Below are 57,671 nucleotides of genomic sequence, written 5' to 3'. Positions count from 1 at the left end.
CAATAACGTGCATCAAAGGACCGCCCTGAATACCAGGGAAAATTGCTGAATTGACCTTCTTCGCGATATCCGCATCATTGGTCAAAATCATGCCGCCACGTGGGCCACGCAATGTTTTGTGCGTAGTAGTTGTTGCCACGTGCGCATGTGGGAATGGGCTTGGGTATTTGCCGCCAGCCACAAGGCCCGCAACGTGTGCCATATCCACCATGAAGAACGCGCCAACTTCATCAGCGATTTCACGGAATGCAGCGAAATCAAGGTGACGAGAATATGCAGAGAAACCAGCAATGATCAGCTTTGGCTGATGCTCTTTTGCCATTTCGCGCACTTGATCCATATCGCAAAGGCCGTCTTGCTTGCGTACACCGTAGTGCACTGCATTGAACCACTTGCCTGATTGGTTAGGACGCGCACCGTGGGTCAAGTGACCACCGGCATCAAGGCTCATGCCAAGAATCGTGTCGCCCGGCTGAATAAGCGCTTGGAAAACACCTTGGTTTGCTTGTGAGCCAGAGTTTGGCTGAACGTTGGCAAACTCGCAGCCAAAAAGCTGCTTTGCGCGATCAATAGCCAAGTTTTCGACCACATCCACATGCTGACAACCGCCATAATAGCGTTTGCCTGGATAGCCTTCGGCATATTTATTCGTCAGCACAGAACCCTGCGCCTCAATTACTGCTTTAGAAACAATGTTCTCAGAAGCAATTAGTTCGATTTCAGTTTGCTGACGCTTGAGTTCAGCATCAATTGCCCGCGCAACATCGGCATCGACATTCGCCAGCGAATTGGAGAAGAAATTTGGAAAAATTTCGGTCATGGAAAATCCTCGCGATTAACGACCAATTTCGGTGCGCCCCGCTTATCATACGAAATTGGGTAATCCAAGCCGTCAAGGGCAAGGACCCGTCGATTTTGTACAATTCTGTTTGGTGGAGCAGTGAAAAATGCCAATAAATCGGACGAAGGACATGCCGCTGCATATGCAAGGCCGATTTGTGCAGCAGGTTTCGCTGCTCCATCGAACCCTTTGGGCGCGGTGAATTTGCAATCTGACTTTGTTGCAAAGAATTGAAAGCCACATGGCTTCCCAACTATTTGCGCCGCGTCAGCCCGCAAATTTCCACGCGCAGAATGGATAAAATCGACGGGTCCTTGCCCTGTCGTCTATTTGGTGCTTATTGCTTACTCAGTTGCTCGAGTTTGCGTTTGAGCTTGCCCAAAGCGAGCTGCTTCATGTGCTGCTGGGTTGCTTGAATAGGTGCAATGGCCATCGTTTCAATACCGGTTTCTTCATGAATCGCAGACACGCGAACATGCCCACCGATTTTGATGAACTCGAAATAGACTTTGCCAATATTTGTAGATTCGCGACCGCTCATAGCCGCAATAAATACCTAATCGGCGAGCAGCGCAACACGGCCCTGCTTGTCGAACTGGTAGATATCTTCACGGAATGACACCACGCCTTGGCGGTTTGCCCATGCGGTGATGTAAGTCGTAATGATTGGCACCGGCTGCTTTAAGCGCACATCTAGGCGCTCACCAGAAGCAAACGTTGCATCTACAGATAGCTTATCCCAGTCGCCATTGCCCGACAGCAACCATGTGACCAGTTCGTCAACTTCTTCTACACGCACGCAACCTGAAGAGTGGAACCTGCGGTTCTGGCCAAACAATGATTTTTGCGGCGTGTCGTGCAAATAAACGGCGTGAGGATTGTGAAAGTTGATTTTCACATGGCCCATTGAGTTTTCCGCACCTGGTTCCTGGCGGAACAAATATTGCACGGCTTCATCGGTATTCCAGTCAATGGAGGCCGGATCTAGTTCTTCGCCGTCATTGCCATAAATCTTGATACGGAAGTTTGCCAAATAATTTGGATCATCATTCATAAACTTGATGATGTCGCGGCGAATGATGCTTTTAGGCACGTGCCAATAGGGATTAAAATTAATCTCATGCACTTTTGACGTCAGAATTGGCGTTTGACGGTCAATACGACCAACAATTGCTGTGTGGCGACGTTGCACGGTGCCATTTTCCACCGCTTCAATTGAGGCTGCCGGGATATTCACAACGATGTAGCGATCAGAAAGTGCAGAAACGGCCTCTTCAACCCGCGCTTGATTCAAGCGCAACTGAGCCAATTTTTCTTCAGCCGTTACATTTAGTGTGATCAGCGTTTCTTGATCGATAATGCCTGTGGTGCGCAAACCGTGACGCGCTTGGAATAATTTTACTGCGGCTTCCACCTCATCGTCGAATTTATCAGAAATTCGAATGTTGGGATCAAGATCACCTGTTGCGGCCAATCGCCGACGCAAACTGCGCACATGGCCTTGCTCATCGCCATTTTTAATACCGTATGTACCACGTGAAAGCTTATCCCAGCCGCCTGCGGCAACGATTGCTTCGTATTTCTGGATCGCAAGCGTCAGGTTGTAAGCTGTGTCATATGACAGAATTGGCTCGATTGTGTCGATCGCTTCGCTTGGCGAAACGGCATCATCTTGTGCAACAGCGCTCGACGCGCCAATGCACAGCGCAACCAATGCGCTGGTGACCAATGTAAAGATGTGTGCACCAGAAATTTTCATGCTGTGTAAGCCCCAAACAACTTGCTAAATCGGGATAATTGCGCGCTGGTTTAGCATTGCAGCGCGTTTGTCTCAACCGGGAGCATCCCAAATTGTGCTGTAAATGGGCTTTACGGCATCAATGTGTCACTTGCAAAACACAGGGCAGCTTCGCACAAGCTGAAACTCGTCAAACGGCAAAGGGCTGTGTCGCGACAATATCTGCCAACAACACAACCCGCGCGCTCAACCAAACAGTCCTGATGAGGACCAAAAAGTATGCGTATTAGAGTTTGTACAAAATTTGATCGACCCAGAACCGTTCAAGACGGGCGAGTGCTGTATTTAGGCCTTCGAATTCTTCTTGAGAAAGGCCACCCACTTCTGCAATTGACTTGAGGTGACGATCATAGAGTTCGTCAATAACTTCAGCTACTTCTTCACCTTTAGGCGTCAGCCGAATGCGCACTGAGCGACGATCGGTTTTCGACTTTTCTTGGTGGATGTAGCCAGTATCGACAAGCTTTTTAAGGTTGTACGACACATTGGAGCCCAAATAGTAACCGCGAGAGCGCAATTCGCCGGCGGTCAGTTCTGAATCACCAATGTTAAACATCATAATCGCTTGAACCGGGCCAATATCGTCCCATCCCATGCGATCGAATTCATCTTTAATAAGGTCGAGTAGTCGGCGGTGCAAGCGTTCAACGCGTGACACTGCTTCTAGGTAGCTGGGCTTTAACTGGTGCCCTTCATCAGGCACGTGTGCCTGCACTTTCAAAGTATTGATTGTCATAATTGCCTCACTGTTTTGGTCGCACGATTTTTCGTGTCTATGCAGCCAAATTAGCGAGCGGGCGATAAAATCAGTTTAAGATTCAAACTTAAAAATATGTTACTGAAACATTTGACATTTTTAGCTTTCTCAATTCTTACCTGCATTCACAATTGCTAAACCATCACAGGCGCTTGCCTTGTGCGCGGATATTGAGAAAACGCCAAACCAGCAACCCAACGGATGAGGCCAGCAGTGCAACACTTAGGCCAAATCCCATTGGTGTAACGATCAATGCGCCAACGCCTGCGCCAACAACGACGATTTCAATCATGCTGGCAAACAACAGCAGAAACGCCCCCCATGTCGCATAAGCCCAAAGACCAACCGCTGCAAACAGGCGCAAACAGGCGATAATGGTGAGAACGGCAAACCCCATTTGGCCATATCCAGCCACTGGGTCAGACACCGAGCCGCTAACCCCAAGCGCATGCAAAGCGTTGGCCAGCCCAACGAACAAGCTGACACTTGCAACTATGCGTGCACCAACCCGAATCCGCCTTGCGGTAAATGCCATTTTTTGCGCTCCTTTTCATCGTCAATAGCGAAAGTTGGGTTCTCGTGGCAAGGTGCCGCAGCAATATTGCATAAATTTTGCTGGACGATTGTATCAAGTTAAGCTCCAAATGCGCCAAGCAATTTAAGATTTGGTACGAGGCATATGACCAACGAGATGACACGCACAAATATGGATTTCCTCAACGGTCGGCGCTTGCGCCGCTCTCGGCAATTTGGCTGGAGCCGCAACATGGTGCGCGAAACGACCCTGCAGCCCAGCGATTTGATTTGGCCGCTATTTATCATTGAAGGCACCAACACGCGTGAAGCCGTGAAGTCTATGCCCGGCGTTGATCGGTTGAGCATTGATTTGGCCGTAGCCGCAGCAAAAGAAGCGCATGCTTTGGGCATCCCTGCCCTTGCTCTTTTTCCCAACACGCCTGCCGACCGGCGTTCAAACAAAGGCGAAGAAAGCTTCAATCCCGATAATCTGATGTGTCGCGCGCTTTCTGCGATCAAACAAGCGGTGCCTGATATTGGCTTGATCGCTGATGTGGCGCTTGACCCTTACACCAGTCACGGCCATGACGGGCTAATGGATGGGGATCGCATCTTAAATGATGAAACTGTTGAAGTGCTCATCAAGCAGTCACTTAATCAGGTGCGCGCGGGCGCCGATATTATCGCACCGTCGGATATGATGGACGGCCGTATTGGTGCCATTCGCGAAGGGTTGGACGCTGAAGGATTTCAGGACACGATTTTGCTTTCCTACTCTGCCAAGTTTGCATCTGCCTTCTATGGCCCGTTTCGCGATGCGGTCGGAAGTGGCTCCCGTTTGAAGGGTGACAAAAAGACTTATCAACTTGAACCCTACAATCGCGAAGAAGCGATGCGCGAGGTCGAACAAGACATTTTGGAAGCCGCCGACTGGGTAATGGTTAAACCTGGCATGCCCTATTTGGACATCGTGCGTGAGATCAAATCACGGTTCGAAGTACCGGTTTTCGCCTATCAAGTATCTGGTGAATATGCCCAAATCGTATTTGCGGGCCAAGCAGGAGCGATCGATCAGCGTGCAGCGATGATTGAAAGCCTTATTGCATTCAAACGCGCTGGCTGCTCTGGCATTTTGACATATTTCGCGTTGGAAATGGCCAAGCTTCTTAATGAATAGCAAGAAACTTATCCCCGCCCTTTGACCTTGTGCGATGATGTTCTCACCTTTTCTTGAAACTGTTCAGGGCATTGACGAATGTCGGACGGTGAGGAAGTTTTTTTGAGGCGTTGGGTTCTTTCCTTCGTCATTCCCGCGAAGGCGGGAAACCAGGTCTGATTGTCGGAAGTACTGAAGCGCTTTGGTTCTTTTGACATTCCTGCCTGGATCCCCGGGTCTCATTTGCGCGCTTGCGCCGCGCAGGCTGGCCCGAGGATGACGGGAGAGTTTGTGGCTGATTTTTGCAGGCCGGTTTTAGGCCGTCGTCAAAATCACGATACGCACCGTGAGCTCTCTTAAAGAATAGGGGATGGTTGAAAGGCAAGACGTTTGCCTTTCGCTTGAAAGTTAAATGTCCAGTCTGACGCCGAAGGCAGATGTCAGTCATTAGTGGGTTGGTTCCCATTGGATCGTTTAGAAACGATCTGCAATCTGGAGCAGCAATGCTCATAACCACGGATTGTGATGCATTTAAAGAGGATAGACGGGTGAGCACCTCGGGGCATTTTCTCCTCAAGCAGCAAGCCATTTGCGCGAGGCGTTTTACGTCTCATTACTAACGACACAGATGACGAGACCTAAAACGCCTCGCGTCCTGAATTGGCATATTTGTGCCGCTGGCCAAACTCCAAACGAATATCCGTTGTGGAAGGGATTACGCATGGCTAAAAAAAGACGAAGGCTATTCAATTGTGCAAAAGCACCTTGCAGACTGCGCAATCATGCCCATCTATGGCATAACAATGGAGAACTGAAATGCCAAAAGATGCCTTTGGATGGACAATGCGCGACGACTTGCCGACACCGGATTCCTCACCAGAATTGTTTGAAGGCGTGCTAATGCGCCGGGTGATCGCGTTCATTATCGACAGCATCATCCTTACCATAGCGATTGTCGTCTCCGCCGTTGTGCTTGGTGTCTTGGGCATACTTACGCTTGGCATCGCGTGGCTTGGCTATTTCATCTTGGTTCCCGGAGTATTGTTTGCCTACTATGTGGCAACGCTAGGCTCCTCTGCGCGCGCCACCGTTGGCATGCAGGTGATGGACATTGTACTTACCCCAACGCGCTCTACCCCTCTTGATGGTGGCTTGGCCGTTATCCACCCAATTGCGGGCTGGATTGCGCAGGCGTTGACCCCGTTGGTGCTATTCATCCCGCTATTTACACAGCGTCGCCAAATGCTTCACGACCTGGTCGTTGGCACACTTATGGTGCGCCGCTCACCTATGGAACGCTTCTGGAAACACGAAGCTGAGCATTATGGTGAGGCGTGGGCGTCACCAAAAAATCCGCGCTGGCACGAATAGCTGAGAGCCAAAAAGCACAAAATCTGTTGATTTGGCGCTAGATTGACAAAAAACGCACTTGGAGCTGAAGCTCCCAATGGGCAATGTGTCGGTCATGATCGCTGAATTTTTGAGCTCTGATTCTTTAGCCATGTGGGCTAGCTTTGCGGTGATTGCCATCGCAATTGTGCTGTTTGCCACGGAAGTGGTGTCACTGGAAATAGTGGCGCTGGGCGCAATTGTGCTTCTCATGGCTGTGGGGCTGTTTGCGCCAGGGTCAGGATTGGAAATTGAAGCCCTGCTTGCCGGCTTCTCAAATCCGGCGCTACTTACCATTCTAGCTCTGTTGGTAATTGGACAGGCCTTATTCCAAACGGACGCTTTGGGCGGACTTACCAAGACATTCGAGCGATTGTGGCCACGACATCCGCGTCGGGTCATACCGATAATTCTGATTATTGCGGGTCTTGCGAGCGCGTTTATCAACAACACCCCAGTTGTTGTGATGTTCATTCCGTTGCTTACAGCGGTAGCTGCGCGACGCAAATTGCCAACACCTAAAATGATGATGCCGCTGAGTTTCATCTCAATTTTGGGCGGCATGACCACGCTGATTGGTTCATCAACCAACCTATTGGCTGCGGGCATTGCCATTGGCGCTGGCGTTCAAGGCTTGGACTTCTTTTCGTTCACCGTGCCGGGTTCGATTATGGCAGCAGTCGGTGCAGCTTATGTGCTGTTTGTAATGCCCAAACTATTGCCTAGCGCGGTCAATGCCGATGGGCAGGATGTGCAGCAACGCAATCTGCAGTTCATATCCGAAATTCGCCTTTATGAAGGGCATCCGCTAATCGGCGAAAAAACCGTTGCGGGCATGTTTCCCAAAATAACGACCATGACTGTGCGCGCGGTCATTCGCGGATATCAGCGATATTTGCCGCCATTTGACGATATTGAATTGCGCACTGGCGATGTGTTGATTTTGGCAGCAACCCGCGAAAAGCTGACAGAGGCGCTCAAACAATGGCGCGCGTTTGATAACCCCATTCGACCTGGATCAGATGAAGGTACCCCCGATCATGGCGTTGTGATGTGTGAAGCGCTGGTTCAACCCGGCTCTCGCCTCATCAACAATGGCGTCGATCAACGCGGGTTCTTGGCGCAGCATGGGTGTTTGATTCTGGGTGTCGAGCGGCGCAGTCGTATGCCACGGGAATCTCTGTCCGACATTCGGCTTGAAGCTGGAGACGTCTTGCTGATTGCAGGGCCGGCTGACCGGATCAACAAAATGCGTGGCCTGCAAGATATTGTGGTGATCGAGTGGAGCGCGTCTGAATTGCGCCCTCACCGCTTCGCGCTGCGTGCGCAGCTCGTGTTTATTGCTACAGTCGCCGCAATTGCCACTGGCATTGTGCCAACCGTATTTGCGGCAATAGCCGGCGCGTTCGGCATGCTCGCAACGGGTTGTCTGAATGTGCGGCAAGCAACCCGCGCGATTGACAGACGGATTATACTGCTGGTTGGCTCCGCCATTGCCATGTCTGGCGCACTAGAAGCCACAGGCGGCGCGCAATTACTTGCTGATTGGGCCATTGGCGGTTTGGGCAATGTGGCACCGGCGATGGTAATGGCGATTATTTTCATCGTGGTTGCCATTTTGACGAATGTTCTTAGCAATAATGCAACGGCCGTTTTGTTCACACCAATCGCGATTTCAACGGCACAAAGCTTGGGCGTAGACCCGCTTCCATTCGTTGTTGCGGTGATCCTAGGTGCGAACGCGTCCTTTGCCTCTCCGATTGGTTACCAAACCAACTTGTTGGTGATGGGACCGGGCCATTATCGCTTCAAGCATTATTTTATTGCTGGGGTACCGCTTATTCTACTTGTTTGGGTAACCTTTAGCATTGTTGCGCCATGGTACTATGGGGTCTAAACTCCATTGGATGAGTTGCCGTTAGGGATGATCGTTGAACGATCAACAGTAAGGTATGACCGAGCATAGTCCTTCAGACTTGCAGTTTTATTTGACCGCCGAAACGGCGTGCCCCTACTTGCCTGAAAAATATGAGCGCAAGTTATTCACGCATTTGTCGGGTCGTCGCGCGGCGGAACTGCACAATATGCTCAGTTTGCACGGCTTCCGCCGCAGCCAAAACATCGCATATCGCCCAGCTTGTGAAGGCTGCCAAGCCTGCCAATCCGCACGCGTGTTGGTTGATCGATTTGAGCGCAATGCGAGCCAACGTCGCATTTGGCGCAAAAACCGTGACATTGAAAGCACAGATGTGTTTCCGCACGCCACCCAAGAGCAATATTTATTGTTCAAGCGCTACCTGAAAGATCGACATCGCAACGGCGGCATGTCTGAAATGTCGCATCTCGACTATGAATTCATGGTCGAAGACACCCCTGTTCAGTCGGTGGTTGTTGAATATCGCGAACGCACCGATATTGGCGAGAAACGCGGTCGCCTACTCGCGGTTGCGCTCACTGACATTCTCCCCGATGGTATTTCGATGGTGTATAGTTTCTTTGATTCCGATTTCTCGCAACGCAGCTTAGGCAAGTTCATGGTTTTGGATCAGATTGAACGCGCGCGCGCCGCTGGCTTGCCCTATTTGTATTTGGGGTATTGGGTCAAGAATTCGCCCAAAATGGCATATAAGAGTGCGTTTAAACCGCTGGAAGTTCTCGGCAACGGGGATCAATGGCAATTGCTGGAAGATGATGCCCACATTGGGTGAGAATGAGATATTTGGCGCGTGATTAAACAAGGACTGTGGTCCCTGACTAAATTTGGGTTTGCTGGCGGCGCTTTCTTTGTTTCGCTCAGCGCGATTGCGGGCTTCTTGGCGTTTGCGCTTTGGCCCTTGGATATTTTCAATCATTTCCAGCCCATAATTTTTCCGCTCAGTGCGATTTTGTTTGTAATCAGCGCTGTGTTTGCGAAGCATCAGCCATTTAAGGGCATGGTTTTAAGCTTTTGCGCTGTCGGGTTTGTGGCGTCGAGCCTTGTCATTATTCCTGAACTTGTTGGCGCATATCGGCATAATTCTGCAGACAAACAAATCTATGCTGAGACCGATCGCCGCTTAATGACCTTCAATATTTACGCGAAGAACGAAAATCTTGATGGGTTGTTCGCCAGCATCCAAGAGCAAGATCCAGATATTTTGTTTATTCAGGAGTATTGGAGCTGGCACCGCCAAGGTTTGGAAAAACGCATAACAAATATCCTGCCATATGCTGTGCATTGCCAAGGCGGCAAACGCTCATTCTTGGGCGTTTATTCAAAATACCCGCTTAAGGAAATTGCAGGACACGATTGCATCGATTCACTTAGCGCTGAACAGCGCACCTCGATCATTGCACTTCAAGTTCAAGATGAGATTCCGTTTAATGTGGTAACTACCCATTTTGATTGGCCAATTCCGGCTGATCGACAACAAAGACAAATGGGTGTCGTTGCCAAAGTGCTCAACAAGATTGAAGGGCCGCTTTTGTTTGGCGGCGATTTCAATTCAACGCCATTCTCATATGCATTCAAAAATCTAGTGAGCAGCACGAATATGGAACGAGCCGTTTGGCTTTTGCCCACATGGCCAGCTCCACCAACTTATCCTGTTGATATGCCGCCGTGGCTGCAACTTGATCACATTCTTACGCGAGGTGGCGTGACCGTCGGTCTGCCGCATCGAGGTGAAAATGGTGGTTCAGACCATTTCCCCCTCATTGTCGATTTCAAAATTGATAGCGAAGCCGCCGACTAACCTTTGAACTTATTGTTGCGCGGGAAGCCAGTTGGTGGCTGGCGACCAGCTTGTGCGCGCTCGCCACGCCATTCCATCAGCTCATCAAAGAGCTTGGTGTAGGTTCGGCCGGAGCTATCAGTCCAAGTAAGTCCTTCTTCACTCTTGAAGAATTTTACATCGGATACACCGCCATCTTTGTAGCGTTGCAAGCGGACACCTTTGCCCCGAGCCATTTCCGGCAGCTGATCAGCTGGGAATACCAACAGTTTGCGGTTCTGACCGATCACAGCAACCATGTCGCCATCGGCGTGCACAAAGATCTTGGCCTCAACGTCACCAGACACATTGAGCACCTGTTTGCCTTTACGCGTATTGGCAATCATGGATGCTTCTTCTGCAATGAAGCCATTGCCCAAGTTTGAAGCAACCATCCGCTTAACGCCGGGTACGTGAACAAACATATCGAGGATATCCGCGCCCTCTTCAAGATCGATCAAAATACGCACCGGTTCACCGTGACCGCGTCCACCGGGTAGCTTATCGGCCAGCAAAGTGAACACCTTGCCGTTGGTGGCAACCAGCAAAATCTTGTCAGTTGTCTGGGCATGACACCAGGTCTTCAGCTTGTCGTCGGTTTTGAACGTCAAGCCATCAACATCAGATGCATGTCCTTTGAGCGCACGAATCCAACCCTTTTCAGACAATACGATCGTGACCGGTTCGCGCTCGATCATCGCTGTTTGGATGTCTTCAAGATTTGCCTCTGGTGCACTTTCAAACGACGTGCGCCGCTTGCCAATTTCGGTATTCTCCCCGTAGGCTTTCTTGAGGTCTTTGACCTCATATGAAATTACGTCCCACTGCTTTTGGTCAGATGACAAAAGCTCTTCGATTTCTGTTTTTTCGGCCGAAAGGTTGTCAAACTCGGTGCGAATTTCAATCTCTTCAAGCTTGCGCAATGCACGCAAACGCATGTTGAGGATGGCTTCGGCTTGAACGTCATTGAGGTTGAATGTGTCCATCAACGACTGTTTGGCATGGTCCTCTTCGCGGATGATGCGGATAACTTCATCCAGATTGAGATATGCAATCAAATAGCCGCCCAACACATTGAGGCGATGCTCAATATGGCGCAAACGGTGATTGGATCGACGAACCAACACTTCCTTGCGGTGATCCAGCCATTCGCGTAGCGCATCACCCAAGCCAAGCACTTTGGGTACCGCGCCTTTGGTCAACACGTTAAGGTTCAACGAAATTCGGCTTTCAAGATCAGTAAGCTTGAACAGCGATTCCATCAAAAGCACCGGATCAACAGCGCGCGACTTTGGCTCTAGAACCAGGCGAACATTCTCATCGGATTCATCGCGTACATCGCGCAGCAATGGCAGCTTCTTGCCAATGAGCAAGTCCGCGATCTTCTCAATCAGCCGCGCCTTTTGAACCTGATATGGGATTTCGGTGACCACAATTTGGTAACCGCCTCGTCCAGTATCCTCAGTTTCCCAACGCGCACGACAGCGGAACGCACCGCGCCCGGTCTCATAAGCGTTTATGATTGATGCCTGATCATCGACCAATATGCCACCGGTTGGGAAATCCGGTCCTTTAACATAATTGACCAGCGTTTCCGTGCGGGCATTTGGTGTTTTAATAAGGTGCAAAGCAGCGTCACACAGTTCAGCGACGTTGTGCGGCGGAATAGAAGTCGCCATGCCCACAGCAATGCCGTTTGAGCCATTTGCCAAAAGATTCGGGAAATTAGCCGGCAGAACAATTGGCTCTTCGTCTTCACCATCGTAGGTGTCGCGGAAATCAACGGCATCCTCTGTGATGCCTTCTAGAAGACGAGCTGCGACATCGGTTAGACGCGCTTCGGTGTACCGCATCGCAGCGGCGCTATCGCCATCAATGTTACCAAAGTTGCCCTGGCCGTCGGCCAGCGGGTAGCGCACCGCAAAGTCTTGCGCCAAGCGCACCAACGCATCGTAAACCGATTGGTCACCGTGCGGGTGGAACTTACCAATAACGTCACCAACAACACGCGATGATTTTTTGTATCCCTGCCCCGGTTCAAGCTTGAGCAAACGCATGGCATGCAAAATGCGGCGATGCACTGGTTTAAGGCCATCGCGCACGTCGGGCAAAGCCCGTTGAGTAATGGTGGACAATGCGTAATTCAAATAGCGCTCTTCCAATGCGGAGCGCAGATTGAGAATTGGCAATTCGCCGCTATCGTCTGGGGGCAGTTGTTCGCCCATTGCAGTGCCTCGTCGGTCTTAAAATTCTGGTCGAAATTAATCGAATCAACTTGTCGATTATAGCCCGTTACAGATGGTTTTGATCAGGCGTTCTCGTGCAGAAGGTGGGGATAATTGGCGTGGAAGCCAAATATGCATGTTCAAAAAGTGCTCGGTTAGCGCAAATGCCGCTTCCAGCTCATCTTTTTCGCTCAAATCCAACGCGCCACCAAAAATATGAGGCAAACGCATCAGCTTATCCAAGTATGGTTTTGCGGCTTCTGCGGTGACCGCACGACCCGTTTTTGGCGAGACGTAAGATAAGCCAGACTGTTCGCCTGTTAGCGCACAGCTGCCCGCATCAATACCAAAACCTAGCTCATCGAGCAGTCGCATTTCAAACTTTGCGATCGCACAACCCAACGAATATCCATCGGCCTGATTGTCATGCATGGCATTCGCTTCGGCCAAAAGCCGTGGGTGTGGATCGCGTTCTGGCAAAACCCGCAAGTGTTCACAGATGAGCTGACTTAGCGAAAGCCGATCACGGCTTTGCATTAGTTCAGCAGCGCGCAGGGATTTTGCTTCAACGGTATAGGCGCCCAGATGATCTTCAAGGCGTGCGCGCCAATTCAACTCGACTGTGTTCCCGGGCTGCAAAAGCGCAGCAAATCGGCGCGATCTGCCGCCTCTAACAAGACCAAGATGACGACCATGGCGGGTAGTCATGGCTTCGACAATCACAGCGTTTTCACCGTGCTTGCGTGTGCCTATAATCAGCCCCTCGTCCCGCCATTCCATGTTTTTAGCCTATTGCGGGAACTCTAATCCCATTTCGCGATAACGTGATGGATCGTCCGCCCACTTTTCTCGGACTTTGACGAACAGGAACAAATGCACTTTGGTCTCAAACATTTCAGAAAGCTCTTTACGTGCTTCTTCGCCAATCGATTTGATCGCGCGCCCATTTTTGCCCAACACAATCATTTTGTGTCCATCACGGGCCACATAAATGACTTGTTGGATGCGATAGGAGCCGTCTTTTTGGGTTTTAAAGCTCTCGGTTTCCACCGTCGCGCCATAAGGAATTTCTTCGTGAATGCGCAAAAATAGCTTCTCGCGTGTGACTTCAGCTGCTGTGAGAGCAAGCGTGAGATCGGTGAGATGATCCTCCGGGAAGTGCCAATGGTCGAGCGGCATTTGCTGGCCACAATATTGAACAAAGTCTTTTACGCCGTCGCCATTGAGCGCTGAAACCATAAAGGTTTGATCAAACTCGACCTTTTCATTCAGCGTCTGTGCCAACTCGAGCAATTTAGACCGTTCAATTTGGTCAATTTTGTTGAGCACAAGCACTTTGCGTTGCTTATATTGCTCTAGCCCTTCGATCAGTTTTTCGACTTCGTCAACAAGGCCGCGTTTTGCGTCAACGATCAGCGCAACAAGGTCAGCGTCGCCAACGCCGCTCCAAGCTGATTGCACCATCGCGCGGTCCAGCCGGCGCTTAGGTTTGAAAATACCGGGCGTATCAACAAAAACAATTTGCTCTTTTTCAAGCGTCACAACGCCACGAATTTGCGCACGGGTGGTCTGCGCTTTATGGGTCACAATTGATACTTTGGTGCCCACCAATGCGTTGAGCAATGTAGACTTGCCCGCATTTGGCGCCCCAACAAGCGCTACAAAGCCGCAGCGTGTATCAAGTTGTTCGGTTTGGTTTTCCTGACTATTCGTCATCTTCGCTCCAAATGCCCTCGCGCACCAAAAATTTGGTTGCGGCTTCGTGTTCTGCAAACTTTTTGGATTTGCCAGAAGACGTTGCGGGGTCGTGTTTTTCTATGCGCACTTCAATTGTGAATTCGGGTGCGTGGTCTGGCCCTTCGCGAGCCACTTCAACATAAGATGGCAAGCTCAGGCCGCGCGATTGGGCCCATTCCTGCAAACTGGTTTTTGCATCGCCGCGGCCTTCGGTGCCCGCCTTGATGAATTTGGAAAATCTGTTTTCAATAAATGCGCGGGCGGTTTCTAGCCCACCATCCACATATAGCGCACCAATTATGGCTTCGCACACATCGCCCAAAATGGCTTCTTTGCCTGCGCCACCAGTTTTGGCTTCACTTTGTCCAAGAATAAGCGCCGGGCCCACATCAAGTTTGCGGGCAACTTCGGCGCAACTTTCCTTGCGCACCACAGAGTTGAGCGCGCGCGACAAACCACCTTCGTTGGCAGTCATATTATCACGCAACAACCGGTCAGCAACCACGAGCCCCAAAACACGGTCACCTAAAAACTCCAACCTTTGGTAGGAGTTTTGTGTGCGTTTGGTTGGCGCAACGGCGCTAGAGTGCGATACCGCACGCTGCAATAAGCTTGGGTCTTTAAACTGATATCCGATGCGGGCTTCTAATTCGCCAATGGCGCGGTTTTGCTTGCTCATTGATAGACAGATTGGAACATGCGATCGAGGCGAACATTGCCTGGCCAGCGCCAGATTTGCCAAGGATTAATGTTGTCTTTGATAGAGAAGAACCGCACTTCGGCTTTGCCGATAAAGTTTTCAAGCGGAACATAACCAACTGAACGCAGCACACGACTATCTGATGAACGGTCGCGGTTGTCGCCCATCATGAAATAGTGGCCCGCCGGCACTTTGTAGACGGCCGTGTTGTCCATTGGCTGACTATCAGAAATCTCTTGCACGATGTAGCTGGTGCCGTTCGGCAATGTCTCACGATATTGAATTACGGGAATAGAAACGCCAAAGCTGTCGGTATCGATAATGGTGCCAACGCGCTCTTTTTTCACCGCCTCGCCGTTAATGTGCAACACGCCGCTTTTCATTTGAATGGTGTCACCTGGCAGTCCAATAACCCGTTTCACGTAATCCACTTGTTGTGGCACCGGACGGAACACTGCGATTTCACCCTGTGCAGGTGCGCGGCCAAAGATGCGCCCGTTAAATGGCGCGAAATCGAATGGGAACGAATATTTCGAATATCCGTAAGTGTATTTTGACGTCAGGATATAATCACCAATCATCAAATTTGATTGCAGAGATGCCGTTGGAATTGAAAACGGTTGAAACAGCAAGCTTCTGAACACAAGCGCAATCAACAGGGCCTGAACCAGTATAACAACGGTTTCCCAAACCTCACTCTTTGGCTTCGGCGTTCCGTTTGCTGCGGGCTTAGTTTGCGTTTTTTCGGCCATTAGGTCCTACAATCTATTCTTTGTTCTGGGCGTCTTATCGGCATTTATTGGCTAGCTTGCAATAGCTTCGATGATTACAAAAGCCTGCGCCATACCGTTATCATCAGTAATTGTGATGTGGATATGGGCATCATGCCCCTTTGGTACAAGGCGATCCAGTGCTTTGCGGGCGCCGTTCTCTAGCTTTATGGTTGGCTTGCCAGATGGCAAATTCACTACGCCAATGTCTTTCCAAAAGACACCTCGCGACATGCCAGTGCCCAATGCTTTTGCGCACGCCTCTTTGGCGGCGAAACGTTTCGCATAGCTTGCAGCGCGTTGCTTGCGCCGGTCCGACTTTGTTCGCTCAACTTCAGTGAAGCAACGAAGAGTGAACCGCTCGCCATGACGCGCAAGGGTTTTCTCAACCCTTGCGATCTCACAAATATCGTTGCCCATTCCAATAATCATATTGTGACTTTTCTACTGCAGCCCACGACTGCCTGGCTTTATTGCAGGCATTGCAGCCAATTCTGGCGGCAAATCGTCTGGCGCATATGCTGGCACATTAAAGCCGGTTAGCGCAACCAATGGCACCCCAACGTCAGCTTCGCCGTCGGAGCGATCGACAAGACATGCAGCGGCCACAACGTCAGCGCCAAGTTCTTTCAAGCAGTCAACACATTCACGAATTGAAAGACCGGTTGAAACAATATCTTCAACCACAATCACTTTTTCACCAGGCTTAACTTCAAATCCGCGACGCAATTCAAACTTGCCATTAACCCGCTCGGTGAAGATTGCTGGCTTTTTCAGGTGACGCGATGTTTCGTAGCCCGGGATAATCCCGCCAATAGCAGGCGAAACGATTTGCGACACGTCGCCAAAGCCCTCGGCGACAATCTTTTCGGCAAGCGCTTTGCACAAAACTTCTGCCTTGTCGGCATGCATAAACACGCGCTGTTTTTGCAAAAATGTAGGGGAACGCAAACCTGAAGACAGAATGAAGTGTCCTTCCAATATTGCACCGCAAGACCGAAAAACGTCTAGCACTTCTTCCTTGTTCATGGCCTATTCTCCTGAATCCAGCTGTTGATATTGTTCGCTCATATTTTGAATGATGTCGGCTTCCGCAGATGATGCACGCACAACCTTTGCCACCCCAACGATCCGCATTAATGTTGCGGTTACATCGTTGAGTTGGGTGATATCAGTTAGTTCCAACTCGAAAAGCATTTCGTTGAAGTCAACGGCGGCTGAGCGCGATACGAGGTTGGAAATATTTGCGCCGGCGGCGGCAATTGCGGACGTGACTTGTGCTAATATGCCTGGTTTGTTGACGGATTGCACCGCAATAACCGCGCGGTAAAGCGACGTATCATCTTCAGCCAAGTCCCAAAGCACATCGACCCACAAAACCTCTTGTTCGTGGTAGTCCAGTAGTGCCTCTGAAACGATTGGATAGACCGTTAAGATGTCATCGGGTGTTAGTATGCCAACCAAACGATCTCCGGGCAAAACCCCTTCAGCGGCGATTTGGACAGGCGTAGAAAAGTCCAAGCTGGAGAAAGTCAGCGATACGCTTTCAGGTAGATTTTGTCCGCCGGGCACGCGGAATTTGAAGCCGTTGCCCTGGGCAAGAGAAAACCACCCGTCCGCAGAAGCCCCTACCCGCAAATCAAATGGTTTGCGTTTTTTGTCTTTTTCCGAGCCGCGCAACACATCGATTTGCTTGATCAGTTCGTCGCCAGAAACCGTCGCATCACCAAGTGCGATATGGAGACCACGCATATTGTTGACGTGCAATGCGGCCAACAACTTGTCGGTCTCTTTTTTGTCGAGCGTAATTGCTTCACGCTCCATGATCGCTTCAAAGATCTGCTGACCAAGCGCATTGGCGCGTTCTTGAGCAGCATGACGTAGCGACTTGCGGATCGCTGCACGCGCCTTACCTGTAATCGCAATATTTTCCCAGTTCGGCGGCGGCGTGTGTGCCGGGTCGCGAACGACTTCGACTTCATCGCCATTGCGCAATTGGGTGTTGAGCGGCATCACCGTGCCGTTGATTTTGCACCCTACGCATGTTTCGCCAATGTCGGTGTGTACGGCGTAGGCAAAGTCAATTGAAGTCGCACCACGCGGCAAAGCGATCAAACGGCCCCTTGGGGTAAAGCAGAATACCTGATCTTGGAACAGTTCAAGTTTTGTGTGTTCCAGAAATTCTTCTGGATTGTCGCCTTCAGTAAGGTGCGCAATGGTAGAGCGTAGCCAGCCATAAGCGCGGCTTTCTTTCTCCAACCGGCTCATGTCGCCGGAAATTCCCTCTTTGTAGAGCGCATGCGCCGCGATACCCAGTTCGGCAATACGGTGCATTTCCTTGGTGCGAATTTGCAGCTCAACACGTTGACGGCGCGGCCCAACAATTGTGGTGTGAATTGAGCGATAGTCGTTTTGTTTCGGCGTCGAAATGTAATCTTTGAATCGCCCAGGCACCACAGACCAAGTCGTGTGCACTACCCCGAGCGTTTGATAGCATTTGGCAACATTATCAACCACAACGCGGAAGCCGATAATATCGGAAAGCTGCTCAAGGCCAATAGACTTACGTTCCATTTTTCGAAAAATCGAAAATGGCGCTTTTAGCCGCGTAGAGACATCAGCGATGATGCCCTCTTCCACAAAACGAGCGGCCAGCTCCATGCGAATTTCATCAACGACTTGCCGGTTTTCTTCTTCATATGCTGCAAGACGATCAGAAATGGCTGCGTAATGCTCTGGGTGCAGCGTTTTGAAGGACAAGTCCTCCAGCTCAGACCGCATGTCTTGCATGCCCATGCGCCCCGCTAGTGGCGCGTAAATTTCCATCGTTTCTTGCGCGATGCGCTTGCGTTTATGCTCGGGGACAAAATCGAGCGTTCGCATATTGTGCAATCGGTCGGCCAGCTTAACCAACAAAACGCGCACATCTTCTGAGATGGCAAGCAGCAATTTGCGGAGGTTTTCCGCCTGCGCTTCTTCTCGTGAAGTCAGATTTAGTCGATCAATTTTTGTAAGGCCGTCAACAATGGCACCAATTTCATGACCGAAAAGCTGGTCGATTTCGGCACGCGTTGCGTCTGTGTCTTCAATCGTATCGTGAAGCAATGCCACAGCAATCGTCGCATCATCGAGGTGAAGTTCTGTCAGAATAGCCGCAACTTCAAGCGGATGTGCAAAGTAAGGGTCACCGGAGGCACGGAATTGCGAACCGTGTTTGCGCATGCCGTAAACATAAGCCTTGTTCAACAGGGCTTCATTGGCATTAGGATTATAAGCTTGTACGAGCTCTACCAGCTCATATTGACGCATCATAAGAGTTTGCGCAGCTCCGGTTTAGAGAAAAAGGAGTTCATTCGCGAAAAAGGCGCCGAAACCGACGCCTTAAAACTAACTGGTTGCAGCACGAATGCGCAAGATTAATCGTCGCGACGCTCAGGTGGCGCAAGGCCTTCAATGCCGCGCAACAATTCTTCTTCGCTCATTGTGTCGAACACCATGCCATCATCGTCATCGCTGCGGCTTTCAATAAGCGGCGCTGTTTCTGGTTCTGGCTCGTCCACTTCCACATATTTTTGCAATGAGTGGATGAGATCTTCTTTGAGGTCACCCGGTGAGATCGTGCCGTCGCCAATTTCGCGCAAAGCGACAACTGGGTTCTTATCATTGTCCCGATCAATTGTGATTGGTGAGCCAGATGAAATAAGCCGCGCGCGGTGCGAGGCCAGCAAAACCAATTCAAAGCGGTTTGGGATTTTTTCGATACAATCTTCAACTGTGACGCGTGCCAAAGTGAATTCTCCAAGACTAAAGGTGCAGGCTGCCGTGCTTACAACAATCACTTGTGTAATACAAGACCCAAAATTGTGCCGCATTGTTCAACATTTGGTCATCGACACATTCACACTGTTTGATCTATTAAAGCCAAAGAACCAAAGTAGTGTGATTTGCGTACCAAAGGTGCTACACTTTGCGGGGTGAGCGAACTTTTACCGAATCATATGGTAATATTATGTCAAATTTAACAAGCTAATATTGCTTGTTGACACAGAGTAAGGCAAATTTGCTGAATGTTTGATCCGAGTGAAAAAATTGTCCTGTTTATGGACGGTGCCAATCTTTATGCCACCGCAAAGGCATTGGGCGCAGAGTTAGACTACCGTCGTATGTTGGCTGAATTTCAAAGCCAAGCATATCTGCTTCGAGCGTACTATTACACTGCGCTTGTCGAAGACCAAGAATATTCCTCCATTCGCCCCCTTATCGATTGGTTGGACTATAATGGCTACACAGTTGTAACGAAGCCCGCCAAAGAATTTGTGGACTTTCAAGGTCGGCGCAAAATCAAAGGCAATATGGACATCGAGATTACTATCGATGCGCTAGAATTGTCAGATCATTACGACCATCTTGTCCTGTTTTCTGGTGACGGTGATTTCACCGCGCTGGTTGCAGCGCTTCAAAAGCGCGGCAAGAAAGTGACTGTTGTTTCAACCAAAGCGACTGCATCACCAATGATTTCTGACGATCTTCGTCGTCAGGCCGATTACTTCATGGATATTGCTGATTTGGCGAAATCCGTGGGCCGCGAAACTGAATCTGCTGACTAAGTAGAATTCGATAATTCAGGTCGAGTAAACACGTTGCAAGATACGAATCCGCCACTGGACTGCCCCTTATGCCCACGGCTAGTTTCGTATCTTGAAGACGCACGTCAAAAATACCCAGACTGGCACAACGCTCCGGTTCCCAACTGGAGTGCGCCCTCACCTCGTTTGATGATTGTTGGCCTTGCTCCCGGACTAAAGGGAGCGAACCGCACAGGCCGCCCATTTACAGGCGACTGGGCTGGCGACCTCTTGTATCAAACGCTTGTGAAGTTTGATTTTGCCAAAGGCAATTACGGTAAGTCGCGTGAAGATGGCTTGGAACTGACTGACGCTATTATCGTCAATGCGGTGCGCTGTGTGCCGCCGGAAAACAAGCCAATTGGCGCTGAGATCAACAATTGTCGCCCATTTTTGCGAGCAACGGTTGAACAGACCACATCAGTTCAATGCGTCGTTGCCCTTGGCGGCATCGCGCACAACTCCTTTTTGACCTTGTTCGATGTCAAAAAGAAAGATCTACCGTTCGGACATGGCAACGAGCATCAATTGCCCAATGGCACGACGCTTATCGATAGCTATCATTGCTCGCGATACAACACCAATACGGGTCGACTGACCGAGCAAATGTTTGAGGACATTTTTGCGCGGGTGCGCGAGATTGTCGGCAAGTAACAGAAAGATCCTAGCCGTGATCTTTCATCAGGCGGGACTTTTGCCGCGCCCAATCACGATCGCGCTCGGTCTGACGCTTGTCGTGGGTCTTCTTACCCTTTGCCAAACCAATTAAGAGCTTCGCCATACCGCGATCATTGAAATAGAGCTTAAGCGGCACAATGGTGTTGCCATGCTTTTCAACGGCGCCCATCAAACGGCCAATTTCACGCTTTGAAAGCAACAGTTTGCGTTTGCGCCGTTCAAAGTGATTGAAACGGTTGGCTTGCAAATATTCCGGAATGTGGGCGTTGATCAGCCAAATCTCACCCTCTTCAGGTGCGGCGTAGCTTTCGGTGATTTGTGCCTTGCCATTGCGCAAAGACTTCACCTCGGTGCCCGTGAGCACGATTCCGGCTTCCATCGTATCAAGAATTTCATAGTCAAAGCGGGCCCGGCGGTTTTCAGCCACCAGACCTGATATTGCTTTATCTTTTTTCTTCTTTGCCGCCATTGGTTTCGATTACGCCTTGTTGACGAGCCCCGCATGTTCAAGCGCTGCATCAACGGCAGCTTTGGTGCTGTCAGAAATTGGCGCAAGCGGCAAACGCACATCTGCTTCGCAAAGTCCTAGACGTGAAGCGACATACTTCACAGGCACAGGGTTTGGATCTTTGAATAGTGCCGTGTGAAGTGGTGCCAACTTGTCCTGAATTGAAAGCGCTTTTGCAAAATCGCCAGCGAGACTTGCTTCTTGCATCTCGTTGCAAAGTCGCGGTGCAATGTTTGAGGTCACCGAAATGCACCCCTGCCCGCCATGCGCGTTGTAGCCAAGCGCGGAGATATCTTCGCCAGATAGATGGATGAAGTCATCATCCAAATAGTGACGTTGCAAAGACATGCGCGCCATGTCTGCTGTCGCATCTTTCACGCCTACGATATTCGGACAAGCTTTGCGCAAGCGCACCATTGTGTCGATGTTGATATCAACGATCGAACGGCCCGGGATGTTATACAAAAACACAGGCAGGTCCGTTGCATTGGCAATGGCTGAAAAGTGCGCAAACAAACCGTCTTGGTTTGGTTTGTTATAGTAAGGTGAAACCGACAAAATGGCGTCGGCGCCAACTTGCTGTGCAAATTTTGCAAAGCCGATAGCTTCTTCAGTGGAATTGGACCCAGCGCCGGCGATCACCGGCACCCGTTTGTTTGCAGTCTCTACACAGATCTCGATAACCCGTTCATGTTCGGCGTGGCTAACAGTTGGGGATTCACCGGTTGTGCCTACTGGCACCAAACCCTTTGTTCCTTCACTTATTTGCCAATCTACGAACCGGGAAAAAGCAGATTCATCAACCGCACCATCGCGAAATGGCGTGATCAACGCTGTAATAGAACCACGAAACATCGTCGTTTCCCTTCTCACTCAAATCAATACGCACTGTTGACAACATGTTGTCGCCAAAAGGTCAAATATTTTCCGCAATTTGAACCTGAATGTGCCGAAGTTGTTGAACATAATCGCTGACGATTACGGCGACAAGCCGGCGGGTGCGAAAATGGTGCGGTTTTTGGCAAACCCTAAACCGATCATTCACCTTAATGAATTATGTTCAACGCTTGTGCCGCGCGACGGGGGCTGCGTGGCCAGTGAATTTGTATTGCGTACACTTTAGGGATCAAAAGATGCCAGCTATTCGCCCACTTCAGTTCAAGCCAATGTTGCGCGCAATCGCCATTGCAGGTTGTGCAATTGTGCTTGCCCCAAATCTTGGCGCTTATGCGCAGCAGCAAATCGACAATACGGTTACCAACTCCATTGGCAGTGGCAGTCAGACCACAAGCAAAAAAGGCAGCCAACGCTTTCAGAACGCCCTCGCCGCATTAAAAAAAGGTGATTACGCAAACGCATATGCTGCTGCTCGTAGCATCGACAGCGACGTCGAACGCCGTGCAATCCAGTGGGCCGCCATTTACTTCGGCAAGGGTGAGATCGACCACAATACGGTTTTGCGCTTTCAAGCAGACGCACCGCATTTCGCCACGGCAAAAACCTACAAAACCCGCATGGAACAAGCGCTCGCAGACGTCTCGGCCGACGCTGACACGGTGATTTCTCTGCTCGGCGGGCAGATGCCATATACGTTAGACGCGCAGATTGCATTGGCGGACGCTTATGTCAAAGACGGCCAAGTCGAGCGTGCCGGTCGGATAATCAAATCGGTTTGGATCAATAATTTCCTGACCCGGACAGAAGAAGCTGATCTTCTTGCTCGTTACGGGCGACAGCTTACACGCGACGACCATTGGGCACGTGCGGTGCGTTTGCTCATGCATGATCGCGCAAGTGGCGCTGAGAGGCTGATGGATTACCTGTCGCCTGCCCAACGCAGTTTGGTTGTGGCGCGCGTTGCGGTTTCTCGCAAACAAGGCAATGCGGCTTCTTTACTAGATCGCGTGGACCCCGCTTATCGAAATCATCCGCTATTCTACTTCGCCAACGCGCAAAGGTTGAGCGACAGCGGCGCGATAAGTGCTGCGGTCGCCGAATTGAACAAAGCATCCGGCACCTTGCCGGAAGCTCACATGTGGTGGTACGAGCGGCGTACGCTAACGCGCAAGCTTTTGGCGTATGGCAAGGCGTCGACTGCATACCAAGCAGCAGCGGGCTATACTAGTGGACCTGAAGGGCGCCTGGTTGATTCTAATTTCCATGCCGGTTGGATTGCATTGGAGTTTTTGAACAAGCCAAGCGTTGCTTTGAAACATTTTGAGAAAATGTCCAGCATGTCGACATTGCCTTCGAGTGTATCAAAAGCGCATTATTGGCTGGGCCGAGCATACACAGCACTTGGTGATGGCGGCAAAGCAAACGCACATTTCAGCCAAGCTGCGCTTTTCAATCAATATTATTACGGCCAGTTGGCCATGGTTCGCTTGGGCAAAAAGACAATTTCGCTTCGCGGTTTGCCAAGCTGGCAGCAGAGCGAAGCAGCGTTTAACCAACGTGAAATTGTGCGGGCAATTCGCCTGTTCGAAGCCAACAAGGCAAATGATTTTGCGCGACCGCTCAATATTCGCTTGATCTATCAAGTGAAGGATGCAGGCGAAATGCTGCTCACCGCACGTTTGGCGCAAGATATTGGCGCACATGACCTAGCCATTTTGATGTCTGATGTGGCCAATAGTCGAGGTGTTGGTTTGGATTTGTTTGCGTTCCCGAAGGACGGGCTACCGCGTCACAAGCTGGCGGACGTAGACAATGCGGCCGTTTATGCGGTTGCGCGGCAGGAAAGCCGCTTCAGAAGCACAGCGGTCAGTCACGCAGGTGCACGAGGCTTGATGCAGTTGATGCCTGGCACCGCGAAAGAAACCGCAGGCAAACTGGGCATTTCATATTCGCCATCAAAACTGACTTCTGATCCGGCATACAACGCTCTACTTGGCTCCACATATCTAAAGGCTCAACTTGAGCGCTATGATGGATCGCTCGTGCTCGCTGCCGCCGCTTATAATGCAGGCGGCGGTAATGTGAACAAATGGATCAAGACCTATGGTGACCCTCGGGAGAGCAACATCGATCCCGTCGTCTGGATCGAGCTAATCCCGTTCACAGAGACGCGTGGCTACGTGCAAAAGGTTTTGGCGAACTACCAGATTTACAAACTACGATTGGGCGACAATCGCCTGCAGATGGCCAAATATCTACGTCGCATCGAATAGTTGAAATGCAAGGAATGCCAACGACTATTCATTGCGGTTCATTGTTGGTATAGCGGTTGGTATGGACCTTGACCTTTCACTTCGCCAAGAGAAAACACCCGCACGGATGATCAGCGTGCGCAACGGCGCGCGCCAAATTGCGGTGCGCTTATCTGGCGACTTTGATGATGCAACCCGCCTTCCGATAGTTTGCCTTGCTGGCTATCATCGCAACATGAGCGACTTCTTTGCTTTTGCAGACAAATTCTCGGAATTCTCAGCAAAGAATTGGCCAATTGTGCGGGTTGACCTGTTAGGGCGCGGCCTTGCCTCGCATGCACCAAAAGCCGAAGATTACTCGACGCTTGATGATGCGTCTGACATGGCCGAGATGTGCCGAGCCTTGGGCATCCACAAAGCGATTTGGTTTGGGCAATCCCACGGTGGCAATGTGATCATGGCAATCGGGTCCAAAACCCCTACCCTTGTTGGCGCTGCGATCATGTGTGATGCTGGAGCATTGATTAGCGCACAGGGGTTGGTGCGACTTCGCAATAACCTCAAATTCCTATCCAAAATCCGCAATCAAGAAGACGCGTTGCTCGCAGTTCGTCAAATCCTGAGTGCCGACTACCCTGCATTGGGCGCAGGAAAGCTAGATAGTATTGGCGGTAGAACGCACGGGTGGAACAAAAAACGGCGTCGATTAGAACCCCGATTTGATTGGCGATTGATGGAACGGTTGGAAGCGTTTGACAATGATGATGTGCTCAACGCGAACTGGGAAATGTTTGATAGCTTGAGCCAAGTGCCCATGCTGCTGATGCGAACGCGGAATACTGATTTAATGCGTGCCGATGTCTATCAACGCATGTTGAACCGTCGCCCTGATGCTATTTCACTTGAAATAGAGGGTGAAGGATCGCCCGCTCTTCTGGAACACGCAGAAGAAATGGGTGCAATCGCTGAATTTGTCATGCACATCAACAAAAATTTGCTCAGCTAAGACAAAGGGCCGGCAAACCCTGTTTGCCAGCCCCTCAGTTCAATTTGCTTTTTCAGTCAGTTAGCTGTCTTTTGCTAGCTTTTTAGCTTGGGCGATCCACTTTTCGCGGTCAATGCGACCTTTGAACGAAAGTTCTTCATCAACCCACTTAACTTCTTTCCTGCCCCAAGAGGCGACCTGATCGAAGTGGTAGATACCCATGCCGTTGAGGATTCCCTCAATCTTTGGCCCAATGCCCTTGATGTTCTTCAAATCATCTTTTTTGCCATCTCTTGGCCCCGAAAGCGTTGCTGGTTTGCCATCGCCAGCGGCTGCGGCTTTTTTCGCAGGCGCTTTCTTTGCTGCAGCTGGTTTAGCTGCAGCGGCAGATTTCGCTGCGGGCTTTTTAGCTGCGGCTGGCTTACTCGCAGCCGGCTTTTTGGCCGCTGGCTTTGTTGCTGCTGTTTTTTTGGCTGCCGGTTTCTTGGCTGCCGAAGTTGAAGCTGTTGTTTTCGCTGGTGCCTTCTCAGCAACGGATGCTTTTGGCGCAGCTTCTGCTTTCGACGTTTCTGCAGTCGTTGTTGAAGCAGCAGCGGAAGGTGCGCTAGTGCTCGCCTCACTTTGGGCAGCAGCTGGCGCCGGCGCGTCTGCACTTATCATGCGTCGCAAGAAATAACCGATCAGGCAACCAATCAGAAATGCTGCAAGCATTAATAGCGCGATCTCAATCAGATGCGGTGTATTCATTCCAATTCCCCTTTGACTAACGTGCGCTTACTTTTGGTTTTCGCCAGCGTAGCTCATCCATCCAGTTAGGATGCCAATGACCAAAGCAATGGTCAAATAGAGCCAATATTGCGAAATCAGAAATCCGATTGTTTCAAAAAACATAGTTTCCTCCAATTATTGGCCGAAGCCTACTCCAGAGCAGAGCGCACTGCAAATACAATGCGCCGGTTCTGTTTTTTGCCAGCACGCGTATCGTTTGTTGCAATTGGCAAAGTCTCTCCATACCCAACCGCAAATAGTCGTGTTGGGTCAACGCCTAGCTCGATCAATTGATCCACCACACGTTCGGCACGCAACACCGAAAGCGTTAGATTTGCATCCGCTGGACCGTCCGCGTCAGTGTGTCCTTCAACCTCAACAACGGCCTCAGGGCACAAGCTAAGTTGCGCAGCAATATCTGACAGTACAGCAAGAGAAGTCTCGTTTAGATTTGTGCTGCCGCTCTGGAACTCAATTGAGCTTTGTTTCAGCAAATCAACAATGACTTCTTCACAAATCACCCAAGCAGGCGGTGTTGTGATTTCGATCTGCCAGTCATTTGGTGCAAGCGCAAGCGCCGCAATGGCACGATCGCGAGCGACAAAATCTGGCGCGCTGCCTTCAAATATCCACGTTCCTGCTTCCAACCGGGCTGCACCTTGCGGCAGATGACCAAGCGCCTCAATCGCTGACAAAGCCGAAGCGGCGAACCTGTCTGGTGCCCCCTCACCGATGGATAGGGACGAAACATCAGCAATGCCGGTAGCAAGTTGCAAGCTATAGCGCACGCCAGCGTCTGGCGTATTACCATTCATTGAAAGCGCCCCATCTTCCTTCTTGATGGTCCAAGAAAACGCATTTTTTAGCGCATCAGCTTCAGCCTTGGCTTTTGCTTCCGCCTCTAGCCGCGCTTGTTCCTCAGCTTCCGCTTTGGCTTTTGCTTCCGCTTCTAGGCGTGCTTGTTCTTCAGCTTCAGCCTTGGCCTTTGCTTGCGCCTCTAGCCGCGCTTGTTCCTCAGCTTCCGCTTTGGCTTTTGCTTCCGCTTCTAGTCGTGCCTGTTCTTCAGCTTTAGCTTTTGCCTCGGCCTCTAGCCGCGCCTGTTCTTCGGCTTCCGCTTTAGCTTTTGCCTCAGCCTCTAACCGCGCTTGCTCTTCGGCTTCCGCTTTGGCTTTTGCTTCCGCTTCTAGCCGAGCTTTTTCTTCGGCTTCCGCTTTGGCTTCCGCCTCTAGCCGCGCTTTTTCTTCAGCTTCGGCTTTAGCTTTGGCTTCCGCTTCTAGCCGCGCTTGCTCTTCGGCTTCCGCTTTGGCTTTTGCTTCCGCTTCTAGTCGTGCTTGCTCTTCGGCTTCAGCGATATCCGCCGCATTTTGCAGGCTAACTTGCCATTCCGGCTCACTATCGTCTGAAAGCATTTGGCCAATCACGGTTTCAACCGCTTTGTCCGGAGCAATTCCGGCTATTTTCCAATTTTCGCCATCAAATTGCAGTGTGCCTTCGTCCAGCATTGCCAATATGCCCAGTCCACGCTCGGTACGCGCTAGGAAAGCTTCGCGGCTTGCTGGCTGCGCACCAACGAGTGAAAGCTTGTCACCATCTCGAGACCAAACCAAATCATCGGCCAAAAACCCGTCATAAACAAATAGACCATCCTCAGTCTTAGTTGCGGACAAAGTGAGTTGGTCAATCGGCAAAACAACATGCAAGTCGAGCCGGAATGAGGAGCCAAACGGCGCCAAAGTCTCAGTAATCTGCGCAATTGCTTCGTCCGACTTGGCACTGCCAAGAAGCGTCCAGACTTCGCCCGAAAGGCTTGCGCGCCCCGCCTGAAGTAGGTCAAGAGCTTGCAGTGCTGCGACCGCTTGATCGCCAAAGCCTTCAGGAGCACCCAACCCGATTTTCAAATTATCTGTATTTCCTTGGGTTTCGCTAAGCTGTTGTAACACCTGCTCATTTGGTACATACCCCGATTGCAGCAAGGTGCCGTCTTCGGATTTTTCCGCAGACCACAAATATGGAACGATGGGTACAATCTTTGCATCTAGGTCAAATTGCCATCCATTGCTTGGCAGCGCATACTCACCAAGGTCCCCCATGATCGCATCAACGTCATCTTGATGTGCGGCTGTACCTGTTAGCTCCCAATTCTCGCCGTTGAATTTGAAACTGCCTATTTCAAGACGCTGCAGCGCCGAAATACCAACATTCACCGCTTCTTCAAAGCCTTCCGGCTCGCCGCTAGCCAAACTAACATCTGACTGGCCCATTCCGGTGAGCAGCAGCTGAGTTTCCTCGCTGCGAACGTTGCCCGCAAAAGTCAGCTCGCCATTTTCAATCTTTGCTTCAAATAGATAGGGATCAGCAACTGGTGGCGGCAACACCGTAAACTGCGCACTTTGCCAGCCATCAATTTGAATCTGTTTGTCAGAAAACTCTTGTAAGAGACTGTTTTGTTGATCTTTGTTGGCAGTTTTCGCATCAATCGCCCAACCGCCTTCATTGAAACCAATCTGACCTTCGACCATGAAATTCGAAGCAGAAGCACTGGCCAACGTTATTTCAGCGAAACCTTCTGGCTGCCCAGCGGCAGGCAGCAATTCGTTTACTATCTCAGGCGCGGTGATCGCATTTAAGATTTCACTGGTTAGCTCTTGTGACGGCGTGTAACCCGCCAAGCGAACGCGGCCTTCATTTTCTTTTTCCAAAGACCATTGATAGGGCGAAATTGTTGGCAATTCGATATTGGCAACCGCCAGATCATAGCCGTCGGGAATGTTCTGCCCGAACTCCGCCTGTAAAGCCAGGAAGTCCTGTGGTGATATTGCCTGTCCTTGGACGATGATCTTGTCGTCTTCAATCGCTGCGGACGCGCCATTTTGCAAGTGACTTAGCGCCAAAGCGACCGCATCAATTGCTGCGCCAAACTTTTCGGGCGCGCCATTGGCCACCCGCACATTTTCAACACTCACTTGATCCGCAAGTGTTTGAATTTTGTCAGCTTCTTCGTCAGAAGGCACATAGCCAGCAATGACGAGTTGATCATCAACCAATTCAAACTTAAGTGTGAATGGCTTAACCGTTGGGCGCTCTAGCTGAAGCGCCACTTTAAAAGCATTCAATTGGTCAGGCAGCGCGTTCGCCTTGTCAAAATCAGCAAAGGCTTGCGCGACGCCATTGATTTTTATTGTCTCATCTGAGATCTCCACCTGCCCGGTCTTTAACGCCAACAACACATCGACCAGTGCGGTAATTGCATTTGAGAACCCTTCAGGCTCACCTGAGCTGACACGCAACATTTCTGCAGCAAAGCCTTTGTTTCCAAGTTCGGCGGCTATTTCCTTCGCAGCAACGTTGCCATTGGCGACAAGCATGTTTTCGTCACTTTTTGTCAAGGAGAGCACATAAGGAGAAACAAGCGGTGCAATAATGTTGCCCGTTCCGCGTTTCAAATTGTCCGGAAACCCTGCGCCGAAAACCACATCGAGTGTATGCAGCGCCTCGTGATCTTTTGCTCGACCATCAAACGAGACCTCCAAGCCATTCACATCGACAGTGCCTTGATCAAAGTGCTGAAGCAATCTGATGGCAAATTCAGATGCGTCACGCCAGTCATTTGGCGCTGGGCTGCCTGATGCAAGTTTCAGATCGATTTCCCCATCACCAAACCACTTAGTGGTTTGTGCGATCAACGCTTGAGTTGGCATACCGCCAACCATGGAACGATTTTTGGAGTCTTTTGAAAGCTTTAGGCTAAATGGCTCAAGTTTGGGTGCAAGCTCGGCGTCCAACGTGAACTCACTCGCGATATTGATACGCGCAAGCACTTCCCGAGCATCTTCAATCTGTGAAGCGCTTGTGGCAAGCCCAGAGGCCGAGATCGACCGACCGTCAACTTCCACGTCTGCCCAGCCATGGCCAAAGTCGGATAGATCCTTCTGAACTTGGGCTCTTAATGTGTTCTCGACATTCAGCTGATTTTGCCAAACGGCAAAAGGTGCCCCCAATCCAGCAACAACAATTGCTGCGCCAAAAATATTGACCCACTTTACGCGACTAAGAAATCCCATCTGGCAAGCTACTCCAATAAGGGCACGCAATGAATGAAAACGATCACAAACAGACTGTCTTTAACATGCCCTGGTCGTCATCCGCCGCCCACATTGTTCGACCAAAGCATTTGTTTTGCAAAAGTTTAAGCAGAAACGCTGTGAGTTCCAGTGTTTTTTTGGAATATGTCGCAGCTGTTAACAATTTAACTGATCGTGCATCCAAAACCGGACCTACAGCTCAGCGCAATTGGCGCAAAACGAAGAAAGGCCCAGCAAATGCCGGGCCTTCCAAAGAAAGTTCGATTAGACCGTTAGGACTATTCGAAAGCTTTTTCGAAGCTTGTTGAGATGCTGTAATCGCCTGAGCTTGCAGCTTCAACACCAACGCTTGCTTCATAACCACCACCTGGTGCCCATGTAAGACCAGCGTCGAATGTAGATGTGCTTGCGCTTGTGAATGTTACACCAGCGTCTGCAGTCAATGTATCAGATACACCGAACTCACCTTCAACACGTGCTGACCAAGCAGAAGCTTCGTTAACTGTGAAACCGGCTGTCAATGTTGTGTTGTCGTCGATTGCTGCTACGCCAGAAATCGCGAAGTCCCACATGCTTGCAGGCTCAAGATTCAAGCCAGCTGCCAATGTGAACATGTCGAATTCTGCTGAAGCAGAAAGAACAGCTTGCCAAGCAGAAGCTTCGTTCGTGATGAACGCAGCTTGGAATGTTAGGTTATCTGCATTAATAGAACCGCCAGTGTGCAAGTCCCATGCGCCGCCGCCCAAAAGAACGTCGTCAAATGCTACTGTTGCGTGCGCAGTACCCCAATCTTGTGAAACAGCAACAGTGCCAACCAAAGTAGCATTGTTTGTTGTGTCAAGATCTTCAAAACCGATACCAGCAGTTACGCCGTCACCAAGGCTTGATTGCAATTGGATAACGTGACCGCCAACATTGCCGCCAAGTGCATCGCTAAGCTCAACAGAGAAAACAGCTGTCAAAGTTTCGCCGTCGTCTGTGTTGCCGATTGTGCCTTTTTTACCAGCATAGATAACTGTTGAAGCAGCGTCACCGATACCAACATATGCGTCACCGAAGCCGATTGTATCAACCGCGCCAGCGCCTGAATCTGTGCTTGCACCTTCAAGAGTGAAAGTAGCGAAAGCTGGGCCGAAATCGCTGTCTGCTGTAGCAGTTGCAGTCAATTCCCAAGCAACGTCAGAAGTTGTGTTTTGCGTGCCAGCAGTAACGGTGTCTAGGTCGTAGTTACCATATTTCCAAGCATAAGAAACTTCGCCAGAAAACGCCAAGCAGTTGCTTTCAGAAGAAATTGTAAGACCTGTGATGTTCAATAGATCACATGTGTCAAGTGCTACAGCGATTGGGTCTGCTGCTTGTGCTGATGTGCCAAGAGCAAGAACTGCTGCTGAACCAAGAAGTAGGCTCTTAATTGTCATAATACTGACCTCCAAAAATCAGTTAGTTGTTTTGGACCGGTTGTTACCGGCTGTTTGTCGAAACGTGACCACACTTATTGTTTGGTGTGTTTGACGTCGCGTTTGCGACCGACAAACGAATCCATGCATGGTTTCGCATTAGCCAAATTACTGATACGCCCCGAACATTCAAGCGAAGATGTGCATGCGAAATACGCTTGATGGAGTGCTGTTGCATTTTCAACACAGATTGAGCGATTGGCGCACCCTACATGATTAATGGCGGTAAAATTTGCCTAGCAATTTGCGCGAACTCACAAATCCATTATCGATGCGTTAATCCTAGTCCGCCGCGGCACTGCCTTACAAGTTTCGTTTTCGCTGTTGACCAAGACGCCCAGTTGGGGCATCTACGCCCTCCCGCCGCACTATTGTTCTTTGCACGTTTTAGAATTTGGACAAGTCAATGCCTGACGCAAACTTTTCGATGGGTGTCGATTTCGGCACGACCAACACTGTAGTGGCTTTCGCCGGTTCAACAGGCGCTGTGAGAAGCATCAAGTTCGGTACAGGAGACGCGGCGAGCGACGTCTACCGCTCTGTTCTATGTTTCCAACGTGATGAATCTGGTTCAACAGCGCGTACAGAAGTATCAGGTGGCATCGAAGCGATTGATACATATTTGACCAGCGCGAACGATGTGCGCTTTATCCAGTCCATCAAAAGCCATGCGGCAAGTCACCTATTTGAAGAAACACGCATATTTGGTCAATCCTACAAATATGAAAACCTTATGTCAGCGTTTCTTCAATGCGCAATAAAAGAAGCTGGCACAGAATTGAAGCAAATGCCAAAGCAGTTCGTTTCTGGTCGCCCGGTAGCGTTCGTGGGCAGCAAACCCGATAATCAATTAGCCACAGAGAGATATGAACGCGCCTACGCACAGGCGGGTTTCTCAAAACCGCAGCACGTATATGAACCTGTTGGCGCGGCCTATAGTTATGCGCAGCGGCTTAAAAAGGATGCAACGGTACTCGTTGGCGATTTTGGCGGCGGCACAAGCGACTTTTCTATTGTCCACTTCGAAAAGAGAGACGGAAAGACCGTCGCCCATCCTGTGGGATATTCAGGCTTAGGCATTGCCGGGGACCGCTTTGACTATAGAATTATCGACGCCGTCATCTCCCCAAAGCTGGGTAAATATGGACAATACAAATCATTCAACAAATTCCTTGAGATGCCCAAGCATTATTATGCTCAATTTGCGAAGTGGCATCAGTTGGCGCTGCTGAAAAACCCGCAAACATTGCGCGAGTTGCATAATTTAGCGAAGAGCGCCACGGAGCCCGAACAGGTTGAAGCCTTGATTGAGACAATCGTTGATGATCGAGGATTTGATATTTATCGGGCGGTTTCCGCCGCAAAAGCGCAATTATCCTCATGCGAGAGTGCCACGTTTGAACTGAAACTGGGTGGCATTGATGTTGGCGACACATTGAATGTCGATGATTTCAACAATTGGATTGCGCCGGATTTGGTTCAAATTGGGGAAACGGTGGACCAATTGCTGCAAAACACGAATTGTCGCGCAGGCGAAATCGACAATGTGTTTCTAACCGGCGGAAGCTCGTTCATCCCTGCCGTGCAGAGAATATTTGAGCAAAGATTTGGACGAGCAAAATTGGCTAGTGGCAATCAGTTTCAGTCTGTTGCGATTGGTTTGGCCCTTATTGGGCAGGAGCGAGATATTTCACCATGGCTGGCGTCCAACACAATCTAGCACACGGCATTCGTTTGAACTTGCCTCGACGGGCGAACTTGTTAGGTTGAACGAACTAAGTTGGGTATCCCACCGCCGTTTTGGAGTTCGCACATGTCAGGTCACAGCCGCTTCCGCACAATTGCCATCGTTCGGGAAATCGAATCTCCTGAAAATCCCGGCGGGCTTGAAAAACGCGTAGCTGTTGTCCCGAGCGACATCCCCACACTTTTGAATACGGGTGCCGAGGTCTTTGTTGAAGAAGGTGCTGGTCTCGGCGTTGGGTTTTCGGACCAAGAATATGTGGACGCGGGCGCAACTCTACAATCTGCAGGCAACATCTACAAAGACAAAGACTTGATCATAAAATTTAAAGGCCCTTCCCTTGCTTCCATAGCAGCGATGCGCCCGGGCTGCACTCTTTTGTGTATGGCCCATTTTGGCTCCTTCCCCGATCGCGCGCGGATTTTGGAGGAACACAAGATCAATGTCATCGCGATGGAAGAGATTGTTGAAGCACCAAAAGTCGAAACCGATCAATCGATCATTGCTAGGACTGCAATGGCGACGGCTTTGCAGCCGTTTCTTCACAACAATACGATTGGCGGTTTGAACGTTCGCGTTGTTCAATGGTCACAAAGAACGCTTGCTGCTATTCGGCGGGCGGGAAACCGCGACCCGAGATCGCTCAAGGTGATTCAAAAAGACACCTCGGTTGAGCATCTGGATGAAAGCGGTCCTTCATCGCTTTATTTCTACGATGGTGAAGACGGCATTGGTGCTGAAATGCTTGCGCATTTGCAAAATTCTGGCGCACACTTGTTTGATTTATCAGCTTACGAACAAACAAGTGGCGCAATGGCAGTGGAATCTTGGCGGGAAAGCCATCCACCACTTCCGTTCGGTCTTCGTCGTATTCAGTGCCTCCACCAAACCGGTCAAGCAGGTGCTCGCTATGGCTTGGAGCTCTTAAAACAAAACAAACCTGACTTGGACAAAAAGAATGCCAAAGCGGTTATTCTTGGCTATGGCAACGTTGCTCAAGGTGCTATGCGCGAGCTCTCGGACCAAGGCGTTCGTGAGATAATTGTATTGGGGCAAACCCATACCAAATCTGGCCGCATCGAGTACTGGCTGAATAATGTGGACCTGATTGTAAATGGCGCTGACCAACCCGTGCATTTAAGAGGTCGCAATTATTTGGTCACAAACGAGCATTTGCAAACGCACATTCCTGATGGCTCCGTGGTAATTGACCTTGTGGGCGGCAGCCCAACCAACCGTTCGCCGATCGAACCCGTTCTTTCTTGCACATTTCTGACCGAACCGCATTTCGTACAAAGCGGCGTTACAATTTCGGCCCTTTGGGGCTGGCCAATGCTCGGTATGATGCGCGAAACCGCAATTACGTATTCTGGGCAAATCGTTGATGTGATTGCAAAGAAGGAAATGCTTATTGATGGCTTGGACGCTCTTGCGCCGGGTGTTCGACGCGCCCTCGTTTGCGGGCCGCACAGTGCCTGAGCGGCTTAAACCTGCAAATCAAAAACGATAATTCCAGCTGATCCGCCTTCGCAATTGGCGACCAATTCAGCACCTAGTTTTTGGTGAACCGGATGTTCAGCATAGCGTTGCACAGATTCTTTGTCTTCAAACTCGACAATGAATCCATGCGTAAACTCAGCACTTTTTTCTTCAAAATCGAGATTGGTGCCAGAGACAAAGCTGCTCAAACCGTCCACCTGCCCTACCAAAACTTTGAATGAATCGACTAGGCGAATTCGTTCTGATGGGGAAACATCATCCTTGAACTTGCAAAAAACACAATGTCTGATCACGCGCTTGTCCTAGTCCGCAATACGTTGCGCCACCAACCAAACTGGCTGATAGGTCAGCGGGATTATTCCGTTGGCAGCAAATCGATCAAAATAGTCTTTTTCGAACTGGGCGAAGTTAGCTTTGGTCAGTTGTCCATCTGCACGACCATTCACACCAGTGTCGCGCAAATGTCGCAACATTGGCGCAAGGGCATCAAATTCCAGCGTAATTTCCGCTGAACTGACGAGTTTGATTTCCATGTAACTAGGCAACATGCTCGATAAATCAGTTTCACTTGTATAGCTTGGTGCACCAGCCCGCGATCCAAGCGATTGCAATTGGTGAAAGTGCTGGGAGCCAAAGCCTGACAAGGCGAGCCAACCGCCGACATTTAGTTTGCTTGCCAAACGCGGAACAAACTCATCTAAACTTGGAATCCATTGAATTGCGGAACTAGATGCGACCAAGTCCAGTTTATCTGGAAGTTCAATATGTTGCGCAGCGCCGGGAACAAAAGTCGCCTCGCGTATTACGTCACGAATTTGTGCACCGCATTCGGGAACCAGATCATTAGCCACAAAATTTTCAAACTGAAACTTTTCCGCTAAGTGCTTTGTCAGCCCTCCGGTGCCGCAACCAAATTCGAAAATGCGGGAAAATGTCTGCGCGCCACACAATTGCTGTAAGAGTTCTGCCAACTGCCAAGCGACCTGCGACTGAACGCTTGCGCTTTGGTCATAGCTGTCAAGACCACGGCGAAAACACGCTGCAATTCGATTGTCGTCGATTACTGGCTTTTCCACTTTATACAGCATCCACAATCTCTTCCCAACGAGTCCATGCGGCAAACGGAATGTGCGACCCATTGATGGTTTTGATCAGTGTCGATGTACCCTCAAATGCACGTAGCAAATTGGCCGACATAAATATGCGGTCTTTGTCGCTCAGAATAGCCTTATCGAAGACAACCAGAGGCCCGTTTCCGCGTTGTTGCACCGCCAGTAGTTCGTCCTTTAGCGCGTTCACATCTGCTTCCAATCTTGGCTGCTCATCTCCGAAACAGCGGGTAAGAAACATCTGAAGGCTATCTATGTCCAGTGAATCAATGGTTTTTTGCATAATCACTGGCGGAATACCGGTTTTTCGGTCCACTGGCGTCACGCTACCATTGATCGCGATTTTGGCGGTGAAGCAATCCATGCGGCCCGCCTGCCAGTGCGCATAAGCAGCGACGCCGAAAGAAAATGCCACAAGGATCCGTCGATCATATTGAGCAAGCGGTGGCAGTTCAGCATCCAGCAAACGAAAATCGTCAACAAACAGAATATCATAGTCGCCTTGCAAATGTGCAAGCGGGGCAAAGCCAACGGCCCAGCCACCGAATACGACAATGACATCTTTGTTGTTGTCTTGCTTGATCCACTGGCAATTCATTAGAGCACCTTCGCCAATTTCAACATCGCGGCGGTGATTTGCGACAGTTCATCAGGAGTCGTAATAAATGGCGGCATTGTGTAGATGTTTTTGCTGAATGGGCGCAAGTAGACGCCGTTTTCCTTGGCAAAACCGTGGGCCACGTCGGCACTAACCGTATGATCCATTTCAATTACGCCAATCCCACCAAGTACACGCACATCTTTGACCCCGGTATAGGATTTTGCAGGAGCGAGATCCGTTCTCAATTGTTCAGCAATAGCCGCCGTTTGAGTTTTCCAATTGCCTTGCGCCAAAATCTCCAAACTGGCTTTCGCGGCAACACAAGCGAGCGGGTTCGCCATAAAGGTTGGGCCGTGCATGAAGATGCCAGGCGAACCATTGCCGATCGTTTGTGCAACCTTGTCGTTGGTCATGGTGGTCGCAAAGCTGATATGACCGCCGGTCAATGCTTTGCCAAAGCAAATGATGTCGGGCTCGATTTCGCAAAAGTCAGTCGCGAACAGTTTGCCCAGGCGGCCAAATCCAGTGGCGATCTCATCAAAAATCAGCAAAATACCAAATTCATCGCACAGTGCGCGCGCCTCATTGAGATACTCGGGATGATAGAAATACATCCCGCCGGTGCCCTGCACCACCGGCTCCAAAATGAAAGCCGCAATTTGCGCGCTATTGGCTTCAAACAATGCACGCAACTCGCCAAGTCCATTGGCAGCCGGATCATCAATCCATTCTTCATCAATAGCGATTGGTGGTCGGTTGATAAAAAGCTCAACCGCCAGCGCGCCTTGGAACAAATGATGCATACCCGTGTCGGGATCACATACGCTCATCGCTTTCCACGTATCGCCATGATAGCCCGACCGGATAGTGGCAAACTTGCTGCGCCCTTGAAAACCCAATGCATGCTGATATTGCACCGCCATTTTCATGGCGACTTCCACCGACACAGAACCGCTATCGCAATAAAAGATGCGCTGCATCGACTTTGGCGTCATCTCTAAGAGCTTTTCCCCTAGTTCAATCGCCGGATCATGCGTGAGACCGCCAAACATGACGTGAGGCATAATATCGAGCTGATCGTGAATAGCTTTCGTGATTTTGGGATGTTTGTGGCCGTGCAATGCGCACCACCAAGACGACATGGCATCGATAATTTTGCTGCCATCATCCAGAGTGAGCCAGACACCTTCTGCCTCTTTCACGCGAAAGGTGGGGCCGGGTTTTTCAACATTCGTATAGGGATGCCAAAGGTGCTTTTGGTCAAATTCAAGTGGCGTCATATTTTCAGCGCCTCTTGAATTGGCTTGAGATCAATCGCTTCAGCAAAGCGGGTTGAAAGTTTCGCTGGGGCCAAATCATCAATCATCGGCAAGCGACCAAGCCGGGCAACTTCGCCGAAATCGCAAATGGTCTGCTCGACCTCTGGTTCGGCGTCACCGATAAATGCAATGCCGACAATCTTGCAACCAGCATGCCGCAACATATGAATCGACATCAGTGAATGATTGATGGTGCCAAGCTGTGTACGTGCGCACAGAACAACAGGCGCGTTCCAATGCGCGAACATATCAAGATAGAGCTTTTTGCGGTTAAGCGGCACCATGATGCCACCCGCCCCTTCAACAACCAAAACGCCTTCGCATTGCGGTATTTCAAGTTGCTGTATGTCGATCTCGGTGTGCTCTGCTTCGGCAGCCAAATGTGGCGATGCCGGCATTTTCAGGCGATAAGTTTCTGGCAAAGTGGGCCGCCCTGAAAGCTTAGCGACAATCTCACTGTCGGTCGCTTCTTCCAAACCTGCTTGCACCGGCTTCCAATAAGTCGCTCCCAACGCTTGCGTAAGCCCTGCGGAAAAGATCGTCTTGCCAATTCCAGTATCTGTGCCAGTCACAACAATCGGGTTAGCCATTGAACTTTGCCTCCAAACCAAGCGCACTCATTTCGTCGTTCAAGTCGTGGAGCATCCGCTCGATTACATCAATCGGCGTATTCAATGTGATTGAAATACGCAACCTTCCAGTCCCTTTTGGCACAGTTGGCGGGCGCACGCCTCGGATATCGTAGCCCTTATCTTGCATAGCTGCGGCCAACGCCATTGTTGGTTTGTCATCACCGATAATGATGGGCAAAATCTGGCTCTCGAAGCCCTCAAAACCGCAAATCTCCTTGGCAAGATCATGTGTCCGCGCGGTTTGTGCCAGGGCTGTGTTTTGACGATCAGGATTAACTTGCAACTCATTGAGAGCGGCGCGTACCAGTGCCGCATTTAACGGCGATGGTGCCGTGGAAAAAACGAAACCCCGTGCTTTGTTGATCAAAGTCTCAATTAGCACCGACGCTCCACAAATCAGTGCTCCAGAAACACCAAGCGCTTTGCCGCACGTGTGCAAGCACAACACATTGGGATCATTGGCTATTTGATGTGAGAGCCCGCGTCCACTATCGCCGAAGACGCCCGTTGCGTGGGCTTCATCAACAATCAGAGTTGCGTCAGTTTGGTGTGCCAACTCATACAGTTCTGCAACTGGGGCTTTGTCGCCATCCATTGAATAAACGGCTTCGCAAGCAATCCAAACGCGCCCCTCGCCGCCTTCTGCGCGCCAATTTTCAATTTTCAATTTGGCTTCTGCGACATCATTGTGGGCAAAGCTTTGTGTGTCGGCTCGACCCAACCGCATGCCCTCATGGGCGCTAGCATGGATCAAACTATCGAAAAGAACCAAATCACCAAGCTGTGGTAATGTGGAGAATATAGCCATGTTGGCGACGAACCCGTTACCCAAGAAGAGCGCACGCTCTGAACCAAAAAATGCAGCCGCTTCCTGTTCCAGCAGCACATGTTCTTGGTCGTTGCCACGCAAAAGACGAGAGCCCCCGGCGCCAACACCAACGCCGCGATCTAGCGCATCGTGCGCCGCTTGGCGCATGAAAGGAGCGTTAGACAAACCAAGATAGTCATTTGAGGCAAAATCATAGCCGTTTCGCGCAATCAGCTCGCGATATCGCCCTCTGTTTTTGAGAGCATCCAACACGCCTTGATGGCGGGGAAACAAACTCATTTTTTGCCGTCGCAACCTACAGCCATTGCAGTGATGCCAAGCTTATTGAAAAGCACCGCATCCTTGTCTTCATCGGGGTTGTCTGCGGTTAGCAAAGTGTCGCCAACAAAAATCGAATTTGCCCCAGCAAAGAAGCACATGGCCTGCAGCTCATCAGTCATATCAGTACGACCAGCTGACAAACGCACGTGTGATCTAGGCATCAAAATACGCGCTAAAGCGATTGTGCGTACAAATTCGATCGGATCAAGTTTTTGCACTTCGGCCAATGGTGTATCTTCCATTGGAATGAGCATATTGATTGGCACAGAATCTGGGTGTTCATCCAAAGATGCTAATGTCAAAAGCATGTCGATGCGATCCATCTGCTTTTCACCCATGCCAACGATACCGCCTGCACACACTTTAATACCCGCTTCGCGGACACGGTTTAGCGTGCTGATGCGATCCGCAAATGTACGGGTCGTGATAATCTCTGAGTAGTACCGCTCTGAGGTATCGATATTGTGGTTGTAGTAGTCCAACCCAGCATCTTTAAGGCGATGAATCTGCTCATCTTCGAGCATACCAAGCGTCATGCATGTTTCCATGCCCATTTCCTTGACGCCTTGCACCATAGCTTCAAGTACCGCCATGTCTCGCTCTTTAGGCGACCGCCAAGCAGCGCCCATGCAGTAGCGGCTCGCGCCACCCTCTTTCGCTTTTTGTGCCTCGGCGAGTACGGCCTGTACTTCCATCAGCTTTGAAGCAGAAAGCTTTGAGCCATTACGCGCAGATTGGCTGCAATAGGCACAATCTTCTGCACAGCCGCCTGTTTTGATCGACAATAGCTTTGAGCGCTGAACCTGGTTTGGATCAAAGTTTTCGCGGTGAACCGTTTGCGCTTGATAAAGCAGATCCATGAAAGGCTGGTTGTAAATGCGCTCAGCTTCTTCGCGAGCAGCTGATTTTTGATCAACCTTTTTTCCGTCTAGCGTGAACTCATCTGCATTCACACCCTCACCCGTTTTCTTGTAAACGGTGATCGTGGGTGTTTCGAGATCAGTATGCGCATTGTCTGCTGGCATTTTATCTTCAAGCTGCAAGGACACGCTCCTTTTTATAGATAATTTTGATCCACACCAAATCTTGTGGCTATTTTTTATAGATAACTTTAATTTTGCGCAAGGGCCAATTCGCCGCGTTAAAGTTAAAGCGCAGTCATAGTTACCTTATACTGGACTTTCTCAGCCGAACAAGGGAATGCATCTCATCAATTCTGGTATGCGGCACGAAGCTTGTTTCAAAAAAATCATTTTGGTGGCCGATCTGAAGAAGAATGGTCACGTGATGGTGGCAGGGCCAGCATTTCAATACAAAAAGTCTATTCCTTACCTTCCGTATGTTTACGCACTGCAAGAATCATATTCTATTTTAATTGCGTGTCTCTAATGTAATTCGCAACCCAATGTGCAAATCAAAGCTTGTTGCCGATTGGCACGTCACAATCAGGAGGATTCATGGCAAGCGCCAGAGCAAATATGGGCACCGAAGAGATTTATGATGCGCTCCACTCGCGGATTGCAAATCTTGAGCTCCTGCCCGGCGACAAGCTTTCTGAAGCTGAAACAGCACAGTCATTTGGTGTATCGCGACAGCCTGTTCGCGATGTATTTCGTCTTCTTGAAAGTCAGGGCTTGCTAAAGATACGCCCTCAGCGTGCAACGCGGGTGCGTGGTTTCGATATGGAAGAAATACACGCCGCGCGATTAATTAGGTCCGCGATCGAATATGAAATTATCCGCAAAGCATGTGTTGCGCCCGTTCAAGACCTCAAAGATGAGATTGAGCTGGTGTTGGCATCACAAAAGCTCACAACAGAAAACAGAGCTGCAGACGAATTTCATAAGCTTGACTATCAATTCCATCATCTCTTAGCGCAACGTGCCGGATGCGAAACTGCGTTTCAAACGGCCTCTTTGAACAAAGCAAAGGTTGATAGGCTGTGCACTTTGGAGCTGGACGAGACGGGCAAACTTGATCAATTGCTACAAGACCATATTTCTATTGCCCAAGCCATTTTTGACAATGACCCTGACCGCGCAATCGCTGCGGCGCGTGTTCATTTTTCGCGCCTTGATGAGACAATTGAAAAAATTCGGGCGGCATACCCTCACTATTTTGAGAACAGCTAGCCAAGATTTACAAATTATTGACAAATAAACACCGCCAGCCTAATGATGAACATAGTGGCAGGTCACGGCGCAACTTGATTTGAGAATTTTTTATTGAGCCCTATCAATAAGTTATGAGTTCCAGGTGTGATGGCGCGTAATTTGAGATCCCTAAACCGTCCACTCTTGGTGCGGACAAAAGTGCGAAATTGCAAATGAACGAACAAAACCGGACAAACGCCGAACTTTCTTCAAAGACTGCAAACACACGTTTCAGCGACCGCACATTGGCCGACCGCGTTTACGAAAGCGTTTTGTCCAAAATTGTGAACGGCGAAATCGCGGTAGGCTCCAAGCTACCAACCGAGCATCAACTTTGCGATGAATTGCGCGTATCAAGACCCATCTTGCGCCAAGCCTTAAAACAACTAAAGGCAGATGACGTCATCGTTTCGCGTCAAGGATCAGGTTCCTATGTAAAGAGGCGGCCAGATGGCGCAGTATTGGACTTCGCCCCTGTTGGGTCTATCGCAGACATTCAACGCACGTTCGAGTTTCGATCTGCAATTGAAGGCGAAGCCGCAGCAATTGCAGCGCAACGCCGAACATCTGAAGACCTAAAGGCAATTGACGCGGCAATCGCAGAGTTGGATCACTGCATCAGAACCGGCCAATTGGGCGTCGACGCTGACGAAGTCTTGCATGACGCAATTTGCAAAGCCGCAGACAACCATTATTTTGTTGCGGCGCGAAACTCTATGAAAGCAAATATTCTGACGGGTATGAGTCTCACACGGAACCTGTCTCTCACCAAAACCCAAGCTCGACTAGAATTGGTGCAAGGCGAGCATTATGACATCGTCGCTGCCATACGCGCTAAGGATAGTGACGCGGCAAACAAAGCGATGCGGGCGCATATCGACAATGCGCGTCGTCGCGTTTTTGACGGCGACTAATTCTCAACAAATCACATGTTCCTCGTCTGCAGCACATCGCTTGCCACCACTGTCGTCACTCTCATTAATTTGTAATTATTTGTTATTTTTTGGTTGAACTTGTCAATAATTCATCCTATCAAGAACAAATATTACAACTTACTGAAAAGCGTCTGATTGCTTGTTCAGTGCAAAGCAAGCAAATGCAATGAGAGATGATATGATTGATTTCAAAGGAAAAACCGCAATTGTAACCGGTGGCGGTCGTGACATTGGCCGCGCTTGCGCAATTGCGTTGGGCATCCATGGCGCAAATGTTGCCATCAACTATCACTCAAGTGCGGAGGGTGCAGAAAGTGCCGCGGCTGAAATCAATGCCGCCGGCTCCAAAGCGTTTGCTTTGCAAGGCGATGTGACATCTCAGAACGATATTCAGGCTCTAACGAACCGTACAGTCGAAGAATTTGGTCAGATTGACATTTTGGTACATGTCAGTGGCGGAATTGTCGGCCGCACGCCTATTGCAGACATGTCGGACGAACACTGGCAAAAGGTTATCGATTTAAACCTTACCTCTTTTGTCAACATTTCGAGGGCGGTGATCCCACACCTGAGCGAGAACTCCTCGATTGTTGGCCTTGCTTCCCAGGCAGGCAGAGATGGTGGTGGTGGTGGCGCTGCTGCGTATGCCGCATCAAAAGGCGCACTAATGACGCTAGTCCGTGGCTTGGCCAAAGAGCTTGGTCCCAAAACACGTGTGAACGCGGTCTGCCCAGGCATGATTGATACTGACTTCCACAATATCCATACAAAGGACGAAGTGCGTTCGCACGTTGCCAACATAACGCCTCTGAAACGCGAGGGCCGTCCAGAAGAAGTTGCTGATTTGGTTGCATTTCTTGCTTCCAATCGATCTTCATTCATGACCGGCACCAATATCGATATCAATGGTGGCCTGTACTTCTCCTAACCCTTTCTCCAGCCGTGTGTGTAGGAATGAGATCAATCGCTCCTCCCCTCTATGAGCGTTTCTCAACATCGGCTGGAGTCTCCTAATTTGAAGGCACTCGAACCCAAAGAGCCTCATTTAACCATTTTCGACAAAACGGAGCCCGTTCGATGAGAGTATTTAAAGACCACCCCGACGCATGGTTGCCAAGCGGTGAAGGTGTTCGACGAAAAATCGTTTGCGCCTCAAAAGAGCTAATGATGGTCGAATTTTCTTTCGAAAAAGGTGGCATCGGCACACCCCATTCACACCCACATGTTCAGTCTACATGCGTCGCGTCTGGAAGCTACGAATTCACAATCGACGGTGAAACCAGCACAATTCACGCTGGCGATGGTGTCGTAATACCTTCCAATGCTGTCCACTCGTGCGTTTGCATCGAGGCAGGTAACTTGATCGATTCATTTACGCCAGTGCGCGAAGACTTCCTTGTGGCGCACGGCATCACTTTGGATTAGCGCAAATCCCCACTAACACTTTGCGCTAATGGGATGGGCAGACCGAACGCACCTGCCCATCCAATCAAACTGCAAAACATACTGAATGCCAAAGTTTAGAGGGTTAAAATGAATGCGATAAAAAGTGGCACCCGGGAACGGTTGATGCAGGTCAGTACCGCAACGCTTTGTACAGCGTTGTTTAAACTGGGGTTGCGAAACGTTTTCGTTCAAAATGCGCAGCGTTTGACACCTGGCCCCAACATGGTTGGCCCCGCTTACACCCTAAGGTACATCCCTGCCCGAGAGGACCTTGATGGTCTAAATTCGTTTGAGAACCCAAAAAACCCTCAACGCCAGGGTGTCGAAGAATGCCCCGCCGGCGCAGTCTTTGTGATAGATTCACGGAATGACGCCACCGCAGCTTCGGCAGGTTGTATTCTAGCCACTAGACTTCAACAACGCGGATGCAACGGCATAGTCACAGACGGCGGTTTTCGGGACACTCCTGAAATTGCTCAGCTCTCTATGCCTGCATATCACAATCGCCCAAGTGCACCGACAAACCTTACAAAACACCACGCAGTCGCCATTAACGACGCTATTGCTTGTGGGGGTGTCCCTGTATTCCCTGGCGACATAATGGTGGGAGACAATGAGGGCGTCATTTGCATACCAGCGCATTTGGTCGACACCGTTGCCCAGGAGGCAATGGAAATGACGATTTTTGAGGACTTTGTGCTTGAAATGGTCGAAGCGGGTGCGTCAACATTTGGGCTATACCCGCCTACTGCACCCAATACTATTGAGAAATTTAAAAAATGGCGCGCCGAAAAAGGGCTTTAGCACCTAGTCCGGTCGACTAAAAACACTGGCACTCGCTACTCAATCCAAGTGCCACGCGGCGGTCTGTTGTTCTCAATTGTAAATATCATCCCATCCAACAGTTCGGCGAGCTCTGGGCGCGCTGCAGGTCCATTGGACACGCTCACAATCTGAGCGTTCCCTTCCGGTGTAATGCAAAAAACCCCAGGTTCGGCAAATACACGGTCAGTTTCTGCCTCGCTTAGTGGCTCACTCACATATAGTCCAAGCAGCTTCATTTGCTCGACAACTAGGCCGTAGCAAATGTTGAAGCTCCAGCCAAACTCGGCAATGTCCGCCTGCGCTTTTTCCTGGGTGTCTGCAGAGACGACGACTATGTCAAACCCTGCGCGCTCCCAGTCTTGGCGCATTTTCTCTAGGCCATTCAGATACTTCTTGCAGCGGCCACAATGCCGCCCACGATAAACAACTAACAGCGTCCAGTTTCCACTAGGCTCGCCAACGAGCAACTGCCCACCTCCGACTTTTTGAAAGGTCATACGGGGGAAGCGCTCGCCAGATCTGAGTGTTAGGGGCATCCTGTCGTTCCTTTATAAGGCTTGCTTGCCTAGCCAACCAAAGAAGGTAGCCAAAGCGAAAATGCTGGAACATACGTCACCAATATCAAAGCTAGTAGCAGAGCTAAATAAAACGGCCAGATGGTTTTAAGAGACTGCTCTATCTTGATTTTGCCAACGGCACATCCAACAAAGAGGCAAGTGCCGACCGGTGGCGTGCAAAGTCCCAATCCTAGATTGATCAGCATCATGATGCCAAACTGGGTCGGGTCCATGCCGATGCTTTTTGCAATTGGCAAGAAAATGGGTGTGCAAATAAGCAGCAACGCGGCCATATCCATAATCATGCCGAGCATGAGCAAAATGATGTTGATCATCAAGAGGATGATAATTGGATTGTCAGAGATACCAAGCAGCGTGTTTCCTAAGATTTCGGGCACTTGATAAAGCGCCAGCAGATAGGCAAACGAACTTGCAAAGCCAATTAGGATCATCACCATTGCCGTTGTGCGTACCGCAGAAGTAACCGCTGTCACAAAGGCTTTCCAATCCAGAGTGCGATATACAAAGGCGGTGAGCAAGAGGGCGTAAATTGCACCGAACGCGCCGGATTCGGTGACGGTGAACACGCCAGAAAGCACGCCGCCTACAATGATCACGGCTGTGACTAGACCTGGAAGTGCCGCTGCAGCACTAATCGCAACTGCTTTTAAGCCGGGGAATGGCTCAGCAGGATAGCCATGTCGTCTTGCCAAAACATATGCTGCGACAGCCAAACAAGTGCACATCAGGATGCCTGGAATTACACCCGCAAGGAACAATTTGGAAATCGAAATACCACCGCCTGCAGCGATCGCAAAAATGATCATGTTATGGCTAGGTGGAATAACAATACCCGCGATGGACGACGTCACCGTTACGTTTACTGCATAATCAGGACGATATCCGCGCTCTTTCATCACTGGGATTAGAAGCGAGCCAAGAGCGGAAATGTCTGCGATCGCTGAACCCGAAATACCACCAAACAGCATTGATGAGAATATGTTTACCGATGCCAATCCGCCGCGAACATGGCCAACCAAAGTCGAGGCAAATCGTACCAACCTAACTGCAATGCCACCATGCAACATCAACTCGCCGGCAAACACGAAAAATGGGATAGCGAGCAGTGAGAACACTGAAATCCCAGAAATAGTACGCTGAAAAGTTATGAGTAGCGGGAAGCCTTCATACCAAAACGCAGAAAGAGCCGCGAGCCCCATCGCAAAGGCGACTGGGATGCCAAAAAAGACGCACGCAAAGAAGACGCCAAGCAAAATTGTAAGGCCCATTTTATATTGCTTCCTCTAGGTCCTGGATAAAACTGGTCGAACGGAACATGTCAGAGAACCGCAAAGCGGCGCGTAGTCCGCAAAAAAAGAACAACAAGCCGCCGCACATAACAGACGAAAGGGTGCGAAAACTTTCAGGGATATTCAGCATGGGCAACAATGTGCTCCAGCCAAAATTGAACAATTCGATGCTTGCCACAAACATCACAGCGCCGAACGCTGCTAAAATGATATCGCTAAGCAACAGGACCACTTTTTGAACGGGTTGTGGCATTGCATCTCGAAACATTGTGACGCCAAGGTGGGAGTTCTCGTGAATGCCAACCCCTGCCCCAAGTAGAGTGATGTAGCATATTAAGAGAAGTGCGAGCTGCTCAACCCAGGTCGGCGTAACATTGAGTACATATCGACCGAATACGAGCCAACCAAATGTGGCGATCAACACAACAAGCATGATGGAACACACAAAAACGCACAAGTTGGACAAGGCATCTTGCAGTAGGATTATGGGGTGACGCCTTGCGTCTTGTCGTTCGGTGCTCATGGCAACCTCTTAAGAGAAATGGGCACCCTCTCAAGGAGGATGCCCAATGTTTTAGCTTATTTCTTAGTTAGCTTGAAATAGCGCCACCAGATCCGCAAGTTCAGGGCTTGCGTTTAGGAACTGGTCATAGACCGGCTTCATAGCGTCTTGAAATGCTGATTTGTCTGCGATTTCATTCACTTGAACACCACCGTCCATAACAACTTTCATGCTAGCAGCTTCGCGTTCCTGCCAAAGCTTACGTTGCAAGTCAGTGCTGTTTTTGCCAGCTTCTGCGACAATTGCTTGTTGCTCAGGTGTCAAAGAATCCCAAGTACGTTTGCTCATGCACAAGCACTCTGGAATGATCAGGTGTTGTGACAATGAATAGTATTTAGCCACTTCAAAGTGATTTGTTGATTCATATGAAGGTGGGTTGTTCTCCGCACCGTCAACGACACCGGTTTTTAGCGACTGGAATACTTCAGCAAACGCCATTGGCGTCGCATTACCACCCATTGATTCAATCATGCCAACAAATAGATCGTTGTTCATGACGCGAACCTTCATGCCTTCAACGTCGGCTGGTGTGTTAATTGGTTTAATTGAGTTATAGAAACTACGCGCACCGGCGTCGTAATAACCCAAAGCCTTGATACCTTTAGCTTCCAAGCCAGCACTCAATGCTGCGCCCGCTTCACCATCCATCAAGCGATACATGTCTGGGACAGACTTGAAGATGAATGGCAAGGAAACAACGTTAGCTTCTGGAACAACTTGACCCATCGGGCCCAAGCTAAATACACCAAAATCAATGGCGCCGAGGCGAACCTGTTCAATCGCATCTGGTTGCGAGCCAAGCACGCCACCGTGGAAGACCTTGCCTTTAATGGCACCATCGGTTTTCTCGGTTACTTCAGCCAAAAAGGCTTCCATACCATGAGACACAGGATAGTCCTCCACATGGATGTTCCACCCACGCAAGTCCTTTGCCATTGCTGATGTGCTAAGTACGGCGCACGTTGCAAGCACCGCTGCACCGACCAAACATTTCTTAATTGTAGAATGTACCATTTGTTTCCTCCGAGTTGGCAATTCTGGGTTGCTGTCGCTGATAATTACAAATATTTACAAATTTGCCAAGAACTTTATATAAAAATAATTATCCTTTATTTTCAGCATCTTATTATCAAAAAACCGGATTCAAGCGAAAAAAATTTTCAAGCTAGTATCCCAGTTTCTGGATTCTTACGCACCAAATTGTGACCTTTCGCCGCTTGCATAATTAAGCCCGTCAATGACGCCGCGAATTTCGGCCAAACCGCGCAACCTGCCGACCAGGGGATAACCAGGATGCGTTTCCATTTCTGCATCTGACAACAATTCGTGCCCGTGGTCTGGTCTGAAAGGTATATTGAAGTCGGCTCGATCGTCTGCTTGGCGGTTCTTCTCTTCTTGGAGCAGCACCCACACCAACAAAGGCATGCGAACTGCACCATCCAAGTGCTCCGATTCTTGGAACGACCCATCTTCTTCAATTTGGACATTTCGCAGATGAGCAAAGTGAATCCGTTTTGCGAACTTCTCCGCTATTTCAGGGACATTGTTATGCGGTGATGCCCCCAGTGAACCGGCGCAAAGTGTTATCCCATTTGCAAGGTCATCATGCAGCGCGGTGAGATACTCAAAGTCCTCTTGCTTCGAAAATATCCTTGGCAACCCAAAAAGCGGTCTAGGTGGATCGTCAGGATGCACGCACATTCGTATGCCGAGTTCGGATGCGGTGGGCATGACTTCAGCAACAAACCTTTTCAAAGAGCAATTGGTGGAAATTATCGTCCAGCTCATAGCCACCCATGCAGTCATTGCTGTCATCGCCAGCGAATAATGAAAAGAGAATGAACACCCACTCGAGTACATCAGTCAAATGCCAGAAACACTTCAGCTCGAAATGGCAAAAAAAGCTGGCTTGAACCAAAAAGAAAAGGACAAGTTTACTTGCACGTCTGGGGACAATCTGGGTGTCCCAGCAAATCAAAAGGCAGGCAAGTCCGGGACACAAACTGTCCCAAATGGGATGCCCATGTGAGCGGGACAAGCAAACACACGTTTCCGTATTTGTGAACCAACGAAAACTGTCCGCTCACTAAGCCACGGGACAAAACAACCCGACCACTAACTCTACTTCACTTTTGTAGCACCGTCCCGAGCTGCGTTCCATGTGTATATTTTATTAGGACATTGTCCGAATTTTTAGCAACATGCGATTGTGGTAAAATGTTGATCTAGTTGGAATTTTAGGGCATTCACCAGCCAAAGTGGCGTTTGAACGAACTTTTACCTCGCTGCTACCGGGTATATCACTCGCACGACCATCCGCACACGTTTACATTGTGCTTAATACGCTGAATACAATCGAAGCGCGGTTAGCCATCCTAGCCCGATTGCAATAGCCATATGCCCGTGTAGCTGGTTTGAAATCGATAGGAACCGAATGTGTGCGGCAAGCGGCGACAACTAATGGGCACCAGAGGCGTTGACATAGATGGCGTAAACAGAAGTCGTTGCACAAATAAATAGTCGATTTTTCTTCGAACCAATGAAGCACAGGTTAGCAACTGTTTCGGGAACGAATATTTTGCCGAGGAGCTTGCCTGCGGCGGAAACACAATGCACGCCATCTCCCGCCGATGTCCAAATATTGCCCGAAGTATCAATTCTGAAGCCGTCGTAAAGCCCGTTGTCGCATCTTGTTAGCAAGCGTTTTGAACTTGGAATGACGGCCTGTTTTTGATCGATCTGATAGCCATAAATGTTGGCGTCGCAATTTGGATCATGCGTCTTACCTGTGTCGGCAACATACAGCTCATGCTCACCTATTGAAAATGCCAGGCCATTGGGTTGTTTCAGGTCCGAAATTTCGCAAGTAAGTTTTCCGTTGGCAGCAATTTTGTAGACATTGCTAGACCCAATTTCTGAATTTGCTGCATCGCCTTCGTAGTCAGAATCGATACCGTATGTCGGGTCCGTAAACCAAATCGAGTTATCGCTTTTGACGACAACGTCATTTGGAGAGTTCAGTCGCTTACCCTCATAGCTATCCGCAAGGATCGTGCGACTTCCATCAAACTCAATCCGACTTACGCAGCGCCCTTGATGTTCGCATGAGATTAAGCGGCCAAATCTGTCAACGGTATGGCCATTTTGATTTCTCGCTGGGTTTTCAAATTCAGATACAGACCCATCTGTTTCGTCCCAGCGGAGTGTGCGATTATTGGGAATATCTGACCACAATGCATATTTGCCGGCAGGCAACCACGCCGGCCCTTCACACCACCGACCACCAGTCCAGAGCAAATCGAGCTGAGCATTTTGAAATATGAGACGCTCAAATTCTGGCTGCAATACTTGGTATAATTCCGACATGGGCACCTGCCAACTAGCTTGAGATTTTTTGACCTCGTCCATAGACGAGCAACATGCATATAATCACAGTTCCATAGATGATTTGCCTACCCGCTTCAGGCATTTGCATAATGGATAGGACTGAGTTGAGGAGCACAATAAGGATGACGCCAACCAGAGTGCCGACATACCTCCCTTTGCCGCCAAGAATATGTGTTCCCCCAAGTACCACCGCGGCGATTGCGGGCAGAAGAAACGGGTTACCCATTCCTTGGTAGGCCTTGGCAGAGTACCCAGCCAAAAGCACGCCCGCCAACGCTGCACAAACGCCAGAAACAACAAACGCACCAAGAATTACACGCCGAGTTCGAATGCCTGATAAGTATGCTGCAGCCTCTTTGTTTCCTGTCGCGTAAATTGACTTCCCAAACGTCGTTTTGCGCAATATGAGGAAAATAATTACCGAAACGGCAGTCCATACACAAAGAGACATCGGGATCCCTAGAAAATCACCCGAGGCTAAATACCGCATTAGTGGTGTTGCTTGATCAGCGGGCGCATATCCACCGGTGTGAGCAACCATGAGGCCACGCATTGCACTATCTAACCCCAAAGTGAAAATCATTGAAGGCACTCGTAAATAGCCTACTCCAAGTCCATTTATTACGCCAACGGCCAGTCCCACCGCGATGCCAGTAGGGATGGCCAGCTCACTGCCAACGGTCGTTGCCATCATCGCAGCAGCAGTCATCGTCCATGGGATCGACAGATCTATGTGACCGAGAAGGATAACCACCATAATGCCTGCCGCAGCAATGCCTAAAAACGCGCCAGATTGTAGTTGCAGCATCAGATAGTTTGCCGTCAGAAGTGGCATCGTGCCTTGCGTCGCAAGGGTATATGCGGTGCCAATCAAAAGGATGACAACGATAAAGCCAGACGCGATCAGAATTGGCTTATCTTCAGAGCTGAATAGAGTTGTTATGTTGTTCATGTCACACCTATCGGAAAAGCCGAAGTCTGTTTTTTGTCTGTAGTGTGCGTAGTGCACCAAGGCTGACTGCAACGAGCAATACAACACCTTCAATCAGTGGCTGCAGCAATGGATCAATTGACAAAATACGGAAGTAAAATGCCAACAAGCGCAATAACAATGCTCCTACTAGTGAGCCGATGGCACCGCCAATTCCGCCGAGCAAAGAAGTCCCGCCAAGAACGACGGCAGCAATTGAATTCAACGTGTATGAACCCGCTTGCGATATGTCTGCATTGCCAGAAGATGTTTGTATCGCCAAATACAATCCGCCACATGCGGCAAAGAACCCCGCAAGCGTAAACGCTGCCAGTTTTGCCCGATCAATTGGTAAGCCCGACATAAATGCCGCGCTTTCTGACGAACCAATTGCGTAAACTGTTCGACCGGTAATGGTACGTTTAAATGGGATCCAAATGCCAAAGGAAATCACCAGAATGATTAGCAAAGGCACAGGAAACCATGATATCGGAGCGAACCATCCCGCATCGGCGTCCCACCAACCGTAGGTAGCCACCAATTCATAAAGGTCATTAGTCAATGCCCAACCTAGGTCACCATCTACATCGCCGCCGGGTTGCGGTCTGATAAACAATGCCAATCCAATAGCGATGGAGCCAGTCGCAAGAGTGGCGATGATGGGTTGAATACGACCATAAACAACGACCAAACCATTGAGCAGACCAAATGCCGTACCAGTCAGAAGGGTGATCATCATGCCTAAAATGATTTGGAAAGGCGTACCGGATACCAGTACCGAAGCAACACAGTTAGCCAAAGTCATAACGGCGCCAACTGAAAGATCCAAACCACCAAGTAGAACTGGCAAGGTTTGAGCTATCGCAACAAAAACGATGGCGACACTTTCATTGGTGTTTTGAATCAGAACGGCAGAGGAAAAGCCGCGTGGGTGTAGGAAATTATAAAGGAGCCAAAGGACGACAAGTATTATAGTCGCAGCCGTAAAGCCAATGTTTTGGCTAATGAGTAACCTCATGTTTTTCTTGAGTTCAGGCATTGAACGTTTCCCGTTTTTCGTCTTCCAAAACGTCGCCAATGTTTAGAGCGGCACTTAGTATGGCGGCCTCAGAGACCTCGTCACCTTCTAACTCAGCCGAGATTTTTCCTTCGTACATGATTGCTACTCTGTCGCAGCAACCGATAAGTTCAGCGTAGTCGGTAGAATAGAGCAACACGGACTTGCCCTGCTCAGCCAGTTCGTGAATTAGCTTGTAGATCTCCTGCTTGGTGCCGACATCAATTCCTCGGGTAGGATCATTCAGCAACACAATGTTGGGGTTGGTTTGCAACCACTTTGCAATAACGACTTTTTGTTGGTTTCCACCTGACAATGTCGAGACGGGGTGTTTTGCTGAGCCAACTTTGATCTGTAATTTTTTGATCCCCTTGGCGACAGCATCTCTTTCCTTCGTAGAGGAGACAAAAGGTCCGTTGGAAATGCTAGCAAGACTTGCGATCATTAAGTTGTCTGCGATGGACATCTCCAACATTAGGCCCTCGGTTTTTCTATCCTCAGGCACAAGTGCAAAATTTGTAGGAGAAGTTTTCGCTGAAGCTGGTGACCGCATTGTCATGGCTCGTCCATCAATTTCCACCTTACCTTCGACACCGCGAAGGACCCCAAAAAGAGCAAGCAAAAGCTCTTTTTGGCCTTGGCCATCTAGTCCACCCAATCCGAGAATTTCGCCCTTCCCTAATTTCAACGTCACGCCCTGAAGTTCACCTCCCCATTTTAGGTCGGAGATGCTCAACTGAGTTTCTCGTTTTATAAGAGGCCTTTTGTCGGGATATTGTGCATCGACAGATCGGCCGATCATAAGCTTTACGATCTCCTCATCAGAACGTTCGCCCTTTGCGAAAGTTTCAATATGCTGGCCATTTCGAAACACGGAAAGCGTGTCACACAACCTGTCGACTTCTTGCATCTTGTGCGAAATAAACAAGCTTGAGACACCCTCGCATTTTAGATCCTCGAGCAAATCGTAAATGGTCTCAACGTCTTGGCTACTAAGTGCAGAAGTTGCTTCATCTAGAATTAGGACTTTGGGTTTTTTTCCAAGCGCCTTGGCAATCTCGACCATTTGACGGCGAGAGAGTGATAGATCCTTAACAAGTTCGCTAGGGTCAATGTCTTCACACTTTATTCGCGCCAGCAAAGCTTGGGCCGCAACTCTTTGCTTTTTCCGGTCGATCATGCCCCATTTTTTAGGGGGCGAGTCTAGGAAGATGTTTTCGGCCACACTTAAATCTGGAACTAATGATAGTTCCTGGAAAATGCACACCACACCTTTACTAGCGGCTTGTGTCGGAGATTGAAGACTGGCTTCGCGGCCATCTATGTACAGATTCCCACTTGTCGGCTTCAAAACGCCCGACATGATCTTGATGAGCGTAGATTTTCCCGCACCGTTCTCACCAAGGATCGCGTGAATTGATCCGGGACGACAGCTAAAGTCCACATCTTTTAGAGCATGGGTGGCTCCAAAATTTTTCGAAATACCTGAAAGTCGCATTATGGGTGCAAGTTTAGACATGCAATTGCTCCATTGGGGTGGCGCTCCATTCGGGAGCAGGAGCGCCACTTTCTCAGTGAACTACTAAGAGTCGTCTTTTGTCTGCGCCATAATTGACGGACCTGAAATGTTCACGCCGCATGGAGGGAACTCATTGACCGTAAAGAAGTTATCAGGAAGATCGCTCCAGTAATTTAGTCCGTCTTCCAGCTCGTCGTAAGTTGCAACTGGCAGGGGAACTGAGATTAATTGAGGCATGACATTGCCTTCTAAGGCAGAGATTGCGGCCTTCATTGAAATTGCGACTAGGCCCGGAGACTGGCCAATTGAGATGCCTTTCAGACCCTCGTCAGCGTATTTCGCTAGCGCCTTACGATAACCATTTTCAGATTCACCGGACATTGGAACCATTGGATGGTCGGTATCGAGCAGAGCCTGAACAACGCCGTTTGTGCCACCTTGTGCTACTACACCGTCGAATGTGCCGTGAACTGCGATGGCATCTGCAACTACCTTTTGCGCTGTGCCATCATCCCAATTGCCTACTACTGAAATGACCTCCCAATCGCCACCAGACTCATCCAGGACCTGATGAATGCCAAGCGACCGATCACGGTCAACAGAGTTGCCAGCAAGACCTCGAACTTCTAAGAGCTTGCCCGAAGTTTTTCCAAGTTTCCCAAGCTCTCCTAGAACGTGAGACGCATACATTCTGCCCATTTCCAGCTGGTTTTCGTTTACCTGCATTACCTTGTCGGTATCTAGAACATTATCAAATGGAACAATCACAACGTTGTTCTTGTCCGCTAGTCTGATCACCCGATCAAAGCCATCTGGCGCGACGGCAATCGTGACAATTGCATCGTAACCTTGGTTGATAAAGTCTTCGATTGCGCCAAGTTGAACAGCGGCGTCAGTGCCAGTTGAAACAACTTTAAACTCTGAGATTTTGTCTTTGATTGAAGGGTCTTCTGCGAACGCTTTTGCAGTTTTGACCATTTGAATTCGCCATCCGTTGCCAACAAAGCCATTTACCACAGCGAGTTTGAATGGCCCTTCACGCTTTTCCCATTGTAGAAATTTGGTGTCTGGTGACCACTGTGCGAAACAAGACGGGTTTGCGCCCGGTCCGTTTACGACCGTTGGGCCTGCCATTGCAACGGCGCAGCTCATTGCAAGCCCTGCAACAGACATCGCGAGTACACGTTTTATCATTTTCTTCCTCCCATTTGCGGATTTACCGCGTTTAAATTCGCCTTTTTGGCGTCTCTTTGAAGCGACAAGTGGCGCTACAAAAAACCGTTTTGACCGTTTTTCGGTCAAACAAAGTACTGACTAAAGTGGGCCGCTTCTGTGCGACAAATTACGATGCCTCAAGTCGGACGGCAGCAGCTCGTGCGGAAAATTCTGATAGCAAACCGGGCGCAAAAAGCGTCGAATTGACAACGTACCAACAGAGGTGGCGCCAAAATTTGTGGATGCAGGGTATGGGCCGCCATGAACCATCGTGTCGCAGACTTCAACTCCTGTGGGAAATCCGTTGATCAAAAGTCGTCCGGCTTTCCGTTCCAGGATCGGGAAAAGTGTTTGCACAGTCTCGAAATCGGCATCTTCCATGTGGATTGCACATGTAAGTTGGCCTTGAAGTGACTTTGCTATGGTCGCAAACTGTTTGATGCCTGTTGCTTTGACAATCAGTCCGAGCGGCCCAAACGCTTCCTCACCAAGGTTATCTGTCGAAAGCCAGTTGTCGCCCGAGGTTACGTAAAGATTTGGACTAGCAGTTCTCTCATCGCTAGATGTGATCAGAATTTCCTGAACATCTTGAGTTGCCGAGATGCGATCCCGTCCGTCTCTGTAAGCCTGAGCTATGCCATCGGTTAACATTGTTTGCGCTTCGACTGAACTTAGCGCTTTAACTGCTGTATCTATAAACGTTTGAGCTTCCGGGCTATCTAACAAGATAACTACTCCCGGATTTGTACAAAACTGTCCGGCGCCCATCGTTAGAGAAGCAGACCAACCTGTTGCGATATCGGCGCCGCGTGATTTTAGGGCATTGGGCAGCAAGAACATTGGATTTATAGAACCAAGCTCGCCAAAGAACGGGATCGGATTTGGACGAGCTGCGCACAAATCGAATAGAGCACGGCCACCATGTAGGCTGCCGGTAAACCCGACAGCATTTATCAAAGGGTGGGTTACAAGGGCTGCCCCTACGTCACGTTTTGCCCCTTGAATTAAGGAAAATGTACCCGGGTGAACGCCTGTAGATTTTATTGCTGCCTTAATAGCTCGAGCAACCAATTCACTAGTGCCGGGGTGCGCGGAGTGGCCCTTAACGACAACCGGACATCCCGCAGCTAACGCTGCTGCGGTATCTCCACCAGCAACGGAAAAAGCAAGTGGGAAGTTTGAGGCACCAAATACGGCAACAGGCCCTATTGGTCGCTGCTGCATGCGCAGTTCTGGGCGTGGTAAGGGCGCCCTTTCTGGCCGCGCCTCGTCGAACCTTCGATCCAGGTATTCACCACCAATGATATGCTCAGCAAATAGTTTTAGTTGCCCGGTAGTCCTGCCGCGTTCGCCAACAAGCCTTGCTTCAGGTAGACCGGTTTCCTGCGAACCGATAGCTGTTATTTCTTCGCCCAAGGCGTCGATTTCGTTGGCGATTGCCAAAAGCAGGTCGGCACGCGCTTTTCGATCGGAATAGCCAAAACTCCAGAAGGCTTCTTCAGCGGCCTTGCAAGCTTCATCGACCAAATTGGGTGTACCCGTTGCAAAGGTATGGGCATTTCCGCGCGCTGGCTGCGAAGTGAATCTTTCGTCACTATCAACCCATTTTCCGGCAATCAAGTGTTTTCCAGTAAGCATTGAACATCCAAATTTCGAGCTAAATTAGATTTCGGGCAGAAAGATTGCGCATCAAATGAGACACCCCAAACGTCCACTCCGGACAATCGGTTGAAAAGCGAACGATGTTGGTTAGCGCGCCAAGTTTTGCCGACGAGATTGTGACCTTG

Annotated in this window: 55 protein-coding genes (2 of these 55 cut by a window edge); 17 read left to right on the top strand and 38 right to left on the bottom strand. The window is 49.8% G+C overall.

Translation table 11 applies throughout. From position 1 onward, the window contains the following. From glyA to QQL65_RS12295, 5 genes are all read right to left on the bottom strand, one after another. Positions 1-820, bottom strand: partial view of a serine hydroxymethyltransferase gene (glyA, locus tag QQL65_RS12315; RefSeq protein WP_284364987.1) — the 5' portion only. It extends 464 nt beyond the left edge of the window; the window shows 820 of its 1,284 coding nt (coding positions 1-820); its start codon is at positions 818-820; the stop codon falls past the left edge of the window. A gap of 358 nt (positions 821-1,178) precedes the next feature. After that, on the bottom strand, positions 1,179-1,382 hold the full coding sequence (locus tag QQL65_RS12310) for a DUF6898 family protein (RefSeq protein WP_284364985.1): 204 nt from the start codon (positions 1,380-1,382) through the stop codon (positions 1,179-1,181). A gap of 15 nt (positions 1,383-1,397) precedes the next feature. Continuing rightward, positions 1,398-2,600, bottom strand: coding sequence for a L,D-transpeptidase family protein (locus QQL65_RS12305; protein WP_284364983.1), 1,203 nt, complete (start codon positions 2,598-2,600; stop codon positions 1,398-1,400). Between the two features lie 265 nt (positions 2,601-2,865). Beyond that, entirely contained in the window at positions 2,866-3,375 is a 510-nt protein-coding gene (gene ldtR, locus QQL65_RS12300; protein ID WP_284364980.1) for a transcriptional regulator LdtR, read from the bottom strand. A 163-nt stretch (positions 3,376-3,538) separates the two neighbouring features. After that, positions 3,539-3,931 carry a DUF6163 family protein gene (locus tag QQL65_RS12295; protein WP_284364979.1) on the bottom strand — a complete coding sequence of 131 codons (393 nt, stop codon included), beginning with the start codon at positions 3,929-3,931 and terminating at the stop codon, positions 3,539-3,541. A gap of 144 nt (positions 3,932-4,075) precedes the next feature. Between QQL65_RS12295 and hemB the strand changes: the two genes are divergently transcribed. The 5 genes from hemB to QQL65_RS12270 all read left to right on the top strand — a co-directional run bounded on the left by hemB (position 4,076) and on the right by QQL65_RS12270 (position 10,191). After that, positions 4,076-5,089 carry a porphobilinogen synthase gene (gene hemB / locus QQL65_RS12290; RefSeq protein WP_284364977.1) on the top strand — a complete coding sequence of 338 codons (1,014 nt, stop codon included), beginning with the start codon at positions 4,076-4,078 and terminating at the stop codon, positions 5,087-5,089. 795 nt (positions 5,090-5,884) lie between these two features. Continuing rightward, on the top strand, positions 5,885-6,439 hold the full coding sequence (locus QQL65_RS12285) for an RDD family protein (protein ID WP_284364975.1): 555 nt from the start codon (positions 5,885-5,887) through the stop codon (positions 6,437-6,439). Positions 6,440-6,533: 94 nt separating this feature from the next. Further along, the gene (locus QQL65_RS12280; protein ID WP_284364974.1) at positions 6,534-8,354 is read left to right on the top strand and encodes an SLC13 family permease; all 1,821 of its coding nucleotides are present in this window, start codon (positions 6,534-6,536) and stop codon (positions 8,352-8,354) included. A 55-nt stretch (positions 8,355-8,409) separates the two neighbouring features. Beyond that, positions 8,410-9,165 carry an arginyltransferase gene (locus QQL65_RS12275; RefSeq protein WP_284364973.1) on the top strand — a complete coding sequence of 252 codons (756 nt, stop codon included), beginning with the start codon at positions 8,410-8,412 and terminating at the stop codon, positions 9,163-9,165. 18 nt (positions 9,166-9,183) lie between these two features. After that, entirely contained in the window at positions 9,184-10,191 is a 1,008-nt protein-coding gene (locus QQL65_RS12270; protein ID WP_284364971.1) for an endonuclease/exonuclease/phosphatase family protein, read from the top strand. On the opposite strand, the gene parC is transcribed toward QQL65_RS12270, so the two are convergent. The 9 genes from parC to rpoZ form a co-directional block, all read right to left on the bottom strand. Continuing rightward, positions 10,188-12,434 (bottom strand): DNA topoisomerase IV subunit A, encoded by a 2,247-nt coding sequence (parC, locus tag QQL65_RS12265; protein WP_284364968.1) that lies wholly within the window; start codon positions 12,432-12,434, stop codon positions 10,188-10,190. The genes QQL65_RS12270 and parC overlap by 4 nt on opposite strands. 57 nt (positions 12,435-12,491) lie before the next feature. Then, on the bottom strand, positions 12,492-13,214 hold the full coding sequence (recO, locus tag QQL65_RS12260; RefSeq protein ID WP_284364967.1) for a DNA repair protein RecO: 723 nt from the start codon (positions 13,212-13,214) through the stop codon (positions 12,492-12,494). A gap of 9 nt (positions 13,215-13,223) precedes the next feature. Then, positions 13,224-14,150 carry a GTPase Era gene (gene era / locus QQL65_RS12255; protein ID WP_284364966.1) on the bottom strand — a complete coding sequence of 309 codons (927 nt, stop codon included), beginning with the start codon at positions 14,148-14,150 and terminating at the stop codon, positions 13,224-13,226. After that, on the bottom strand, positions 14,140-14,850 hold the full coding sequence (gene rnc, locus QQL65_RS12250) for a ribonuclease III (RefSeq protein ID WP_284364964.1): 711 nt from the start codon (positions 14,848-14,850) through the stop codon (positions 14,140-14,142). The genes era and rnc overlap by 11 nt, the downstream gene beginning before the upstream one ends. Next, positions 14,847-15,623: a signal peptidase I gene (gene lepB / locus QQL65_RS12245; protein WP_284364962.1), complete on the bottom strand. Its 777-nt coding sequence runs from the start codon at positions 15,621-15,623 to the stop codon at positions 14,847-14,849. The genes rnc and lepB overlap by 4 nt, the downstream gene beginning before the upstream one ends. A gap of 51 nt (positions 15,624-15,674) precedes the next feature. Continuing rightward, positions 15,675-16,073, bottom strand: a complete 399-nt coding sequence (acpS, locus tag QQL65_RS12240; RefSeq protein WP_284364959.1) for a holo-ACP synthase — start codon at positions 16,071-16,073, stop codon at positions 15,675-15,677. Between the two features lie 12 nt (positions 16,074-16,085). Then, complete coding sequence (gene pyrE, locus QQL65_RS12235) at positions 16,086-16,670, bottom strand: orotate phosphoribosyltransferase (RefSeq protein WP_284364957.1); 585 nt, start codon at positions 16,668-16,670, stop codon at positions 16,086-16,088. Positions 16,671-16,673: 3 nt separating this feature from the next. Beyond that, the gene (locus QQL65_RS12230; protein ID WP_284364955.1) at positions 16,674-18,953 is read right to left on the bottom strand and encodes a RelA/SpoT family protein; all 2,280 of its coding nucleotides are present in this window, start codon (positions 18,951-18,953) and stop codon (positions 16,674-16,676) included. Positions 18,954-19,057: 104 nt separating this feature from the next. Beyond that, positions 19,058-19,429 carry a DNA-directed RNA polymerase subunit omega gene (gene rpoZ / locus QQL65_RS12225; RefSeq protein WP_284364953.1) on the bottom strand — a complete coding sequence of 124 codons (372 nt, stop codon included), beginning with the start codon at positions 19,427-19,429 and terminating at the stop codon, positions 19,058-19,060. A 279-nt stretch (positions 19,430-19,708) separates the two neighbouring features. Here rpoZ and QQL65_RS12220 point away from each other — a divergent pair, with 279 nt between their 5' ends. Together QQL65_RS12220 and QQL65_RS12215 are read left to right on the top strand one after the other, a co-directional pair. Then, positions 19,709-20,248 carry a LabA-like NYN domain-containing protein gene (locus tag QQL65_RS12220; protein WP_284364951.1) on the top strand — a complete coding sequence of 180 codons (540 nt, stop codon included), beginning with the start codon at positions 19,709-19,711 and terminating at the stop codon, positions 20,246-20,248. Positions 20,249-20,281: 33 nt separating this feature from the next. Then, entirely contained in the window at positions 20,282-20,920 is a 639-nt protein-coding gene (locus QQL65_RS12215; protein ID WP_284364949.1) for a uracil-DNA glycosylase, read from the top strand. 10 nt (positions 20,921-20,930) lie between these two features. Here QQL65_RS12215 and smpB read toward each other — a convergent pair whose 3' ends face one another. After that, positions 20,931-21,413, bottom strand: coding sequence for an SsrA-binding protein SmpB (gene smpB / locus QQL65_RS12210; RefSeq protein WP_284364947.1), 483 nt, complete (start codon positions 21,411-21,413; stop codon positions 20,931-20,933). 9 nt (positions 21,414-21,422) lie between these two features. Then, positions 21,423-22,307 carry a 4-hydroxy-tetrahydrodipicolinate synthase gene (gene dapA / locus QQL65_RS12205; RefSeq protein ID WP_284364944.1) on the bottom strand — a complete coding sequence of 295 codons (885 nt, stop codon included), beginning with the start codon at positions 22,305-22,307 and terminating at the stop codon, positions 21,423-21,425. Positions 22,308-22,398: 91 nt separating this feature from the next. Between dapA and QQL65_RS12200 the strand changes: the two genes are divergently transcribed. The 3 genes from QQL65_RS12200 (at position 22,399) to QQL65_RS12190 (ending at position 25,607) form a co-directional block, all read left to right on the top strand. Beyond that, positions 22,399-22,575 carry a hypothetical protein gene (locus QQL65_RS12200; RefSeq protein ID WP_284364940.1) on the top strand — a complete coding sequence of 59 codons (177 nt, stop codon included), beginning with the start codon at positions 22,399-22,401 and terminating at the stop codon, positions 22,573-22,575. Positions 22,576-22,585: 10 nt separating this feature from the next. Continuing rightward, entirely contained in the window at positions 22,586-24,622 is a 2,037-nt protein-coding gene (locus QQL65_RS12195) for a lytic transglycosylase domain-containing protein (protein WP_284364937.1), read from the top strand. 61 nt (positions 24,623-24,683) lie between these two features. Continuing rightward, positions 24,684-25,607: an alpha/beta fold hydrolase gene (locus tag QQL65_RS12190; protein WP_284364933.1), complete on the top strand. Its 924-nt coding sequence runs from the start codon at positions 24,684-24,686 to the stop codon at positions 25,605-25,607. A 60-nt stretch (positions 25,608-25,667) separates the two neighbouring features. On the opposite strand, the gene QQL65_RS12185 is transcribed toward QQL65_RS12190, so the two are convergent. From QQL65_RS12185 to QQL65_RS12175, 3 genes are all read right to left on the bottom strand, one after another. Continuing rightward, a complete protein-coding gene (locus tag QQL65_RS12185; RefSeq protein WP_284364931.1) occupies positions 25,668-26,333 on the bottom strand; it encodes a proton-conducting membrane transporter in 666 nt (221 codons plus the stop codon). Between the two features lie 170 nt (positions 26,334-26,503). After that, positions 26,504-30,415: an OmpA family protein gene (locus QQL65_RS12180; RefSeq protein ID WP_284364929.1), complete on the bottom strand. Its 3,912-nt coding sequence runs from the start codon at positions 30,413-30,415 to the stop codon at positions 26,504-26,506. 299 nt (positions 30,416-30,714) lie between these two features. Further along, complete coding sequence (locus QQL65_RS12175) at positions 30,715-31,854, bottom strand: hypothetical protein (RefSeq protein WP_284364926.1); 1,140 nt, start codon at positions 31,852-31,854, stop codon at positions 30,715-30,717. A 445-nt stretch (positions 31,855-32,299) separates the two neighbouring features. Here QQL65_RS12175 and QQL65_RS12170 point away from each other — a divergent pair, with 445 nt between their 5' ends. Continuing rightward, positions 32,300-33,613 carry an Hsp70 family protein gene (locus QQL65_RS12170; protein WP_284364924.1) on the top strand — a complete coding sequence of 438 codons (1,314 nt, stop codon included), beginning with the start codon at positions 32,300-32,302 and terminating at the stop codon, positions 33,611-33,613. Positions 33,614-33,706: 93 nt separating this feature from the next. Next, positions 33,707-35,116: a hypothetical protein gene (locus QQL65_RS12165; RefSeq protein WP_284364922.1), complete on the top strand. Its 1,410-nt coding sequence runs from the start codon at positions 33,707-33,709 to the stop codon at positions 35,114-35,116. A 5-nt stretch (positions 35,117-35,121) separates the two neighbouring features. Here the strand turns inward: QQL65_RS12165 and QQL65_RS12160 are convergent, their stop codons facing one another. The 7 genes from QQL65_RS12160 to bioB are packed head-to-tail and all read right to left on the bottom strand — an operon-like array spanning position 35,122 to position 40,991. Next, complete coding sequence (locus QQL65_RS12160) at positions 35,122-35,430, bottom strand: Dabb family protein (protein ID WP_284364919.1); 309 nt, start codon at positions 35,428-35,430, stop codon at positions 35,122-35,124. 9 nt (positions 35,431-35,439) lie between these two features. Then, positions 35,440-36,225 (bottom strand): methyltransferase domain-containing protein, encoded by a 786-nt coding sequence (locus tag QQL65_RS12155; protein ID WP_284364918.1) that lies wholly within the window; start codon positions 36,223-36,225, stop codon positions 35,440-35,442. After that, positions 36,215-36,844 (bottom strand): pimeloyl-ACP methyl esterase BioG family protein, encoded by a 630-nt coding sequence (locus tag QQL65_RS12150; RefSeq protein ID WP_284364917.1) that lies wholly within the window; start codon positions 36,842-36,844, stop codon positions 36,215-36,217. The genes QQL65_RS12155 and QQL65_RS12150 overlap by 11 nt, the downstream gene beginning before the upstream one ends. Beyond that, on the bottom strand, positions 36,844-38,127 hold the full coding sequence (gene bioA, locus QQL65_RS12145; RefSeq protein WP_284364915.1) for an adenosylmethionine--8-amino-7-oxononanoate transaminase: 1,284 nt from the start codon (positions 38,125-38,127) through the stop codon (positions 36,844-36,846). Before bioA ends, QQL65_RS12150 begins: the two co-directional genes overlap by 1 nt. Further along, the gene (bioD, locus tag QQL65_RS12140) at positions 38,124-38,756 is read right to left on the bottom strand and encodes a dethiobiotin synthase (protein WP_284364911.1); all 633 of its coding nucleotides are present in this window, start codon (positions 38,754-38,756) and stop codon (positions 38,124-38,126) included. Before bioD ends, bioA begins: the two co-directional genes overlap by 4 nt. Further along, positions 38,749-39,906, bottom strand: a complete 1,158-nt coding sequence (locus tag QQL65_RS12135) for an 8-amino-7-oxononanoate synthase (RefSeq protein WP_284364908.1) — start codon at positions 39,904-39,906, stop codon at positions 38,749-38,751. The genes bioD and QQL65_RS12135 overlap by 8 nt, the downstream gene beginning before the upstream one ends. Next, positions 39,903-40,991 (bottom strand): biotin synthase BioB, encoded by a 1,089-nt coding sequence (gene bioB, locus QQL65_RS12130; protein ID WP_284364907.1) that lies wholly within the window; start codon positions 40,989-40,991, stop codon positions 39,903-39,905. The genes QQL65_RS12135 and bioB overlap by 4 nt, the downstream gene beginning before the upstream one ends. Before the next feature lie 414 nt (positions 40,992-41,405). Here bioB and QQL65_RS12125 point away from each other — a divergent pair, with 414 nt between their 5' ends. The 5 genes from QQL65_RS12125 to QQL65_RS12105 all read left to right on the top strand — a co-directional run bounded on the left by QQL65_RS12125 (position 41,406) and on the right by QQL65_RS12105 (position 45,286). Further along, positions 41,406-42,080: a GntR family transcriptional regulator gene (locus QQL65_RS12125; protein WP_284364904.1), complete on the top strand. Its 675-nt coding sequence runs from the start codon at positions 41,406-41,408 to the stop codon at positions 42,078-42,080. A gap of 194 nt (positions 42,081-42,274) precedes the next feature. Next, the gene (locus tag QQL65_RS12120) at positions 42,275-43,015 is read left to right on the top strand and encodes a FadR/GntR family transcriptional regulator (protein WP_284364903.1); all 741 of its coding nucleotides are present in this window, start codon (positions 42,275-42,277) and stop codon (positions 43,013-43,015) included. 199 nt (positions 43,016-43,214) lie between these two features. After that, on the top strand, positions 43,215-43,964 hold the full coding sequence (locus tag QQL65_RS12115) for an SDR family NAD(P)-dependent oxidoreductase (RefSeq protein ID WP_284364901.1): 750 nt from the start codon (positions 43,215-43,217) through the stop codon (positions 43,962-43,964). A gap of 149 nt (positions 43,965-44,113) precedes the next feature. Beyond that, complete coding sequence (locus QQL65_RS12110; RefSeq protein WP_284364899.1) at positions 44,114-44,461, top strand: cupin domain-containing protein; 348 nt, start codon at positions 44,114-44,116, stop codon at positions 44,459-44,461. A 108-nt stretch (positions 44,462-44,569) separates the two neighbouring features. Continuing rightward, positions 44,570-45,286, top strand: a complete 717-nt coding sequence (locus QQL65_RS12105) for a ribonuclease activity regulator RraA (protein WP_284364898.1) — start codon at positions 44,570-44,572, stop codon at positions 45,284-45,286. A gap of 35 nt (positions 45,287-45,321) precedes the next feature. On the opposite strand, the gene QQL65_RS12100 is transcribed toward QQL65_RS12105, so the two are convergent. The 12 genes from QQL65_RS12100 to QQL65_RS12045 form a co-directional block, all read right to left on the bottom strand. Continuing rightward, positions 45,322-45,843 carry a peroxiredoxin family protein gene (locus QQL65_RS12100; RefSeq protein ID WP_284364896.1) on the bottom strand — a complete coding sequence of 174 codons (522 nt, stop codon included), beginning with the start codon at positions 45,841-45,843 and terminating at the stop codon, positions 45,322-45,324. Between the two features lie 29 nt (positions 45,844-45,872). Further along, positions 45,873-47,153: a TRAP transporter large permease gene (locus tag QQL65_RS12095; RefSeq protein ID WP_284364894.1), complete on the bottom strand. Its 1,281-nt coding sequence runs from the start codon at positions 47,151-47,153 to the stop codon at positions 45,873-45,875. Position 47,154: 1 nt separating this feature from the next. After that, positions 47,155-47,697: a TRAP transporter small permease gene (locus QQL65_RS12090; RefSeq protein ID WP_284364893.1), complete on the bottom strand. Its 543-nt coding sequence runs from the start codon at positions 47,695-47,697 to the stop codon at positions 47,155-47,157. A 63-nt stretch (positions 47,698-47,760) separates the two neighbouring features. After that, on the bottom strand, positions 47,761-48,750 hold the full coding sequence (locus tag QQL65_RS12085) for a TRAP transporter substrate-binding protein (protein WP_284364891.1): 990 nt from the start codon (positions 48,748-48,750) through the stop codon (positions 47,761-47,763). Positions 48,751-48,924: 174 nt separating this feature from the next. Continuing rightward, on the bottom strand, positions 48,925-49,542 hold the full coding sequence (locus QQL65_RS12080) for a mannonate dehydratase (protein WP_284364890.1): 618 nt from the start codon (positions 49,540-49,542) through the stop codon (positions 48,925-48,927). Positions 49,543-50,193: 651 nt separating this feature from the next. Next, positions 50,194-51,108, bottom strand: a complete 915-nt coding sequence (locus QQL65_RS12075; protein WP_284366284.1) for an SMP-30/gluconolactonase/LRE family protein — start codon at positions 51,106-51,108, stop codon at positions 50,194-50,196. 7 nt (positions 51,109-51,115) lie between these two features. After that, complete coding sequence (locus QQL65_RS12070; protein WP_284364889.1) at positions 51,116-52,075, bottom strand: ABC transporter permease; 960 nt, start codon at positions 52,073-52,075, stop codon at positions 51,116-51,118. Between the two features lie 7 nt (positions 52,076-52,082). Next, positions 52,083-53,132, bottom strand: a complete 1,050-nt coding sequence (locus QQL65_RS12065; protein ID WP_284364887.1) for an ABC transporter permease — start codon at positions 53,130-53,132, stop codon at positions 52,083-52,085. Next, positions 53,125-54,669: a sugar ABC transporter ATP-binding protein gene (locus tag QQL65_RS12060; protein ID WP_284364886.1), complete on the bottom strand. Its 1,545-nt coding sequence runs from the start codon at positions 54,667-54,669 to the stop codon at positions 53,125-53,127. Before QQL65_RS12060 ends, QQL65_RS12065 begins: the two co-directional genes overlap by 8 nt. A gap of 63 nt (positions 54,670-54,732) precedes the next feature. After that, positions 54,733-55,863, bottom strand: a complete 1,131-nt coding sequence (locus tag QQL65_RS12055; protein WP_284364883.1) for a sugar ABC transporter substrate-binding protein — start codon at positions 55,861-55,863, stop codon at positions 54,733-54,735. Between the two features lie 120 nt (positions 55,864-55,983). Next, complete coding sequence (locus QQL65_RS12050; RefSeq protein WP_284364882.1) at positions 55,984-57,522, bottom strand: aldehyde dehydrogenase (NADP(+)); 1,539 nt, start codon at positions 57,520-57,522, stop codon at positions 55,984-55,986. Positions 57,523-57,541: 19 nt separating this feature from the next. Continuing rightward, positions 57,542-57,671 carry the final stretch of a fumarylacetoacetate hydrolase family protein gene (locus QQL65_RS12045; protein ID WP_284364879.1) on the bottom strand. Its footprint extends 1,010 nt past the window's final position, so the window shows 130 of its 1,140 coding nt (coding positions 1,011-1,140); its start codon lies off the right edge, out of view; it ends in the stop codon at positions 57,542-57,544.

Source organism: Maritalea porphyrae (assembly GCF_030159895.1).
Taxonomy (GTDB): domain Bacteria; phylum Pseudomonadota; class Alphaproteobacteria; order Rhizobiales; family Devosiaceae; genus Maritalea; species Maritalea porphyrae.
This window is presented reverse-complemented; position numbering and strand designations above follow the sequence as displayed.

Bases quoted from the DNA above. Each gene is read 5' to 3' on its own strand.
- QQL65_RS12310 (WP_284364985.1), bottom strand. From the start codon at position 1,382: ATGAGCGGTCGCGAATCTACAAATATTGGCAAAGTCTATTTCGAGTTC.
- QQL65_RS12305 (WP_284364983.1), bottom strand. From the start codon at position 2,600: ATGAAAATTTCTGGTGCACACATCTTTACATTGGTCACCAGCGCATTG.
- ldtR (WP_284364980.1), bottom strand. From the start codon at position 3,375: ATGACAATCAATACTTTGAAAGTGCAGGCACACGTGCCTGATGAAGGG.
- QQL65_RS12295 (WP_284364979.1), bottom strand. From the start codon at position 3,931: ATGGCATTTACCGCAAGGCGGATTCGGGTTGGTGCACGCATAGTTGCA.
- hemB (WP_284364977.1), top strand. From the start codon at position 4,076: ATGACCAACGAGATGACACGCACAAATATGGATTTCCTCAACGGTCGG.
- QQL65_RS12285 (WP_284364975.1), top strand. From the start codon at position 5,885: ATGCCAAAAGATGCCTTTGGATGGACAATGCGCGACGACTTGCCGACA.
- QQL65_RS12280 (WP_284364974.1), top strand. From the start codon at position 6,534: ATGATCGCTGAATTTTTGAGCTCTGATTCTTTAGCCATGTGGGCTAGC.
- QQL65_RS12275 (WP_284364973.1), top strand. From the start codon at position 8,410: ATGACCGAGCATAGTCCTTCAGACTTGCAGTTTTATTTGACCGCCGAA.
- parC (WP_284364968.1), bottom strand. From the start codon at position 12,434: ATGGGCGAACAACTGCCCCCAGACGATAGCGGCGAATTGCCAATTCTC.
- recO (WP_284364967.1), bottom strand. From the start codon at position 13,214: ATGGAATGGCGGGACGAGGGGCTGATTATAGGCACACGCAAGCACGGT.
- era (WP_284364966.1), bottom strand. From the start codon at position 14,150: ATGACGAATAGTCAGGAAAACCAAACCGAACAACTTGATACACGCTGC.
- rnc (WP_284364964.1), bottom strand. From the start codon at position 14,850: ATGAGCAAGCAAAACCGCGCCATTGGCGAATTAGAAGCCCGCATCGGA.
- lepB (WP_284364962.1), bottom strand. From the start codon at position 15,623: ATGGCCGAAAAAACGCAAACTAAGCCCGCAGCAAACGGAACGCCGAAG.
- acpS (WP_284364959.1), bottom strand. From the start codon at position 16,073: ATGATTATTGGAATGGGCAACGATATTTGTGAGATCGCAAGGGTTGAG.
- pyrE (WP_284364957.1), bottom strand. From the start codon at position 16,670: ATGAACAAGGAAGAAGTGCTAGACGTTTTTCGGTCTTGCGGTGCAATA.
- QQL65_RS12230 (WP_284364955.1), bottom strand. From the start codon at position 18,953: ATGATGCGTCAATATGAGCTGGTAGAGCTCGTACAAGCTTATAATCCT.
- QQL65_RS12220 (WP_284364951.1), top strand. From the start codon at position 19,709: ATGTTTGATCCGAGTGAAAAAATTGTCCTGTTTATGGACGGTGCCAAT.
- smpB (WP_284364947.1), bottom strand. From the start codon at position 21,413: ATGGCGGCAAAGAAGAAAAAAGATAAAGCAATATCAGGTCTGGTGGCT.
- dapA (WP_284364944.1), bottom strand. From the start codon at position 22,307: ATGTTTCGTGGTTCTATTACAGCGTTGATCACGCCATTTCGCGATGGT.
- QQL65_RS12195 (WP_284364937.1), top strand. From the start codon at position 22,586: ATGCCAGCTATTCGCCCACTTCAGTTCAAGCCAATGTTGCGCGCAATC.
- QQL65_RS12190 (WP_284364933.1), top strand. From the start codon at position 24,684: ATGGACCTTGACCTTTCACTTCGCCAAGAGAAAACACCCGCACGGATG.
- QQL65_RS12185 (WP_284364931.1), bottom strand. From the start codon at position 26,333: ATGAATACACCGCATCTGATTGAGATCGCGCTATTAATGCTTGCAGCA.
- QQL65_RS12180 (WP_284364929.1), bottom strand. From the start codon at position 30,415: ATGGGATTTCTTAGTCGCGTAAAGTGGGTCAATATTTTTGGCGCAGCA.
- QQL65_RS12175 (WP_284364926.1), bottom strand. From the start codon at position 31,854: ATGACAATTAAGAGCCTACTTCTTGGTTCAGCAGCAGTTCTTGCTCTT.
- QQL65_RS12170 (WP_284364924.1), top strand. From the start codon at position 32,300: ATGCCTGACGCAAACTTTTCGATGGGTGTCGATTTCGGCACGACCAAC.
- QQL65_RS12165 (WP_284364922.1), top strand. From the start codon at position 33,707: ATGTCAGGTCACAGCCGCTTCCGCACAATTGCCATCGTTCGGGAAATC.
- QQL65_RS12155 (WP_284364918.1), bottom strand. From the start codon at position 36,225: ATGCTGTATAAAGTGGAAAAGCCAGTAATCGACGACAATCGAATTGCA.
- QQL65_RS12150 (WP_284364917.1), bottom strand. From the start codon at position 36,844: ATGAATTGCCAGTGGATCAAGCAAGACAACAACAAAGATGTCATTGTC.
- bioA (WP_284364915.1), bottom strand. From the start codon at position 38,127: ATGACGCCACTTGAATTTGACCAAAAGCACCTTTGGCATCCCTATACG.
- bioD (WP_284364911.1), bottom strand. From the start codon at position 38,756: ATGGCTAACCCGATTGTTGTGACTGGCACAGATACTGGAATTGGCAAG.
- QQL65_RS12135 (WP_284364908.1), bottom strand. From the start codon at position 39,906: ATGAGTTTGTTTCCCCGCCATCAAGGCGTGTTGGATGCTCTCAAAAAC.
- QQL65_RS12125 (WP_284364904.1), top strand. From the start codon at position 41,406: ATGGCAAGCGCCAGAGCAAATATGGGCACCGAAGAGATTTATGATGCG.
- QQL65_RS12120 (WP_284364903.1), top strand. From the start codon at position 42,275: ATGAACGAACAAAACCGGACAAACGCCGAACTTTCTTCAAAGACTGCA.
- QQL65_RS12115 (WP_284364901.1), top strand. From the start codon at position 43,215: ATGATTGATTTCAAAGGAAAAACCGCAATTGTAACCGGTGGCGGTCGT.
- QQL65_RS12110 (WP_284364899.1), top strand. From the start codon at position 44,114: ATGAGAGTATTTAAAGACCACCCCGACGCATGGTTGCCAAGCGGTGAA.
- QQL65_RS12105 (WP_284364898.1), top strand. From the start codon at position 44,570: ATGAATGCGATAAAAAGTGGCACCCGGGAACGGTTGATGCAGGTCAGT.
- QQL65_RS12100 (WP_284364896.1), bottom strand. From the start codon at position 45,843: ATGCCCCTAACACTCAGATCTGGCGAGCGCTTCCCCCGTATGACCTTT.
- QQL65_RS12095 (WP_284364894.1), bottom strand. From the start codon at position 47,153: ATGGGCCTTACAATTTTGCTTGGCGTCTTCTTTGCGTGCGTCTTTTTT.
- QQL65_RS12090 (WP_284364893.1), bottom strand. From the start codon at position 47,697: ATGAGCACCGAACGACAAGACGCAAGGCGTCACCCCATAATCCTACTG.
- QQL65_RS12085 (WP_284364891.1), bottom strand. From the start codon at position 48,750: ATGGTACATTCTACAATTAAGAAATGTTTGGTCGGTGCAGCGGTGCTT.
- QQL65_RS12080 (WP_284364890.1), bottom strand. From the start codon at position 49,542: ATGACTGCATGGGTGGCTATGAGCTGGACGATAATTTCCACCAATTGC.
- QQL65_RS12070 (WP_284364889.1), bottom strand. From the start codon at position 52,075: ATGAACAACATAACAACTCTATTCAGCTCTGAAGATAAGCCAATTCTG.
- QQL65_RS12065 (WP_284364887.1), bottom strand. From the start codon at position 53,132: ATGCCTGAACTCAAGAAAAACATGAGGTTACTCATTAGCCAAAACATT.
- QQL65_RS12060 (WP_284364886.1), bottom strand. From the start codon at position 54,669: ATGTCTAAACTTGCACCCATAATGCGACTTTCAGGTATTTCGAAAAAT.
- QQL65_RS12055 (WP_284364883.1), bottom strand. From the start codon at position 55,863: ATGATAAAACGTGTACTCGCGATGTCTGTTGCAGGGCTTGCAATGAGC.
- QQL65_RS12050 (WP_284364882.1), bottom strand. From the start codon at position 57,522: ATGCTTACTGGAAAACACTTGATTGCCGGAAAATGGGTTGATAGTGAC.